The organism is Streptomyces sp. NPDC043861 (genome assembly GCF_056435905.1).
The window spans coordinates 460054-517724 of sequence record NZ_JBWKDP010000001.1; the positions used below are offsets into that span (position 1 = coordinate 460054).

49 protein-coding genes (2 of these 49 only partly in view) are annotated in these 57671 nt (G+C 71.6%); 25 read left to right on the plus strand and 24 right to left on the minus strand.

Annotated elements, in window-relative coordinates; all coding sequences use genetic code 11:
• The 4 genes from AC068D_RS01875 to AC068D_RS01890 form a co-directional block, all read right to left on the minus strand.
• Window positions 1-833 carry the 5' portion of a protein meaA gene (locus AC068D_RS01875; protein ID WP_478820938.1) on the minus strand. Its footprint begins 1180 nt before the window's first position, so only the first 833 of its 2013 coding nucleotides appear in the window; it begins with the start codon at window positions 831-833; the stop codon falls past the left edge of the window.
• 16 nt (window positions 834-849) lie between these two features.
• Window positions 850-2187: a crotonyl-CoA carboxylase/reductase gene (ccrA, locus tag AC068D_RS01880; protein WP_478820939.1), complete on the minus strand. Its 1338-nt coding sequence runs from the start codon at window positions 2185-2187 to the stop codon at window positions 850-852.
• Between the two features lie 507 nt (window positions 2188-2694).
• A complete protein-coding gene (locus tag AC068D_RS01885) occupies window positions 2695-3513 on the minus strand; it encodes a TetR family transcriptional regulator (protein ID WP_478820940.1) in 819 nt (272 codons plus the stop codon).
• A gap of 91 nt (window positions 3514-3604) precedes the next feature.
• The gene (locus tag AC068D_RS01890) at window positions 3605-5386 is read right to left on the minus strand and encodes a 3-hydroxyacyl-CoA dehydrogenase family protein (RefSeq protein WP_478820941.1); all 1782 of its coding nucleotides are present in this window, start codon (window positions 5384-5386) and stop codon (window positions 3605-3607) included.
• Window positions 5387-5702: 316 nt separating this feature from the next.
• Between AC068D_RS01890 and AC068D_RS01895 the strand changes: the two genes are divergently transcribed.
• Window positions 5703-6281, plus strand: coding sequence for a HEAT repeat domain-containing protein (locus AC068D_RS01895; RefSeq protein ID WP_478820942.1), 579 nt, complete (start codon window positions 5703-5705; stop codon window positions 6279-6281).
• 183 nt (window positions 6282-6464) lie between these two features.
• Here AC068D_RS01895 and AC068D_RS01900 read toward each other — a convergent pair whose 3' ends face one another.
• Window positions 6465-8063, minus strand: a complete 1599-nt coding sequence (locus AC068D_RS01900; protein ID WP_478820943.1) for an alpha/beta hydrolase — start codon at window positions 8061-8063, stop codon at window positions 6465-6467.
• A 166-nt stretch (window positions 8064-8229) separates the two neighbouring features.
• Window positions 8230-9315 (minus strand): Rv2578c family radical SAM protein, encoded by a 1086-nt coding sequence (locus AC068D_RS01905; protein ID WP_478820944.1) that lies wholly within the window; start codon window positions 9313-9315, stop codon window positions 8230-8232.
• A 138-nt stretch (window positions 9316-9453) separates the two neighbouring features.
• Here AC068D_RS01905 and AC068D_RS01910 point away from each other — a divergent pair, with 138 nt between their 5' ends.
• The 6 genes from AC068D_RS01910 (at window position 9454) to AC068D_RS01935 (ending at window position 18502) form a co-directional block, all read left to right on the plus strand.
• On the plus strand, window positions 9454-9897 hold the full coding sequence (locus AC068D_RS01910; protein ID WP_478820945.1) for an SRPBCC family protein: 444 nt from the start codon (window positions 9454-9456) through the stop codon (window positions 9895-9897).
• 245 nt (window positions 9898-10142) lie between these two features.
• Window positions 10143-12641 carry an MFS transporter gene (locus tag AC068D_RS01915; protein ID WP_478820946.1) on the plus strand — a complete coding sequence of 833 codons (2499 nt, stop codon included), beginning with the start codon at window positions 10143-10145 and terminating at the stop codon, window positions 12639-12641.
• 661 nt (window positions 12642-13302) lie between these two features.
• Window positions 13303-14136, plus strand: coding sequence for a M55 family metallopeptidase (locus tag AC068D_RS01920; protein WP_478820947.1), 834 nt, complete (start codon window positions 13303-13305; stop codon window positions 14134-14136).
• Entirely contained in the window at window positions 14129-15487 is a 1359-nt protein-coding gene (locus tag AC068D_RS01925; RefSeq protein ID WP_478820948.1) for a M20/M25/M40 family metallo-hydrolase, read from the plus strand. The genes AC068D_RS01920 and AC068D_RS01925 overlap by 8 nt, the downstream gene beginning before the upstream one ends.
• Before the next feature lie 11 nt (window positions 15488-15498).
• A complete protein-coding gene (locus AC068D_RS01930) occupies window positions 15499-17523 on the plus strand; it encodes an LpqB family beta-propeller domain-containing protein (RefSeq protein ID WP_478820949.1) in 2025 nt (674 codons plus the stop codon).
• Between the two features lie 25 nt (window positions 17524-17548).
• The gene (locus AC068D_RS01935) at window positions 17549-18502 is read left to right on the plus strand and encodes a S66 peptidase family protein (RefSeq protein ID WP_478820950.1); all 954 of its coding nucleotides are present in this window, start codon (window positions 17549-17551) and stop codon (window positions 18500-18502) included.
• A gap of 207 nt (window positions 18503-18709) precedes the next feature.
• On the opposite strand, the gene AC068D_RS01940 is transcribed toward AC068D_RS01935, so the two are convergent.
• Window positions 18710-19837, minus strand: a complete 1128-nt coding sequence (locus AC068D_RS01940; protein ID WP_478820951.1) for an adenosine deaminase — start codon at window positions 19835-19837, stop codon at window positions 18710-18712.
• A gap of 386 nt (window positions 19838-20223) precedes the next feature.
• Complete coding sequence (locus AC068D_RS01945; RefSeq protein ID WP_478820952.1) at window positions 20224-20985, minus strand: GntR family transcriptional regulator; 762 nt, start codon at window positions 20983-20985, stop codon at window positions 20224-20226.
• A gap of 254 nt (window positions 20986-21239) precedes the next feature.
• On the opposite strand from AC068D_RS01945, the gene AC068D_RS01950 reads away from it, so the two are divergent.
• Together AC068D_RS01950 and AC068D_RS01955 are read left to right on the plus strand one after the other, a co-directional pair.
• Complete coding sequence (locus AC068D_RS01950; RefSeq protein WP_478820953.1) at window positions 21240-21506, plus strand: lipopolysaccharide assembly protein LapA domain-containing protein; 267 nt, start codon at window positions 21240-21242, stop codon at window positions 21504-21506.
• Between the two features lie 20 nt (window positions 21507-21526).
• Window positions 21527-22126, plus strand: coding sequence for a GNAT family N-acetyltransferase (locus tag AC068D_RS01955; RefSeq protein WP_478820954.1), 600 nt, complete (start codon window positions 21527-21529; stop codon window positions 22124-22126).
• Window positions 22127-22143: 17 nt separating this feature from the next.
• Here the strand turns inward: AC068D_RS01955 and AC068D_RS01960 are convergent, their stop codons facing one another.
• A complete protein-coding gene (locus AC068D_RS01960; protein ID WP_478820955.1) occupies window positions 22144-22725 on the minus strand; it encodes a DUF4232 domain-containing protein in 582 nt (193 codons plus the stop codon).
• Between the two features lie 489 nt (window positions 22726-23214).
• Here AC068D_RS01960 and AC068D_RS01965 point away from each other — a divergent pair, with 489 nt between their 5' ends.
• Both AC068D_RS01965 and AC068D_RS01970 read left to right on the plus strand, forming a co-directional pair.
• The gene (locus tag AC068D_RS01965) at window positions 23215-25191 is read left to right on the plus strand and encodes a DUF5107 domain-containing protein (protein WP_478820956.1); all 1977 of its coding nucleotides are present in this window, start codon (window positions 23215-23217) and stop codon (window positions 25189-25191) included.
• Window positions 25192-25454: 263 nt separating this feature from the next.
• Complete coding sequence (locus tag AC068D_RS01970) at window positions 25455-26270, plus strand: DUF899 domain-containing protein (RefSeq protein ID WP_478820957.1); 816 nt, start codon at window positions 25455-25457, stop codon at window positions 26268-26270.
• A gap of 331 nt (window positions 26271-26601) precedes the next feature.
• Here the strand turns inward: AC068D_RS01970 and AC068D_RS01975 are convergent, their stop codons facing one another.
• The 3 genes from AC068D_RS01975 to AC068D_RS01985 all read right to left on the minus strand — a co-directional run bounded on the left by AC068D_RS01975 (window position 26602) and on the right by AC068D_RS01985 (window position 29418).
• Window positions 26602-26955, minus strand: a complete 354-nt coding sequence (locus AC068D_RS01975; RefSeq protein ID WP_478820958.1) for a VOC family protein — start codon at window positions 26953-26955, stop codon at window positions 26602-26604.
• 62 nt (window positions 26956-27017) lie between these two features.
• A complete protein-coding gene (locus tag AC068D_RS01980) occupies window positions 27018-27827 on the minus strand; it encodes a class I SAM-dependent methyltransferase (protein ID WP_478820959.1) in 810 nt (269 codons plus the stop codon).
• An 82-nt stretch (window positions 27828-27909) separates the two neighbouring features.
• Entirely contained in the window at window positions 27910-29418 is a 1509-nt protein-coding gene (locus AC068D_RS01985; RefSeq protein WP_478821383.1) for a phosphatase PAP2 family protein, read from the minus strand.
• Between the two features lie 304 nt (window positions 29419-29722).
• Here AC068D_RS01985 and AC068D_RS01990 point away from each other — a divergent pair, with 304 nt between their 5' ends.
• The 3 genes from AC068D_RS01990 (at window position 29723) to AC068D_RS02000 (ending at window position 32969) form a co-directional block, all read left to right on the plus strand.
• A complete protein-coding gene (locus AC068D_RS01990; protein WP_478820960.1) occupies window positions 29723-30295 on the plus strand; it encodes a TIGR03086 family metal-binding protein in 573 nt (190 codons plus the stop codon).
• A gap of 105 nt (window positions 30296-30400) precedes the next feature.
• Window positions 30401-31621 (plus strand): aminotransferase class I/II-fold pyridoxal phosphate-dependent enzyme, encoded by a 1221-nt coding sequence (locus AC068D_RS01995; protein WP_478820961.1) that lies wholly within the window; start codon window positions 30401-30403, stop codon window positions 31619-31621.
• Window positions 31622-31832: 211 nt separating this feature from the next.
• Entirely contained in the window at window positions 31833-32969 is a 1137-nt protein-coding gene (locus AC068D_RS02000) for an MBL fold metallo-hydrolase (RefSeq protein ID WP_478821384.1), read from the plus strand.
• 74 nt (window positions 32970-33043) lie between these two features.
• On the opposite strand, the gene AC068D_RS02005 is transcribed toward AC068D_RS02000, so the two are convergent.
• Both AC068D_RS02005 and AC068D_RS02010 read right to left on the minus strand, forming a co-directional pair.
• A complete protein-coding gene (locus AC068D_RS02005) occupies window positions 33044-33688 on the minus strand; it encodes a DedA family protein (RefSeq protein ID WP_478820962.1) in 645 nt (214 codons plus the stop codon).
• The gene (locus tag AC068D_RS02010) at window positions 33685-34458 is read right to left on the minus strand and encodes an MBL fold metallo-hydrolase (RefSeq protein WP_478820963.1); all 774 of its coding nucleotides are present in this window, start codon (window positions 34456-34458) and stop codon (window positions 33685-33687) included. The genes AC068D_RS02005 and AC068D_RS02010 overlap by 4 nt, the downstream gene beginning before the upstream one ends.
• Before the next feature lie 172 nt (window positions 34459-34630).
• Here AC068D_RS02010 and AC068D_RS02015 point away from each other — a divergent pair, with 172 nt between their 5' ends.
• The 5 genes from AC068D_RS02015 (at window position 34631) to AC068D_RS02035 (ending at window position 39669) form a co-directional block, all read left to right on the plus strand.
• Window positions 34631-35047 carry a hypothetical protein gene (locus AC068D_RS02015; RefSeq protein WP_478820964.1) on the plus strand — a complete coding sequence of 139 codons (417 nt, stop codon included), beginning with the start codon at window positions 34631-34633 and terminating at the stop codon, window positions 35045-35047.
• A gap of 274 nt (window positions 35048-35321) precedes the next feature.
• Window positions 35322-37466 (plus strand): phage holin family protein, encoded by a 2145-nt coding sequence (locus AC068D_RS02020; protein WP_478820965.1) that lies wholly within the window; start codon window positions 35322-35324, stop codon window positions 37464-37466.
• Between the two features lie 98 nt (window positions 37467-37564).
• Window positions 37565-38977 (plus strand): amino acid permease, encoded by a 1413-nt coding sequence (locus AC068D_RS02025; RefSeq protein WP_478821385.1) that lies wholly within the window; start codon window positions 37565-37567, stop codon window positions 38975-38977.
• Window positions 38978-39068: 91 nt separating this feature from the next.
• Window positions 39069-39416: a hypothetical protein gene (locus tag AC068D_RS02030; protein ID WP_478820966.1), complete on the plus strand. Its 348-nt coding sequence runs from the start codon at window positions 39069-39071 to the stop codon at window positions 39414-39416.
• Between the two features lie 61 nt (window positions 39417-39477).
• Window positions 39478-39669, plus strand: a complete 192-nt coding sequence (locus AC068D_RS02035; protein WP_478820967.1) for a hypothetical protein — start codon at window positions 39478-39480, stop codon at window positions 39667-39669.
• A 677-nt stretch (window positions 39670-40346) separates the two neighbouring features.
• Here AC068D_RS02035 and AC068D_RS02040 read toward each other — a convergent pair.
• Window positions 40347-41606, minus strand: a complete 1260-nt coding sequence (locus tag AC068D_RS02040; RefSeq protein ID WP_478820968.1) for an ATP-grasp domain-containing protein — start codon at window positions 41604-41606, stop codon at window positions 40347-40349.
• A 1118-nt stretch (window positions 41607-42724) separates the two neighbouring features.
• Here AC068D_RS02040 and AC068D_RS02045 point away from each other — a divergent pair.
• Together AC068D_RS02045 and AC068D_RS02050 are read left to right on the plus strand one after the other, a co-directional pair.
• A complete protein-coding gene (locus AC068D_RS02045) occupies window positions 42725-43030 on the plus strand; it encodes a 4a-hydroxytetrahydrobiopterin dehydratase (protein ID WP_478820969.1) in 306 nt (101 codons plus the stop codon).
• A gap of 66 nt (window positions 43031-43096) precedes the next feature.
• Complete coding sequence (locus tag AC068D_RS02050) at window positions 43097-43834, plus strand: class I SAM-dependent methyltransferase (protein WP_478821386.1); 738 nt, start codon at window positions 43097-43099, stop codon at window positions 43832-43834.
• A 45-nt stretch (window positions 43835-43879) separates the two neighbouring features.
• Here the strand turns inward: AC068D_RS02050 and AC068D_RS02055 are convergent, their stop codons facing one another.
• Window positions 43880-44728 carry an NmrA family NAD(P)-binding protein gene (locus tag AC068D_RS02055; RefSeq protein WP_478820970.1) on the minus strand — a complete coding sequence of 283 codons (849 nt, stop codon included), beginning with the start codon at window positions 44726-44728 and terminating at the stop codon, window positions 43880-43882.
• Between the two features lie 317 nt (window positions 44729-45045).
• Between AC068D_RS02055 and AC068D_RS02060 the strand changes: the two genes are divergently transcribed.
• Window positions 45046-46008 (plus strand): AraC family transcriptional regulator, encoded by a 963-nt coding sequence (locus tag AC068D_RS02060; protein WP_478820971.1) that lies wholly within the window; start codon window positions 45046-45048, stop codon window positions 46006-46008.
• 27 nt (window positions 46009-46035) lie between these two features.
• Window positions 46036-46917 (plus strand): class I SAM-dependent methyltransferase, encoded by an 882-nt coding sequence (locus AC068D_RS02065; RefSeq protein WP_478820972.1) that lies wholly within the window; start codon window positions 46036-46038, stop codon window positions 46915-46917.
• A 99-nt stretch (window positions 46918-47016) separates the two neighbouring features.
• Here AC068D_RS02065 and AC068D_RS02070 read toward each other — a convergent pair whose 3' ends face one another.
• The 7 genes from AC068D_RS02070 to AC068D_RS02100 all read right to left on the minus strand — a co-directional run bounded on the left by AC068D_RS02070 (window position 47017) and on the right by AC068D_RS02100 (window position 54654).
• Window positions 47017-48069, minus strand: coding sequence for a YeiH family protein (locus AC068D_RS02070; RefSeq protein WP_478820973.1), 1053 nt, complete (start codon window positions 48067-48069; stop codon window positions 47017-47019).
• Window positions 48069-48635 carry a cysteine dioxygenase family protein gene (locus tag AC068D_RS02075; RefSeq protein ID WP_478820974.1) on the minus strand — a complete coding sequence of 189 codons (567 nt, stop codon included), beginning with the start codon at window positions 48633-48635 and terminating at the stop codon, window positions 48069-48071. Before AC068D_RS02075 ends, AC068D_RS02070 begins: the two co-directional genes overlap by 1 nt.
• Before the next feature lie 113 nt (window positions 48636-48748).
• On the minus strand, window positions 48749-49654 hold the full coding sequence (locus AC068D_RS02080) for a LysR family transcriptional regulator (RefSeq protein ID WP_478820975.1): 906 nt from the start codon (window positions 49652-49654) through the stop codon (window positions 48749-48751).
• A 70-nt stretch (window positions 49655-49724) separates the two neighbouring features.
• A complete protein-coding gene (locus tag AC068D_RS02085; protein WP_478820976.1) occupies window positions 49725-50198 on the minus strand; it encodes an RICIN domain-containing protein in 474 nt (157 codons plus the stop codon).
• Window positions 50199-50622: 424 nt separating this feature from the next.
• Window positions 50623-51465, minus strand: coding sequence for an aldo/keto reductase (locus AC068D_RS02090; RefSeq protein ID WP_478820977.1), 843 nt, complete (start codon window positions 51463-51465; stop codon window positions 50623-50625).
• A gap of 240 nt (window positions 51466-51705) precedes the next feature.
• Complete coding sequence (locus tag AC068D_RS02095; RefSeq protein ID WP_478820978.1) at window positions 51706-53505, minus strand: AMP-dependent synthetase/ligase; 1800 nt, start codon at window positions 53503-53505, stop codon at window positions 51706-51708.
• Window positions 53506-53769: 264 nt separating this feature from the next.
• Complete coding sequence (locus AC068D_RS02100; protein WP_478820979.1) at window positions 53770-54654, minus strand: LysR substrate-binding domain-containing protein; 885 nt, start codon at window positions 54652-54654, stop codon at window positions 53770-53772.
• Between the two features lie 127 nt (window positions 54655-54781).
• Between AC068D_RS02100 and AC068D_RS02105 the strand changes: the two genes are divergently transcribed.
• On the plus strand, window positions 54782-55822 hold the full coding sequence (locus AC068D_RS02105; protein ID WP_478820980.1) for a bile acid:sodium symporter family protein: 1041 nt from the start codon (window positions 54782-54784) through the stop codon (window positions 55820-55822).
• 452 nt (window positions 55823-56274) lie between these two features.
• Here the strand turns inward: AC068D_RS02105 and fdhD are convergent, their stop codons facing one another.
• Window positions 56275-57114 (minus strand): formate dehydrogenase accessory sulfurtransferase FdhD, encoded by an 840-nt coding sequence (gene fdhD, locus AC068D_RS02110; protein WP_478820981.1) that lies wholly within the window; start codon window positions 57112-57114, stop codon window positions 56275-56277.
• Window positions 57115-57321: 207 nt separating this feature from the next.
• On the opposite strand from fdhD, the gene AC068D_RS02115 reads away from it, so the two are divergent.
• On the plus strand, window positions 57322-57671 hold the 5' portion of the coding sequence (locus AC068D_RS02115) for a VOC family protein (protein WP_478820982.1). 34 nt of this gene lie beyond the right edge of the window; the window shows 350 of its 384 coding nt (coding positions 1-350); it begins with the start codon at window positions 57322-57324; its stop codon lies beyond the right edge, outside the window.

Below are 57671 nucleotides of genomic sequence, written 5' to 3' on the forward strand. Positions count from 1 at the left end.
CGCTGGACGTTGTTCTCCGGCTGGGCCTCGGTCAGACCGAGGGAGTTGACCTGGACGCCGTAGCGGAATCGGCGCTGCTTGTCGTTCTCGATGCCGTAGCGCTCACGCGTGATCTTGTCCCAGATGCGGCCGAAGGCGCGCATCTTGCACATCTCCTCGACGAAGCGGACGCCCGCGTTCACGAAGAAGGAGATACGGGCGACGACATCCCCGAACTTCTCCTGGGGCACCTGCCCCGAGTCCCGTACCGCGTCCAGGACCGCTATCGCGGTGGACATCGCGTAGGCGATCTCCTGGACGGGCGTGGCCCCGGCCTCCTGCAGGTGGTAGCTGCAGATGTTGATCGGGTTCCACTTGGGGATGTTCGCCACCGTGTAGGTGATCATGTCGGTCGTCAGACGCAGCGACGGCACCGGCGGGAAGACGTGCGTCCCGCGCGACAGGTACTCCTTGACGATGTCGTTCTGCGTCGTCCCCTGGAGTTTGGTGATGTCCGCGCCCTGCTCCTCCGCGACCACCTGATAGAGCGCCAGCAGCCACATGGCGGTGGCGTTGATGGTCATCGAGGTGTTCATCTGCTCCAGGGGGATGTCCTGGAACAGCCTGCGCATGTCACCGAGGTGGGAGACCGGGACCCCGACCCGGCCGACCTCGCCGCGGGCGAGGATGTGGTCGGGGTCGTAGCCGGTCTGCGTCGGCAGGTCGAACGCGACCGACAGACCGGTCTGGCCCTTGGCCAGGTTGCGCCGGTACAGCTCGTTGGACGCCTCGGCCGTGGAGTGGCCGGCGTACGTCCGCATGAGCCACGGCCTGTCCTTCTGACGCTCTGTCATCTGGTGGACCTCTGACTCAGATGTTCCGGAAGCGGTTGATGGCGTCGAGGTGCTTGGCGCGCATCTCCTCGTCGCGCACACCGAGCCCCTCGCTGGGCGCCAGGGCGAGCACGCCGACCTTGCCCTGGTGGAGGTTGCGGTGCACGTCGTAGGCGGCCTGACCGGTGTCCTCCAGGGAGTAGACCTTGGAGAGCGTCGGGTGGATCTTGCCCTTGGCGATCAGGCGGTTGGCCTCCCACGCCTCGCGGTAGTTCGCGAAGTGCGAGCCGATGATCCGCTTCAGCGACATCCACAGGTAGCGGTTGTCGTACTCGTGCATGTAGCCCGAGGTGGAGGCGCAGGTGGTGATGGTGCCGCCCTTGCGGGTGACGTAGACGCTCGCACCGAAGGTCTCGCGGCCGGGGTGCTCGAAGACGATGTCGATGTCCTCGCCCCCGGTGAACTCGCGGATGCGCTTGCCGAAGCGCTTCCACTCCTTCGGGTCCTGGGTCCGCTCGTCCTTCCAGAACTTGTAGCCCTCGGCGCTGCGGTCGATGATCGCCTCGGCGCCCATCGAGCGGCAGATGTCCGCCTTCTGCTCGCTGGAGACGACGCAGATCGGATTGGCGCCGCCGGCCAGGGCGAACTGGGTGGCGTACGAGCCGAGTCCACCGCTCGCGCCCCAGATGAGCACGTTGTCGCCCTGCTTCATCCCGGCGCCGTTGCGGGAGACCAGCTGGCGGTAGGCGGTCGAGTTGACCAGGCCCGGTGCCGCGGCCTCCTCCCAGCTCAGGTGCTTGGGCTTGGGCATCAGCTGGTTCGACTTGACCAGGGCTATCTCGGCCAGGCCGCCGAAGTTGGTCTCGAAGCCCCAGATCCGCTGCTCCGGGTCGAGCATCGTGTCGTTGTGGCCGTCCGAGGACTCCAGCTCGACGGAGAGGCAGTGCGCGACGACTTCGTCACCGGGCTGCCAGGCGTTGACGCCGGGGCCGGTGCGCAGCACGACACCCGCGAGGTCGGAGCCGATGACGTGGTACGGCAGGTCGTGACGCTTGGTGAGCTCCGAGAGCTTTCCGTAGCGCTCGAGGAAGCCGAAGGTCGAAAGCGGCTCGAAGATCGAGGTCCACACCGAGTTGTAGTTCACCGAGCTGGCCATGACGGCCACCAGTGCCTCGCCCGGGCCGAGCTCCGGGACCGGGACCTCGTCGAGGTGGAGGGACTTGCGGGGATCCTTCTCCCGCGTGGTGAGGCCCGAGAACATCTCGGTCTCGTCCTTGTGCACGGTCACCGCACGGTACGCCTCGGGGAGGGGGAGTGCGGCGAAGTCGGCGGACGTGGAGTCCGGCGACTGGATCGCGTCCAGGATTTCCTTCACGGTGTTGCCTCCAGGGGGTCCCCCCGGACCGAGTCCGGAGGACAAGCGCTCGATTGGCGAACGCTGAGGGGAACGTCGGGGAAGTGCTGCTGAGGAGGTGTGCCGTCGGTTCGGCGAGGGTGGTGCTTGGCAGCGCTGGTGGGCGCGGAGGTTGCCTGTGACGCAGGCGTCCGGGCGCGCAGGCCGGGTGGCTTGCGGGGACAGCCGGCGTACGAGTGATCTCTGCACGCCGGCCGCCCGGACAACATCAACGTATGGCACCCCGTGCCAGTCCGCAAGACACTGGGTGCCAAGAATTTCACTCAGATGCAATCCGGCGGTCACAGATGAGCGATGATCGATCGCTGAAGCGCAAAAAGAACCGCCGGGTGGCTCCGGATCCGGAGCCACCCGGCGGTCGGGTCGTGTCGGGGTCGCTGCGAGCATGGCCTGCGGGCCGTGGCGGCCGGCGGTGCAAAGCCCCCGGCCGGCCGCTCCGGAGGACGGAGTGCCGGCGGCCGCACGAGGTCAGCTGTTGCGAAGTGCCTGTTCGATGGTGCGCATCACCTCGGGCAGCGGGGCATCCGTGCGCGCAACGGCCACAAGGACCTCGCCGCCGTTGTGCACCTGCGCCGCCGGGCCGCGGTCGGCGCCGGTGCGCCCCGCCCCGATGCCCGAGCCGAAGGTGTCGCGCACGATGTCGAAGGCGTGGTCCAGCTGGGCCTCCACGTCGCCCTGGCCGCCCGCCCGCAGCCAACGCCGCAGCACATGGTTGTGTGCGGTGACGACGGCGGACGCGGCCACCTCCGCCAGCAGCGGATCGTCGTTGCCGTCGTGATGGTCGCGCTCGTCGAAGTGGCCCAGCAGATAGCGGGTGAACAGCCGCTCGTAACGCGCCACCGAGGCGATCTCGCGCTCCCGCAGCGTGGGCACTTCACGGGTCAGGCGGTAGCGCTCGACGGAGACCGCGGGCGAGGACGCGTACATCTTCATGACTTCCTTGATGCCCCGGCACACGGTGTCGAGCGGGTGCTCATGCGCCGGAGCGGCGTTCAGCACCGCCTCGGCACGCACGAGCGTGTCGTCGTGGTCCGGGAAGATCGCCTCTTCCTTGGAGCGGAAGTGCCGGAAGAAGGTCCGGCGCGCGACCCCGGCCGCCGCGGCGATCTCATCGACGGTGGTCGCCTCGTAGCCCTTGGTCGCGAACAATTCCATGGCGGCCGCGGCCAGTTCTCGGCGCATCTTGAGCCGCTGGGCGGCGGCTCGACTGCCTGCGGCACTTTCCGGGGCGTCGGGCACGGCAGCGGTCCGGGAGGTCCGTCGGGGAGCGTCAGCGGGCTGGGACATGACCTGAACGTACTGCATTTGCGCAGGGGGGCGCGCCTGCGGGGGCGAGCCGCTCGCGCCGTCGAACAGCCCGCCCCAGGCAGCGCCGGAATCAGCGTCGGGCATATTCGCGGAAGCCGCGCCCCGTCTTGCGGCCGAGGCAGCCCGCCGCCACCAGGTGCTCGAGCAGCGGAGCCGGGGCCAGGCCCGGGTCGCGGAACTCGCGGTGGAGCACCTTCTCGATGGCGAGCGAGACATCGAGTCCGACCACGTCGAGCAGCTCGAACGGCCCCATCGGGTAGCCGCCGCCGAGCTTCATCGCGGCGTCGATGTCGTCGAGGGACGCGTAGTGCTCCTCGACCATCTTGATCGCGTTGTTCAGGTACGGGAACAGCAGCGCGTTGACGATGAAGCCGGCCCGGTCGCCGCAGTCCACCGGGTGCTTGCGGATCTTCGCGGTGACCTCGCGGACGGTGGCGTGGACGTCGTCCGCGGTCAGGACCGTACGCACCACCTCGACGAGCTTCATCGCCGGGGCCGGGTTGAAGAAGTGCATACCGATGACGTCCTGCGGCCGCGAGGTCGCGCGGGCGCAGGCGACGACGGGCAGCGAGGACGTGGTGGTGGCGAGCACCGCACCCGGCTTGCAGATCTTGTCCAGGGTGGCGAACAGCTGCTGCTTGATCTCCAGGTCCTCGGCGACGGCCTCCACGGCGAGGTCGACCTCGGCGAAGGCGTCGAGCGAGCCGGCCGGGGTGATCCGCGCCAGCGTCTCGTCCCGGGCCTCGGCGGTCATGCGGCCCTTGTCGACGGAGCGCGAAAGCGACTTGGCGATACGGGACTTGGCGGTCTCCGCCTTCTCCTGGCCGCGGGCGGCGAGAACGACGTCGTAGCCGGCCTTGGCGAAGACCTCCGCGATGCCGCTCGCCATCGTGCCCGACCCCGCCACGCCGACCGAGCCGACCGGGCGGCCGCCGGCGGCCTGCGCGGCCTCCAGCGGGGTGAGTGCGTCACGCACCACCGTGCCGCTGTCCGGCGCCTCGTAGGTGTAGAAGCCGCGGCCCGACTTGCGGCCGGTCAGGCCCGCCTCACTGAGCTGCTTGAGGATGGGGGCCGGCGCGTGCAGACGGTCACGGGACTCGGCGTACATCGCGTCGAGAACCGTGCGGGCGGTGTCGATGCCGATCAGGTCGAGCAGTGCGAGCGGGCCCATCGGCAGGCCGCAGCCCAGCTTCATGGCGGCGTCGATGTCCTCGCGCGACGCATACTTCGCCTCGTACATCGCGGCCGCCTGGTTGAGGTAGCCGAAGAGCAGCCCGTCCGCGACGAAGCCGGGCCGGTCGCCGACCGCGACGGGCTCCTTGCCGAGCTCACGGGCGAGTGCGGTGACGGTCTCCACAGCGCTCGGGGCGGTCAGCACGGAGGAGACCACCTCGACGAGCTTCATCGCCGGCGCCGGGTTGAAGAAGTGCAGGCCGAGGACGCGCTCGGGGTGCGCCGACTCCGCGGCGAGGCGGGTCACCGACAGGGCGTTGGTTCCCGTGGCGAGGATCGCGTCCGGTCGCACGATGCCGTCGAGCGCGCGGAAGACCTGCTGCTTGGCCTCGTACGACTCGGGGACGACCTCGATCACGAGGTCGGCATCGGCAGCCGCCTGCAGGTCCGAGAAGGTCCGGAAGCGGGCGAGCACGGTGCGCCGCTCCTCCTCGGTGATCCGCTCGCGCTCGACGGCACGAGCGGTGGACGCCTCGAGGGCGGCAACGGCATGCCGGGCGGCCGCGTCGCTGATGTCGATGCCGATGACCTCACGGCCGGCGCGGGCGAAGACCTCGGCGATACCGGTGCCCATCGTGCCGAGGCCGACGACGGCAATGGTGGAGAGAGGGGTGTCCATCACGGGACTCCAGGAATGAGTGACGACTGAGGGAGGGCGCGCCTGCGCGGAAAATGCGCGGCGCTGCGTGTCGCTGTGAACCGCGGCGGACCGCGGTGAGGGAGCGACGGACTCTGTCCCGGAGTCACGTCGTACAGAACTGCCGAACCGACAACACTCACGGCGGCTGCGTCACCAGGCCGCCGAGAGCCATACGGGTGGTACCCGCTCACTTGAGCTTAACTGGCGGGTAACGAGCGCGCCAGTCCCCGGCCGATGTGATCTGTGCCGCGCATCCCGCCGCACGGACCCGCCCGCCGGGCATACGCTTCCCGTCATGGACGCGGATCTCGAGGACCTGGCGCTGCGCACCCGGGCCGAGCTGACCGGTCCCACCGACCACGAGCTGCACGGGCGCCTGACCGCGACCAGGGACCTCGACGCCCTCGCCACCGTGCTCACGGAGCCCGAACGCCCGTTATGGGCGCGGGAGATCGCCGCCTTCCGCCTCGGTTCAGCAGGGGACCGCCGTGCCTTCGAGTCGCTCGTCCTGCTGCTCAACCACCGCGACCCCGAGCGCTGTGTCTCCGCGTCCTGCGCGCTGGTCCGCCTCGGTGACCCCCGCACCTCGCGGGCCGCGGCCGCCCTTGCCACCAACGAGCTGCGCGTCGCCTATGCCCTGGTCCCGGTGCGCCTCCTCACCGCCCTGCGCGCTCCCGAGTCCGTGCCCGCGCTGATCACCGCTCTGAGCCGCCGGCTGACCACCCCGGGCGATCCGCACTGGCGGGTGGCGCTGGCCTGCGTCGAGGGTCTCGGTGCGCTCGCGGACGAGCGCGCCCGCCCGGTCCTGGAATCGGCCCGGACGCACCCGCGTCTGTCCGCCGCCGCCTCCGCCGCGCTCGGCCGTCTTCCGTAGGCGGCGTCGGCGTTCATCCGCCGCCTCCGCCGCGCGCGTTTCGCCAGACCTCCTCCGCGGCGGCGGGAGCGGTGATGTCATCAGCGCTTGTCCCCATCCCCGGGCGCAACGCCGCAGGCACAGGAGGAGGCGTGAACCCCAGGTACCCGGCGCGCCGCCCCGCGGACCCTGTCGGTCCGCCTCTCAGCCCTTGCGGCCGAGCAATCCGTGGAGCGCCGCCCCGGCCCTGGAGCTGTCCGCCGTGGTGCCGGCCCGTGCGGGCGGCTTCAGCGGCTTCGGTTCCGGTGTCGCGGCGCAGACCGCGTCCGGCGCGCCGGACGCCTTGGCGGCGGGCAGTCTGCCAGTGGCGAGATAGTCCGTCAGATATCGGTCCAGGCAGGTGTTCCCGCTCAGCGTGATCGCATGGTTGCCGCCGCCCTGCTCGACGACCAGCCGGGAGCCGCGCAGCTTGCGGTGGGCGGCGACGCCGCCTTCGTACGGAGTCGCCGCGTCCTCCGTCGCCTGGAAGATGAGCACCGGCGGAAGAGCGGTGTTCGAGACGTCCGTCGGAGCGGACGGGGCGACCGGCCAGGTGGCGCAGGGGGCGTTGTACCAGGCGTTGTTCCAGGTGGAGAAGGGTGCCTTGGCATGGACCGACCGGTTGTCGGCGTGCCAGACGGCCCAGTTCCGGGGCCATGGGGCATCACTGCACTGCACCGCCGTGTAGACGGAATAGCCGTTCTCGCCCTCGGCGTCGAGCGCACCGAAGTTCTCGTACGCCTCGACCAGCGGCCGGGTGTCCCGGCCGCGCACGAACGCCGAGAACGCCCCGGCCAGGTGCGGCCAGAAGCCGTTGTAGTAGCCGCCGGGCAGGAATGTGTCCTCCAGCTCTGCGGGACCCACCTTCCCGCCCGCAGGGCTCCGGCGCAGCGCGTCGCGCATCGCGTACCAGGTCGCCTCGACCTTCGCAGGATCGCTTCCCAGCCGGTATGCCGCGTTGTGTTTTGCCACCCACGCGGCGAAGGCCTTGTGCCGGGCGTCGAAGCCGAGGTCCTGGTCGAGATTGTTGCGGTACCAGACCCCGTCGGGGTTCACCACCGAGTCGAGCACGGCGCGCCGTACCCGGTGCGGGAAGTACTTGGCGTACACGGCACCGAGGTAGGTGCCGTACGAGTACCCGAAGTAGTTGATCTTCTCGGCACCGAGGGCGGCCCTGATGGCGTCGAGATCCTTCGCCGAGTCCACCGTGCTCATGTGCGGCAGCAGATCCGCGTGCCGGGAAGCACAGCTCCGGGAGAAGGCCACGGCCCGCCTCAGATTCGCGGCCTCGTCCGCCGGGGAGCGGGGCACCGAGTCGGCGCGTACGGGCGTGAAGTGCCCCGGCCTGCAGTTGAGGGCCGGCCTCGAGGAGCCCACTCCGCGCGGGTCGAAGCCGATGACGTCGTACTGCGCCGCGACCTTCGGGGGGAGTGAACCCGCCACGAACCCGGCCAGCTTCAGCCCGCTCGAGCCCGGTCCGCCCGGATTGACCAGCAGGGGTCCCTGGAAGGTCTTCGAGGTGTGGCGTACCCGCGACAGCGCGAGGGTGATCCACGTGCCGTTCGGCCGCGCGTGGTCGAGCGGCACCTGCAACGCGGAGCACTCGAGCCGCGGAAACTCGTCCGTGGCGCACTTCTTCCAGATCAGCGCACCGGCGGGCCGTGGCGGTACCGGCCCCCCGGCGGTCGCCGCCGACGGCAGGCCGGCGACCAGTCCGGTCACCGCTGCCCCGACGGCGACCAGCGCTCCTGTGCGTCTGTACATGTGGTCTCCCGTGGTGGCGGGGGCGCGGCCCGGAGCGGACTCGGCCCCGGCGGCAGCTTTCCCGGATTCCCACCCGGAAGGACATGTTCGATCCAGAGTTGACCCGTTTGGTCCTTGCCCCCGCGCCTGCTCCGCCCCCCGGGACGGCCCGGCCCGGCGGTACGGGTCACAGCAGCGTCAGCTGTGTGGCGGTGGGCTCCGCGGGTGACGACTCCTCGGGCACCGGTATCCGCCTCGGGGCGCCACGCTGCGCCGGACCTATCCCGAACTCATTGGCGAGTTCATGCACATGGCGTGTGATCCGACGTTGGTACCACTTGGGTGCGTACGCCCCCTCCGCGTACAGCCGCTCGTACCGACGCACCAGATGCGGATGCTCCCGCCCGAGCCACGCCATGAACCATTCGCGCGCCCCGGGCCGCAGATGCAGTACCAGGGGCGTCACGGACGTCGCCCCGGCCGAGGCGATCGCCCGTACCGTCGCCCGCAGCTGGTCCGGGTGATCACCGAGGAACGGGATGACCGGTGCCATCAGCACCCCGCAGCCGATGCCGTGGTCCGTCAGTGTCCGTACGACGTCGAGGCGCCGCTCGGGGGAGGGCGTACCCGGCTCCACGGTGCGCCACAGCTCCCGGTCCGTGAAGCCGACCGAGACGGAGACCCCGACCTCCGTCACCGCCGCGGCCTGTCGCAGCAGCTCCAGATCGCGCAGGATCAGCGTGCCCTTGGTGAGGATCGAGAACGGGTTCGCGTAGTCGCGCAGCGCGCCGATGATCCCGGGCATCAGCCGGTAGCGTCCCTCCGCCCGCTGGTAGCAGTCGACATTGGTCCCCATCGCGATGTGCGCGCCGTGCCAGCGGTGCGAGGCCAGCTGCCGGCGGAGCAGCTCGGGCGCGTTGATCTTGACGACGATCTGGGTGTCGAAGCCGAGTCCGGTGTCGAGGTCCAGATAGCCGTGCGTCTTGCGGGCGAAGCAGTACACACATGCATGGGTGCACCCGCGGTACGGATTCACGGTCCATTCGAACGGCATCCGCGAGGCCCCGGGAACCTGGTTCAGGATCGAGCGGGCACGGACCTCGTGGAAGGTGATCCCGCGGAACTCCGGCGTGTCGAAGGTGCGCGTGGTCACCGCCTCCGTGCCGAAGAGCGCGATGTCCCCCGCTGCGCCCCTGCCGGCGGCGAGGGTGTTCCGGTCGCTGTTCCGGTTGTCGGGGGTCGGCGTGTTCTCGGCGAGATTGTCCCAGCGCATGGGCGCCTCCTCGGTAGCACTCGGCACAGAATAGAACATGTGTTCCCTTGATCGCTGCAACCCTGAATTTGGGCGGCTGTGCCGGAGGTGGTTGGCTGGGGCCCGCCCCCCGAGGAACCGAGTGCTGGAGGATGACGAATGGCGCAGGTCGAGGCCACGACGGAGCGGATCATCGCGGCGGACGCGGAGACCGTGTTCGACGCGCTGGCCGACTACAAGGACACCCGCGCGAAGCTCCTGCCCGAGCACTTCAGCGAGTACGAGGTGCGCCAGGGCGGCGACGGTGCGGGCACGCTCGTCCACTGGAAACTCCAGGCCACCAGCAAGCGAGTCCGTGACTGTCTGCTCGAGGTGACCGAGCCCACCGACGGGCAACTCGTCGAGAAGGACCGCAACTCCTCGATGGTCACCACCTGGACCGTCACCCCCGCCGGTGAGGGCCGTTCCAAGGCCGTGGTCACCACGGTCTGGGCGGGCGCCGGCGGTATCGGCGGATTCTTCGAGCGGACCTTCGCCCCCAAGGGACTCGGCCGGATCTACGACGAGGTCCTCACCAGGCTGGCCGCCGAGGTGGAGAAGTAGTACTCGGCACCACCGTCCGGTGAGCTGTCGTGACCGTCACCGTATCGAGTGGTTTTCCCCGCGGTGCCGTGGTGCGCCCGGCGCAACGGCCCCGCGGGAAAGCTCCTGTTGAGCGCCTGTAGTGCGCCCCCGCGGGTCCGCTGTTCCCGCCGTCCTCTCCCCGCCCCCCGTGGCGTCCCACTTGCTCCGTCTTGGCGTGCGATGCGAAGAATGGCGCCGCGCAGCCGCGACGAGGGGAGCAGTACGTGGGCGGGATCACGCTGGCGAAGCACGGGCAGGCCGACGGGGCGGCGGCCGCACCCGAGGACCACCGGCCCGTCGGCGCGGACCCCCTGTACGCCGGTGCGGCCCCCGTGCCCGACGGTGCGGACGGCGTCCCCGGCGCCGATCCGGCGCCGCCCGGTGGCGGCCCGGAGGCCGGGGCGGCCACCGCCCTCAGCCCCCGCCGAGTGCGCCTCGTGTTCTTCGGCCTCATGCTCGCGCTGCTGCTCGCCGCGCTGGAGCAGATGATCGTCGCCACCGCACTACCGAAGATCGTCGGCGAACTCCAGGGCCTGGACCGAATGCCCTGGGCGATCACCGCCTATCTCCTCACCGCCACCGTCGGGCTACCCATCTACGGAAAACTCGGCGATCTCTACGGACGCAAGGGCGTCTTCCAGTTCGCCATCGTCGTCTTCGTCATCGGTTCCGCCCTCGCGGGCTGGTCGCGCACCATGGACCAGCTCATCGCCTTCCGAGCCGTCCAGGGCATCGGTGCGGGCGGCCTCATGATCGGTGTGCAGGCGATCATCGCCGACATCGTCCCGGCCAGGGAACGCGGCCGGTTCATGGGCCTCATCGGCGCAGCCTTCGGACTCGCCTCGGTCGCGGGCCCGCTCCTCGGCGGCTTCTTCACCGACCATGTCTCCTGGCGCTGGTGCTTCTACTTCAACGTGCCGTTCGGCCTGGTCACGCTCGCGGTCGTCGCCGTCGTACTGAAACTGCCGAAGCCGGTGGCGCGGGCCCGCTTCGACGTCCTCGGCGCCCTCTTCCTCACCGCGGCCTCCACCTGCGTGGTGCTGCTGACCAGTTGGGGCGGAACCGAGTACGCATGGAACTCACGCGTCATCCTCGGGCTCGCCGCCGGCGCCGCAGGAACCACCCTTCTCTTCCTGGTCGTCGAACACTACGCGCTGGAACCGGTCATCCCCCTGCGGCTGTTCCGCGACTCCGTCTTCAATGTGACCGGCCTGGTCGGCGCGGTCATCGGCGTCGCGCTCTTCGGCGCCGCCAGCTATCTGCCCACCTTCCTGCAGATGGTCGACGGTGCCAGCGCCACCGAGTCGGGCCTGCTGATGCTGCCGATGATGGGTGGCATCGTCTTCGCCTCGATCATCTCGGGACAGCTCATCAGCCGCACGGGCCACTACAAGGTCTACCCGGTACTCGGCAGCGCCGTCTCGGCCGCCGGGATGTGGCTGCTGTCCCGGCTGGAGAGCGACACCCCCCGGCTCGAGTACTCGATCTGGCAGGCCGTGCTCGGCGTCGGCATCGGTCTGGTGATGCCGGTCCTCGTCCTGGCCGTGCAGAATTCCGTACCGCCCGCCGATCTCGGCACCGCGACCAGCGCCAACAACTACTTCCGGCAGATCGGCGGAAGTGTCGGCGCCGCGGTCTTCGGCACGCTCTTCGCCGACCGGCTCACCGATGCCCTCGCCGACCGGCTGCCGGCCGGAGCGGGACTCCCCGACCCCGAGTCGATCACCCCGCAGCTCGTCCACGCCATGCCGCCCGCCCTGCGCGACGGCTACATCCAGGCGTACGCCGACGCGATGCCGCGGATCTTCCTCCATCTTGTGCCGGTGCTCGTCCTCGGCCTCGTACTCGCCTTCTTCCTCAAGGAGAAACCGCTGGTGTCACACCATGCCCACGCCACCGCCGAGCCCGCCTCCGTACCGCACGCACGCACTTCGACCCCGGTCCAGGCGCCCGCGCCCCGCATCGCCGGAGTGCCCGTCTGCGGAACCGTCCAGCACCACGACGGCAGCACCGTCCCACGCGCCGCGCTCACTCTCATCGATGTGCAGGGGCGGCAGATCGGGCGCGGAGGGAGCGGTGAGGACGGGCGGTACGCGCTCAGCGTCCCCGCCCCGGGCGCGTACGTCCTGATCGCGGCGGCAGGCGGCCACCAGCCGCAGGCCGTCTCGGTCACGGTCGGCGAACGGCCCGTCGATCTCGATGTCGTGCTCGGCGGCGCGGGGAGGCTCGCCGGAACCGTCGTCACGGCGGACGGCAGCCCGGTGCGCGACGCCGCGGTGACCCTGACCGATGTGCGTGGCGAGGTGGTCGCCAGTACGCGCAGCGGGCGCGAGGGAGGCTATGTGATCGACGACCTGGTGGCAGGTGAGTACACCCTCGCGGCCAGTGCTCCCGCCTTCCGTCCCGCCGCGCTCCCGGTGAGCGTGCAGGCCTCCCGTGAAACCCGGCAGGACATCGAGCTCGCAGGCGGTGCGGTGCTGCGCGGCACCGTACGCGCCGGGGGCGGACGGCCTGTCGAGGACGCGCGCGTGACACTGCTCGACGCCGCAGGCAATGTCGTCGACACCCTCACGACCGGTCCCGACGGCACCTTCCGCTTCGTCGACCTCTCGTCGGGCGAGTACACGGTGATCGCTGCCGGATATCCGCCCGTGGCCACGGTGCTGCAGGTCGCAGGCGGCGGACGCACGGAGCGTGACCTGCAGCTGGGGCACGAGGACTGAGGAGCTGCCCCCGGCCGTCAGTGCCGCCCCGCGGTGACGGCCACCGCCCCGGCAGCAGGCCCGTCCGAGCAGGCGGGAGAACGAGGACGACCCCGGCGCGAGAAGGTCACCGCCCGCCCGGCGCGTACTGGTCGGTCGGGTTCAGCGTGCCGAAAGGCTCGGGTGAGTGCCCCCCGGAGGCATCGGGGCAGCCCGGTGGAACTCCCAACCTTCCCCCGAGTGCCGGGAGTTGGGAAGGCGGCTGAGTTACCGCGGAAGGCCTCCATCCTGACCGGAAGCCGGTCGCCGACCCGGGCGAGCACGGTGCGACGTGGCCGCACCGTGCCCCGCTGACCACCGGGCCGGAGACCCTTTTCGTGCCGGACCCCGGCCCACCGCACGGGTCCCTGTCGCGGGGGTGCGCCGCATCCGATGGCGCACCTGCCGGGCGGCCGCGCGATGCGTGGGAGAGCCGCGGGAGGCAGGTGCCGGGCCGCGGCGGCGAGCCGCCCCGGGGCGGAAGGACCGGCGCCGGTTGCGCCCTGCGTGCGAACCGCTCCCGGCTCGGGGCTGGGGCGTCCCCGCACCGGGTAGGGGATCTGCCGGGTACCGACGACGACCACGTCGGGTGCTGACGCGGGAGCCGGCCTCGGTGCCCGGCCCGGGCAGAACGGAGACGGTTGTGAAGATCCTCATCAGCGCCGACATGGAGGGCGCCACAGGTGTCACCTGGCCGGCCGATGTGCTGCCCGGCACCCCTCAGTGGGAGCGCTGCCGGCCCATGTTCACCTCCGACGTGAACGCCGCGGTGCTCGGCTTCCTCGACGGCGGCGCCGACCGGGTGCTCATCAACGAAGCGCACTGGAGCATGCGCAACCTCCTGCTCGAGCAACTGGACGACCGGGCCGAGATGCTGACGGGGCGTCACAAGACCCTGTCCATGGTGGAAGGCGTGCAGCACGGAGATGTGGACGGGGTCGCCTTCGTCGGCTACCACACCGGTGCGGGTACGGAGGGCGTGCTGGCACACACCTATCTCCCGAACTCCATCACGGGAGTCTGGCTGAACGGGGCGCGGGCGAGCGAGGGTCTGCTCAACGCCCATGTGGTCGCGGAGTACGGAGTGCCGGTGGTCCTCGTCACCGGCGACGATCTGACCTGCGAGGATGCCCTCGGCTATGCACCGGAGGCGCGCAAGGTCGCGGTCAAGGACCATGTCTCGCGGTACGCGGCGGTGTGCCGCACCCCGGCCCGCACCGCCGCGGACATCCGCGCCGCCGCGAAGGAGGCCACGGCGCTGGCGGTCCGCCATGAGCCGGTCCGGGGCGGGCCGTTCACGGTGGAGCTGGAGTTCGATGCCGAGCACCTCGCCGCGGCCGTGACCGTCGTGCCGGGAGCGACCCGCAGCGGTGAGCGCCGCACCGCCTGCACCAGCGAGACGATGTACGAGGCCATTCGCACATTCAAGGCCGTCACGACGATCGTCTCTGCCGCGGTGGAGGAGCAGTATGGCTGATGTGAATCACCCAGAGCCCAGGACACCGCCCCCCGCCATCGACGACACCGCCCTCGACGAGGTGGTGGCCTTCACCTCCGAGCTGATCCGCATCGACACCACCAACCGTGGTGGCGGCGACTGCCGTGAGAGACCCGCCGCCGAGTACGTGGCAGAGAGGCTCGCAGGAGCCGGACTCGAGCCGGTGCTCCTCGAGCGCACCGAGGGGCGCACCAACGTGGTGGCCAGGATCGAGGGCACGGACCCGTCCGCGGACGCCCTGCTCGTCCACGGCCATCTCGACGTGGTTCCCGCCGAGCCGGCCGACTGGTCCGTGCATCCCTTCTCCGGTGAAGTCCTCGACGACGTCGTCTGGGGGCGCGGCGCCGTGGACATGAAGAACATGGACGCGATGGTCCTCGCCGTCGTACGGGCCTGGCACCGCGCCGGAGTCAGACCGCGCCGGGACATCGTCATCGCGTACACGGCGGACGAGGAGGCCAGTGCCGTCGACGGCGCCGACTTCCTCGCCGGCCGGCACCCCGAGCTGTTCGAGGGCTGCACCGAGGGCATCAGCGAATCCGGGGCCTTCACCTTCCACGCCGGGCCCGGGATGGCGCTGTACCCGATCGGCGCGGGGGAGCGCGGGACCGCCTGGCTGAAGCTGACCGCCCACGGCCGGGCCGGCCACGGGTCCAAGGTGAACCGTTCCAACGCGGTCACCAGGCTGGCCGCCGCGATCGCCAGGATCGGTGCGCACGAGTGGCCCGTACGACTCGTCCCGACCGTGCGCGCCGCCCTGGCCGAACTGGCAGCTCTGCACGGTGTCGCCGTGGACCTGGACGGGCCGGACCTCGACGTGGACGCACTCATGGACAAGCTCGGCCGCGCCGCCCTGCTCGTCGAGCCGGTCGTGCGCAACAGCGCCAATCCGACCATGCTGGACGCCGGTTACAAGGTCAATGTCATTCCCGGGCACGCCACCGCGTTCGTCGACGGGCGGATGCTGCCCGGTGGCGAGGACGAGTTCCGCGACACCCTCGACCGGCTCACGGGGCCGGACGTCGACTGGGAGTTCCACCACCGGGAGAAGGCCCTGCAGGCGCCCGTCGACTCCCCGACGTTCGCCAAACTGCGCGCGGCCATCGAGCACTTCGACCCGGCCGGGCACGTGGTGCCGTACTGCATGTCCGGTGGCACGGACGCCAAGCAGTTCTCCCGCCTGGGCATCACCGGGTACGGCTTCTCACCGCTGAAGCTGCCCGAGGGCTTCGACTATGGTGCGATGTTCCACGGAGTCGACGAGCGCGTCCCTGTCGAGGCGTTGCACTTCGGTATCCGGGTCCTCGACCACTATCTGAAGTCCGCTTAGGGGGAGGGGCAATGGTACCCATGGGGTCCTACGGGACCTGGCCTTCGCCGATCGACGCCGCACTCGCCGCCTCGCACGACGGCCGGCCGGACTACATCGGTACGGTCGGCGACGAGGTCTGGTGGACCGCTCCACGCCCCGCCGAGGGCGGCCGGCGGGCCCTGGTCCGGCTGCGGGCCGACGGGGGCGAGGAGTCGGTGCTGCCCGCTCTCTGGAACGTCCGCAGCAGGGTCATCGAGTACGGCGGACGGCCCTGGGCGGGAGTGCCGCGAGCGGACGACGGACCGCTCGTCGTGTTCGTCCACCTTCTCGACCAGCGGTTGTACGCGTACGAGCCGGACGGGGACGGCGAGCCCCGACCGCTCACCCCCGTGTCCCGCACCGGTGGCGGACTGCGCTGGGTGGACCCGTCGATCGACCTGCAGCGCGGTGAAGTCTGGTGCGTCCTCGAGGAGTTCACCGGGGAGGGCCCCACGGATGTGCGGCGGGTGATCGCCGCGGTCCCACTCGACGGCTCGGCGGCGCAGGACCGTTCCGCGGTGAGGGAGTTGACGGACGGCCGGCACCGCTTCGTGACGGGCCCCCGGCTTTCGCCCGACGGGAGGCGCGCCGCGTGGCTCGCCTGGGACCACCCGAGGATGCCGTGGGACGGCACGGAGGTGATGCTCGGCGAGGTCGTGGACGACGGCCCCTTCGGCGCGGTGCGGCAGGTTGCGGGGGGCGCCGACGAGTCGGTCCCCCAGATTGACTGGGCCGCGGACGGCTCGCTGCTCTACAGCTCGGACCGGGGTGGCTGGTGGGAGCTGCAGCGCATCCGGCCCGAAGGCATCGAGGGAGGCGAGGCGGCCGTGGCCGCACTGTGCCCGGGCCGCGGGGAGGAGTTCGGCGGGCCGCTGTGGAGGATCGGCCTCACCTGGTTCCGGCCGCTGGAGAACGGTCTGATCGCCGCCATCCACGGCAGGGGTGCCACCGCACTGGGCATCCTCGACCCGGAGAGCGGCGAACTGGTCGACTCCGCGGGCCCCTGGACCGAGTGGGCACCGGCCCTGGCGGTGCAGGGCACCCGGGTCCTCGGGATCGCCGCGAGCCCGCGCAGCGGGTACGAGGTGGTGGAGCTCGACACCTGCACGGGCCGAACCCGTGTCATCGGCTCGGCCCACGACGACCCGGTGGACCCCGCCTACTACCCCGAGCCGCAGATACGCACCTTCACAGGCCCCGACAACCGCGAGATCCACGCCCACATCTATCCGCCCCACAACCCCGACCGCGTCGCACCCGACGACGAACTGCCGCCCTACGTGGTGTGGGCACACGGCGGGCCGACCGGGCATGCCCCGCTCGTCCTCGACCTGGAGATCGCCTACTTCACCTCGCGCGGCATCGGGGTCGCCGAGGTCAACTACGGCGGTTCGACCGGCTACGGCAGGGAGTACCGCAACAGGCTGCGCGAGCAGTGGGGCGTCGTCGATGTGGAGGACTGCGCGGCCGTCGCCGAGGCACTCGCGGCCGAGGGCACGGCGGATCCCGGCCGGCTTGCGATCCGTGGCGGCAGCGCGGGCGGCTGGACCGCCGCCGCCTCCCTCACGGGCACCGACGCGTATGCGTGCGGGACGATCATCTACCCCATCCTGGATCCGGTGGGGTGGGCCACCGGTGAGACCCATGACTTCGAGTCCCGGTATCCGGAGTCGCTGATCGGGCCGCTCGCCGATGTCCCGGGACGCTACCGGGAACGGTCGCCGGTCGAGCACGTGGACCGGATCACCGCACCGTTCCTGCTGCTCCAGGGCCTGGACGACCCGGTGTGTCCGCCGGCGCAGAGCGAGCGGTTCCTGGCCCGGATGGCCGGACGCGGCATTGCGCATGCCTACGTCGCCTTCGAGGGCGAGAGCCATGGATTCCGCCGTGCGGACACCCTGATCCGTGCTCTGGAAGCCGAACTGTCCCTGTACGTACAGGTCTTCGGCATCGTGCGCACCGACGTTCCCGTCCTCGAACTCAAGAAGACCCGAGAGACGGGCAGGAAGAAGTGAAGCGCGCGACATGAGGCGGGGCGAAATGAACCCGGGACTCCGGAGGACGGCCGTCGCGCCGCTCGTGCGGCCCGCGCGACTGCAACCGGGCGCGAGGATCGCCGTCGTGGCGCCCAGCGGACCCGTCCCGGACGAACGGCTCGAAGAGGGGCTGGCCGTACTGCGGGGCTGGGGGCTGGAGCCGGTGGTGATGCCCCATGTCCGTGACGCGCACCCGAGGCTCGGGTATCTCGCGGGACAGGACGCGGCCCGCGCACGGGATCTGCAGCAGGCCTGGTGCGACCCCTCGGTGTCCGCCGTGATCTGCGCCCGCGGCGGATACGGCGCCCAGCGCATGGTCGATCTCCTCGACTGGAGCGCGATCCACGCCGCCGGGCCGAAGGTCTTCATCGGCTACAGCGATGTCACGGCGCTCCACGAGGCCTTCGCGATGCGGACCGGACTGTCGACACTGCACGGACCGATGCCCGCGACGGCGGCCTTCCTCGCGGACCCGCGCACCCGGGAGTCGCTGCGCGCCACGCTCTTCGAGCCCGAGTCGGTGCGACGGCTCGGACTCGGGGCGGCGCGAGCGCTGGTGCCGGGCCGCGCGAGCGGCGTCACCCTGGGCGGGTGCGTGAGCCTCCTGGCCGCCGACATCGGCACTCCGCATGCCCGGGCCTCCGCCGCGGGCGGGCTGCTGCTGATCGAGGACGTGGGCGAGGAGCCGTACCGGCTGGACCGGATCCTGACCCAGTTGCTGCGGTCCGGATGGCTCGAGGGGGTCGCCGGGATCGCCCTCGGTTCCTGGGCGGAGTGCGGGCCCTACGAGGAGGTCCGGGCGCTGCTGGCGGACCGGCTCGGCGGTCTCGGGGTCCCGGTCGTCGAGGAGCTGGGCTTCGGTCACGGCGCGACGGCGCTCACGATGCCGCTCGGGGTCCCCGCGGTGCTGGACGCGGACGACGGGACGCTGACGCTGGACGCACCCGCGCTGGCCTGAGGGACGAGGGAGCAGCCCTCGGGGCCCCGGACGGGGACGGGGACGGCCGCTCGACGGCCCGGCGGGCACGGGGACGCACCGGAGGCCCGAACGGACCGGTCGCAACGGCGCACGGGCCGCTGCGACCGGCCCGGTCACAGCACTGTCGGGTTTCCGCGGGAGCTCGGACGACGTCCGTACGCCCCGCCGGCCTTCCGGCGGAAGACGCTACTTCGCGGATACGTCCTGGAGCGCCTCGTATCCCGGCCGGATCACCTCGTCGATGATGCGACGGCGTTCCGGCAGCGGCAGGAACGCCGACTCGACGGCCGCGACGGTGAATGCCTCGAAGACCTCCGGGCCGTAACCGAAGGCGTCCGCCATGTGCTGGAACTCGCGGCCCATGGTGGTGCCGGAGACCAGACGGTTGTCCGTGTTGAGGGTGACCCGGAAGCCGAGGCGGCGCAGCAGGTCGATCGGGTGCGTGGCGTAGTCCTTCGCCGCGCCCGTCTGGAGGTTGGAGGTCGGGCAGACCTCGAGCGCGATCCGGTTGTCGCGGACGTACGCGGCGAGGTGGCCGAGCGTGGCGGTGCCGTCGTCGTGGACCTGGATGTCGTCGGTGATGCGGACACCGTGCCCGATCCGCTCGGCGCCGCAGACCTGGACCGCCTCGTGGATGGACTCGGCGCCGACGGCCTCGCCGGCGTGGATCGTGAAGTGGCAGTTGTGCCGCTTCAGGTGCTGGAAGGCGGGGAGGTGGTTCGCCGGCGGGTTGCCGATCTCGCCGCCCGCGATGTCGAAGCCCGCCACACCACGGTCGCGGTGGGCGACCGTGAGCTCGGCTATCTCGAGGGAGCGCTGTGTGTGCCGCATTCCCGTCAGCAGCGCACGGACGGTGATCCGGCCACCCGCCCGGCGCTCGCCCTCGCGGAAGCCCTCGTTGACGGCGTCGACGACCTCGTCGAGGCTCAGGCCGCGTTCCTGGTGCTGCTCCGGTGCGTAGCGCACCTCGGCGTAGACGACACCGTCGGCCGCGAGGTCCTCGGCGCACTCGGCGGCGATGCGGAAGAGGGCCTCGCGGGTCTGCATCACCGCGCAGGTGTGGGCGAAGGTCTCCAGATAGCGCTCCAGCGATCCGGAGTCCGCGGCGTCGCGGAACCAGACGGCGAGTGCCTCGGGGTCCTGTGTGGGCAGATCGCCGTAGCCGCATTCACCGGCCAGCTCGATGATCGTGGCGGGGCGCAGACCGCCGTCCAGGTGGTCATGGAGGACGGCCTTGGGGGCGCGACGGATCCAGTCGGCGACGGCGTCAGGGGCGGCGGCCGGGGCATCCACGGAGTTGTCAGACAAGTGCATGCAGCGGGAGTGTACGGCACGGCGGCGGCGTGCACCGTGACGGGGCGCACGGCCGACCGGGCGCGGCACTGGTGCGGCCGGCCGGGCCCGCCGGACATGCGCCCCGTGCCACGCACCGCCCGGCAACCGGGCCGGCGCATTGCGCCCGGCCGCCGGTGCGGTGATCGGAGGGGGTCACCGGCTCGCGGTCCACCGCGCCGGTCGCCACCGACCCCGGACACGACGGCGCCCGAACGACCGCGCCGGACACGACGGCGCCAGACACGACGGCGCCAGACACGACGGCACCGGAACGACCGCACCGGACACGACCGCACCGGACACGACGGCACCGGACACGACGGCATCCGGCGCCGCGGGCTTCCGGCGAACCGTGCGGACTGCCCTCAGTTCGACTGCAGGACGGGCAGCGGGGGAGCGCCTGTCGGCAGCATGTGCTTGGCCGCCAGCACCGGTACGTCCCCGGTGCGCACGACCTGCGTGATCAGCACGGCGGGAGTGTCGGCAGGCCGGTCCAGCTGGGCCCCGCGCCGTTGCCCGAGCAAGGTCGCGGTCACCCCCGAGTACGCGGTCAGCGGCACCCCGCGCGACGCCCCGGCCAGCACCGCCAGCATCGAGATCCGCTCGGCGCGACCGGTTGCGCCGAGCGCCCGGGCGAACGCCGGATGTGCCCGCTCCAGCACGACGTCGGGTGCCGCCCACTCCTGGCTGAGAGCGGCCGCCGCGCCGTCGCCGGACAGCAGGGTCTCCCAGAACCGCAGCTCCGACCGGGCCGGTGCGAGCAGATGCTGTGTGGTGAAGTCGGTCGGCTCCTCGACGGTCCGCAGCAGCGCCCGCACCCGGAGTGGCGCGCCGGCCGAGAGCTGCTCCTCCAGGGGGCGGATGTGCTCGAAGCCGCGGCGCGGCGGCTGGTCGTTCACGGTCCTGCCGACTCCCCGGCGGACGGTCAGCAGCCCGTCCTCCTGGAGCAGCAGCAGGGCCTCCCGCAGTGCGGGTCTGCTGACGCCGAGCTCGGCTGCGAGACGGGGCTCGGACGGCAGGGTGGAACCCGGTGGATAGGTCCCCTCGTGGATGGCATCCGCGATCCGCTCGTAGAGGACGACGACCGGCCTGCGCTGCGGTGCGCTCGCCGGCCCGTTGACTGCCACTGCGTCTCCCCGGCTCACTTGTCTGCTCACTCGTACGGATGTGGATCCATCATCGCGCCCACCGTAATTCACCGCCACGAGCTCTTGAGGGTCTACGCCTGTAGATGTCAGTCTGTTCTCGACGTCACTTGTCTGACAAGATCGATTGGCGGTCAAGGGTCGCGTCGCTCCGCCCGGGGTTTCTGTGCGGGCGTCTCACCCGTACGGCCCGCTCCACCAGCCTCATGGGGCCAGGATCCGTCCATCCTGGTCCCATGAGTCCCAAGGACGCGTCGACGAGCGGCGCCAGGAGCGGCCATGCGCGGGGAGCCGGCAGCCGTGGCTGGTTCACCCCGGCCAGAGCGACCTTCCTGGTGGTGGTGGCCGTCACGCTGATCTTCATCTTCGAGAACACGAGCAAGGTGACGGTCAGGCTGCTGATCCCCGAGGTCGTCATGCCGCTCTACCTCGCTCTGCTGGCGGCGGCGGTCCTGGGTGCCCTCTGCGGTGCGCTCTACTTCTCGCGTCGCCGCAACCGATGACCGGCGGCTAGCCTGGCGCCATGCCCGCCGATGCCGCCCGTCCCGGTGAATCCGCCTTCGGTGCGTCCGGTCCCGGCGAGTCCCGCCCCGGCTTTCTCTCCGAGGGCGCACGCGTGGGCATCCGGCCCTTCCGACTCGACGACGCCGAGGAGTTCACCGGGCGTGCCCGCGAAAGCAGGGAACTCCACCGGCCCTGGCTCTTCCCACCCGAAACGGTCTCCGCGTACACCGTCTATGCCCGCGGGCTGATGGACGATCCGGCCAGGACCGGCTTCCTCGTCTGCGAGCGCGAGGACGACAGGATCGCCGGGTTCATCAACATCAACAACATCGTCTGGGGCAGCTTCCTCTGCGGGGCCGTCGGCTACGGAGCTTTCGCGCACGCCGCGGGCCGCGGCCTGATGAGCGAGGGGCTCCGCCTTGTCGTCCGGTACGCCTTCGGCCCGCTGGGCCTGCACCGCATCGAGGCCAACATCCAGCCGGGAAACGCCGCGTCCATCGCGCTCGTACGGCGCCTCGGGTTCCGGCAGGAGGGGTTCTCACCCGACTTCCTCTTCATCGACGGTGCCTGGCGCGACCACGAACGCTGGGCGATGACCGCCGAGATGACACTCCTTTGACCACCTCGGCGGGAGACTCAACCGTGCACCGGACCCACTTGGTTGACGGGAGGCGTGCCCGGCTCCCGCAGGGCGACCGGGCCCCAGCGCCAACTGAGGTCCTTGGAACCCGTGTTGTTGGGCGGGGTGATGTTCGCGACGACCGGCTCGACGGAGCCGTCGTCTCCCGCCCGCGCCGACATGAAGGTAAGGGTGAACCGAGCCGCCGCCCCGGACGCGAGAGTCACGGCCGAGTGCGCGGTCGATGCCTCGCGGGTGACGGTCTCCGCCGTGTTCCCCCGTGCGAGCGTCACCTTGGGAAAACCGTCCAGCATGCACGTGGAGCGTGCGAGGTTCCTCAGCGTGACAACGGCGCTCTGCTGGGTTCCCGGGTCGCCGCCACCGGAGACGGCGGTACCGCCGGATGCCCATGACAACGCCAGGTCCGAGGTCAGACAGGGGGGTGGTGGCGCTGCCGCCGCAGGCGCGGCCACGACCACCGGAGCGGCCACGGCCACCGCGGCCATGACGCATACGGCATGGCTGCGCAGGGCGTGGCTTCGGCCTTCGGGAGAGTGGCCGTTCAGATTGCCCGTACGGACGTGCTTCGGCCGTGACATGGCGGTACTCCGTGATCGACGACTGCTGACCGACTGCTGATTGCGGACCCACGACGCGCCTGTCGTCCAGGTCGTGGCGCGGCTTCCGGCGGGAAGGCCCTGAAGCCCGGGGCGCGGCCCCGTAGGTCACGAGTGCAGTCCACTTCACCGTAGACCAGCCGTCGGGCCGATGCATTTCCGCGCCGGCGCTGAGGGCGGCCACCGGCTGGTCCGCTGCCCTGGGCGGGGTCCCGCTGCCCGCGGCCTTCGGGGGCGGTGTGGCCCTGCGGCTGCGCTGCGACGTGGCCCGCCGGCTGCGCGACGACCGGGGCGACCGGCAGGAACGGCACGCGGTCTGCGGCCGGCCGCGGCCGGCCTTTTTGCCGAAGCCTGACGCACGGCGCCCCTGGTCAGGGCCGGGGCAACCGTGTTCCATGGTCAACGGGGCTGCCGACCGCACGAGTTGCGACGGCGAGCCCGTGTGAGCAAAGCGAATGAAGCGAGGTTGCCTTGGCCACGACCGTGCGACGTGCCGTACTGACCCTGCCCGGGGCTCCGTTGGGGCCCGAGAACCCGCTCCCCGCCCTGCGCCCGCTCGACGAGCCGCTCACCCTGGACGAGCGGGCCAGGGACGGGCTGCCCCGCGACATGGCACGCCAGATCGGGTACGAGCCGCTGCGCACCCCCCTGCCCACCCGACTGCGCGACGGGTACGGGAGGGAGCGGGCCGAGACGGAGATCGACACGATCGTCATCGAGAACGACCGGCTCAGGGTCACCGTGCTGCCGGGGCTCGGTGGCCGTGTCCACTCCCTGCACCACAAGCCCACGGGCCGAGAACTCGTCCACCGCAACCCCGTCCTCCAGCCCGCCGCCTTCGCCCTCAACGGGGCCTGGTTCTCCGGTGGCATCGAATGGAACATCGGCGCCACGGGACACACGGCTCTTTCCTGCGCACCATTGCACGCGGCCGTCGTCCCGGCCCCCGACGGCGGTGCCATGGTCAGACTCTGGGAGTGGGAGCGGCTGCGCGATCTGCCCTTCCAGGTCGATCTCTGGCTGCCCGAGGACGCCGATTTCCTCTACGCAGGCATCCGTATACGCAATCCCCATGAGCGGCCCGCGCCGGTCTACTGGTGGTCCAACATCGCCGTGGAGGAGAGCTTCCGGCAACGGATCATCGTCCCGGCCGACGAGGCCTGGCACTTCGGCTACGGGCGCACCCTGCGGAAGGTCCCCGTGCCGGAAGACTGCGGCACCGACCGCACCTACCCGGAGCGAAGCACGTACCCCGCCGACTACTTCTACGACGTACCGCAGGGCGCCCGGAGGTGGATCGCCGCGCTCGACGTGTACGGCCGCGGGCTCGTGCAGACCTCGACGGACCTGCTGAGGGGCCGCAAGCTGTTCCTCTGGGGTTCGGGACGCGGCGGACGGCGCTGGCAGGAGTGGCTCACGGAACCCGGCTCCGCCGGGTACGCCGAAATCCAGGCCGGGCTCGCCCGTACACAGTTGGAGCACGTACGGCTCGGAGCGGGCGAGGAGTTCAGCTGGCTGGAGGCGTACGGTCCGCTGGACGCCGACCCGGCGCTGGTGCACGGGGACGACTGGAGCGCCGCGCGCGCGGAGACGGCAGCCCGGCTGGAGGCCGCCCTGCCGCGCGCGGAGGTCGATGCCGCCTACGAGGCATGGCGGCGGAGCGCCGACACCGAACCCGGCGAAGTGCTGGCAGCCGGCTCCGGCTGGGGCGCACTCGAAGTGCTGTGCGCCGGCCATAAGTTGCCGGGCACACCGTTCGACGCGAGTACGCTCGGTGCGGAGCAGGCGCCCTGGCTCGAACTGCTGCGGACCGGCTCACTGCCCGCAGCACAACGTGTCGCCCCACCCGGACCCACGCTCGTCGCCACGCACTGGCGCGACATGCTGGAGACCGCACCGGCGGAGCCGCACACCGAGTACCACCTCGGCGTCGCCCAATGGCACGCGGGAGACTTCGCCCAGGCCGTGCGGAGCTGGGAGCGGGGACTGGGACTCGCGCCCTCACGCTGGCCGTTGCTCCGCTGCCTCGCGCTTGCCGACCGCCTGGGCGGCCACCCGGAACGTGCCGCCGAACTCTACGCGGAGGCCTTCGACGACCTGTGCGCGGAACGCCGCGACGACGGGGACGCCTGGATCGCGGCCACGGCGGCGCTGGCTCGCGAAACGATCGAGGCGCTGCTCGTGTCGGGCCGCACTGCGGCCGCCCGTGCCGTCCACGACCGCCTTGCCCCGTCACTGCGCAGCCGTGGACGCTTCCGGCTGCTGGAGATCCGGCTCCTCATCGCCGAGGGCGACCGTGCCGCCGCGCGGGCCGTCTTCGACGAGGGCTTCGACGTGGCCGACCTGCGCGAGGGCTCCGGGGTCCTCGGTGAACTGTGGTCGCAGGTGACCGATGAACCACTGCCGGACCGGTACGACTTCCGGATGCGGCCGCTGTCCGCCGACTGACACGGTGCACCCTCCGTGCCGGGACCGGGCGCCACTGCCGCGCGGCGGTGGCGGCCGCGGATGTACGTCCCCCGGCGAGCCCTGGGTACGGTCCGGGACGCCCGGCACCGGCGCGACGCGGCCGCGGTGACCGGGAGGGGCCGCCTGGCTCGGCCGAGGGCGCCGCCTGCCGCGATGAATTCCGGCCGGGTCGCGAGTCTGTACTGGTGAGCGTCGTAGGACGTGGTACGACGCTGCCCGGCACGAGTCAGACGGAGGACACCATGGCGACCACGCCCGGCAACGCGAGCAGCAACCTCCCCGGCAAGCCGCCGGTCGTCGACCTGGCCACCTGGCAGGCGGCGCGCGAGGAGCTGCTGGTGCGCGAGAAGGCGCACACCCATGAGGGCGACGCGATCGCCGCGGCCCGGCGGCGGCTGCCGATGGTCGAGCTCGACGGCGCGGTCGAGGTCACCGGTGCTGACGGGCCGGTCCCGTTCCTCGACCTGTTCCAGGGTCGTGACGAGCTCGTGGTCTACCAGCACATGTGGTACGACGGCGCGCCGTACCAGGGGCAGTGCGAGGGCTGCACCACCACGGTCTGGCACGTGAAGGACGCCGTCTACCTCAACGCCCGGGGCGTCTCGTTCGCCGTCCTGACCTCGGGCCCCTGGGACGAGGTGGCTCCCTACGTCGAGTTCATGGGTTACACCCAGCCCTGGTACTCGGTGAGGGGCGTGGAGGCGCCGGTCGGCGGAGAAATGGGGCACATCGTCTGTTTCCTGCGCGACGGCGACCGCGTGTTCCTCACCTACTCCACGACAGGCCGTGGCAACGAGCCGGTCAACGGGTCCTTCGGGCTGCTCGACATGACGCCCTACGGCCGTGGCGAGGCGTGGGAGGACAACCCCGAGGGCAGGCCCGTGATCGGCGATGTCCGGGAGGGGTATCCGTCCCAGGCCCGCCAGGCCTGCTGGTACTGGCGCTCGGACGCCGACGGCGCCGCCACCTGGGGCCCGACCAGCCGGCCCGTGCCGCAGTGGACCCGCCCCGGCGCGACCCCCGTGGAGACCCTCGGCCGGCACGGACACCACCACTGACGCGCCTTCGTCGACGTCGACGGCAAAAGGCGTTGGGTGCCGGGGGACCACCGGACGATGCGAACGGCCCCGCGCGCATCGGTGGGCGGTCGCCCCGAAGGTGAGCACGACTAGTCCGAGTTCCGGTACTCGTACTCGTCGTGCCCGACGCCGTTCGCGTACGAGGAACCCCCGCACCGTTTCAGGAACCAGTCGTTCCCGTGGAGGAAGTCCAGCCGCCTCTGTTGTCGGCGATTCGGCCGCGCTGACCACGCGTGTGACCGGAGAACACGGGGGAGACCCCGTGCATCCGACGCCGCGCGCCGATCCACCGGGATGTGCGGGACAGCCTTCAGGCGGCGGCCTTGCGGTCGACGTACTCGAAGACCGACCCGTCGGGATGCACGGCGATGAGATTGCGCCCCACCGGAGTCGGCACCGGGCCGGCGAGGACCTCGGCGCCGACCTCCCTCAGTGCGGCATGGGCATCGTCCACATCCTGGACAGCGATGGTCGCCGTGACCTTCCGGAGCACCTCCAGCTCCGGCTCCGGACCGCTCATCAGCAGGAAGCAGCTCACGGCGGCGACCGACACGCCGCCGCGCTCGAAGCGCAGCGCGGCGGCGCCGGTGAGGCGTTCGTAGAAGCGGGTCGCGCTCTCCAGGTCGTCGACGCAGATGCGCAGCGTGGTTCCGAGGATCTCCATACGGGGGAGGGTAGTTGGTGGCATCGCGTCGGGAGTTCGATTCGCGCCGCGCGGCCCGTCCGCTACACCCGGCAGAGCAGTTCGCCGTGCGGGACCGTGAACCAGCCGTCCTCCTGGCTGCCCCACTCGCGCCAGGCATCGGCGAGCGCGGCCAGGTCGGCGCTGCTCGCGTGCCCGCCGTCGACGGCCAGCTGTGCGTACGAGGACGCCGTCGTACGGTCCGCCCACAGTCCGCTCCACCAGTCGCGCTCGGCCGGTGTGGTGAAGCACCAGGCGGACGCGGTCGCGGTGATGTCGGTGAAACCGGCGCTGCGCGCCCAGGAGTACAGCATGCGGCCGGCGTCGGGTTCGCCGCCGGCCGCCCGGGCCACGCGGTGGTACAGCTCGCGCCACTCCTCCAGGGCAGGTACCTCGGGGTACCAGGTGAATGCGCCGTAGTCGCTGTCGCGGACGGCGACGAACCCGCCGGGGCGGCAGACCCGGCGCATCTCGCGCAGTGCCTGCACCGGGTCGCCGACGTGCTGCAGCACCTGGTGGGCATGGACGACATCGAAGGAGCCGTCGGGGAAGTCCAGTCGGTGGACGTCGGCCACCGCGAACCGGACGTTGTCCCGTCCCCGTTCCGCCACCACCTCACGAGCCTGGCCGAGGACGTCCGAGGAGGCGTCCACAGCCGTGACCGCGCCCGGCGCCACCAGCGCGGCCAGGTCCGCCGTGATCGTCCCCGGCCCGCAGCCGACGTCCAGAACGTCCATGCCCGGCCGCAGTTCGGGGACCAGGTAGGCAGCGGAGTTGGCTGCGGTCCGCCAGCGGTGAGAGCGCAGCACCGACTCGTGGTGCCCATGGGTGTAGACGGTGGTATCCCTCGGCATGGTCGTAACTCCCTTTCTCTTCCCAGGAGAAGCGATATGGCCACGGTACGCCGCCACGCCGAATGGTGAGACCTGTGTCTTGCTATGTGGACTGTTGGGGCATTCCCACCACGACCGGCGGAAGAGCGCCGGCCCCTGTCGCGCCCGTCGTCGACGGCCGGTACACGATCAGCGGCTCGGGCGCCTTGTCCAGGACCAACTCGCCCTGGGTTTCGGAGACTTCACCGTCGAACGCGATCGGTGTACCGGGAGCCAGGCCGGAGATCCGCAGCTGCCTGAGCCGTACCGCCGCATGGAACGGGGAGCGGCTGAGCGGACCGGCGAGTGCCGCGGCCAGCAATCGCAGGCCAGGACCACGACCCCCGTGCACCACCCGCACATCGAGCAGACCGTCCGCAAGGTCGCGCCGGTGTCCCGGCGCCGGGCCGAGCCGCTGGTACATGCCGTTCCCCGCGAACAGCAGCCACAGTGGCCGTCTGCGGCCCTCGAACTCGGCCTCCAGCGGATGGTCCCCCCGTAGCGTCCGCAGTGCCGCCAGCACCCCGGCGGGCCAGCCGCCGATGCGCGGTGACCAGTGCTCCCGCACCCGCACCAGCTCCGGATAGACGCCCAGGCTGAAGTTGTTGATGAAATGCCCCTCCGGCCTCCCGCCCGGACCCGGGGCGAACCGGCCGAGGTCGACCCTGACGGCGTCCCCCGCCACCAGGGCCCGGCAGGTGTCGTACACGGTCTCGATGCCCAGGTCGTACGCGAAGTGGTTCAGCGTGCCGCCCGGGAACACCGCGAGCGGCAGTCCGTGGCGGGCCGCCACCGCCGCGGCACGGTTGATGGTCCCGTCTCCGCCGAGCACACCGAGCGCCCGGCAGTCGGCGGCCGCCTCCTCCAGCGCCGCGTCCAGCTCGTCGGGCGCGCACTCCACCACCCGGGCGAGCGGCAGTGCGTCCCGCACGAGCTTCGCGTCGGGCGCGGAACCGGCCGAGCGATTGACGACGACCACCAGGTCCCGGCCGTCCGCCAGCGCGGGCGCCTCGATGTGCGGCCGGCCGGGCGCGGGCAGCTGTCCGCGCGTCGGAACCAGCCCGCGCACCGCGAACGCCGCGCCCACCCCGAGCGCCGCGCCCACCAGCACATCGCTCGGATAGTGGGCGCCCGTGTACACGCGGGACAGCGCGACCGCGGCCGCGACAGGCGCGACCACCGCGCCCCAGGCCTTCGACTCCATCGCCACACCGGTGGCGAACGCCGCAGCCGATGCCGAATGGCCGGACGGGAAGGACGTGGTGATCGGCTGGCGTTTCAGCTGCCGGATCAGCGGTACCACGTCGAGCACCGGCCGGTCCCTGCGCACGGACCGCTTGGCGATGGTGTTGATCGTCGCGGACGCGAGTGCCAGCGACACCGCGCCGCGCACGGCTGCCCGGCGCGCGCCCGAACCCGAACCTGCGAGTGCCATCGCGGCCGCGGTGCCGAACCAGAGCTTTCCGTGATCGGCGCTCCGGCTGAGCCGCGGCAGGAAGGGCTCGGCACCCGGCCAGTGACGCGTGGCGACCTCGTGGAAGAGACTCCGGTCCCAGCGCGACAGCAGTTCCATGAGACGCCGGGCCGCCGGCAGGGAACGCGCGTGCTTCCCGTGTGGCGGGAGATGCGCGGAGGCACGCTCGACAGCGTGCTCCACGGTCCGTTCTACGGTGTGCCGCACGCTGTGCGGGGCGGTGTGCGGGGCTGGATTCCGGGGGAAGGCCGACATGCAGACGCGGGTACCCCGCAGGCGCCGGGGCCAAGCAGGCTCCGGGTGAAGTTCGCCGGTGCGCCCGTCACACCGCTGCGGTCCGCACCCCTGCACGGCCCCGACGGAGCATTCGCGCGGGAACCGGCGCGGGAGCAGAGTGGACCGTATGGAGAACCGCCTGCTGGACCGGCACGCCGACGCGCTCGCGCTCTTCACGGACCGGGTGCACGCCGTGCGGCCCGACCAGTGGGACGCCCCGACCCCCTGCACCGAGTGGTCCGTCCGGGACCTGGTCGGCCATCTGACCGTGGAACAACTCTGGGTGCACCCTCTCGTCGGCGAGGGCCGGACCATCGCCGACATCGGCGACGCGTTCGAGGGCGACGTCCTCGGCGAGCATCCTGCGGTCGCATGGGACCGGGCCGCCTCGGCCGCGAAGGCCGCCTTCAGCGCGCCGGGCGCGCTCGACCGAACGGTCCGCCTGTCGTTCGGCGAGAGCACCGTCGCCGCCTACTGCACGCAGATGGTCGCCGACGCGACCGTGCACGCCTGGGACCTGTCCCGGGGCATCGGTGCGGACGAGGCCCTTCCCGACGAGCTCGTGGACTTCACCAGCCGTGAGGTTGCGCCGTACGCCGCGGGCCTGGCGAAGAGCGGACTGTTCGCCCCCGCCGTGGAGCCGCCCCCGGGAGCGGACGCGCAGACACGGCTGCTCTGCCTGCTCGGACGCGCACCCTGATCACGGGAATGGGCTGACCGGAGCGGCGGGGCGGGCCGAACCTCCGTATAAAGGGCACGTGGGCCGGGGCAAGGTCCCCCGGGCGCGAGCACGGGAGGTGGGCACATGCAGCGGACGGAACCGGAAGGCCATGGTCCAGTCCGTTACGGTCCGCCCGCACCGGAACCGGGTCTGCCCGTGCTTCCCGAACTCGCCGAAGTGCTCGCTTCCGCGGCCGGCCGCACCTCGACCCCGGAGCCGTCCGGCGGGGGACCGGTTCTACGGGAGGCGGCGGTCGGCTACTGGTGGCGGCGCGGGCTGCGCAGCCGCCCCGAGGACCTCGTCGCGGCCCCCGGCGCACAGCCGCTGCTGCTCGCCCTGCTCGCCGCGCACGGCGGCGATGTGCTGATGCCGCGGCCGTGCCCCGCCTGGTGGACGCCGCAGGCCCGGTTGCTCGGACGCCCCGCGTACCACGTGCCGACACCTGCGGAGTGCGGCGGTGTACCCGATCCGTACGCACTCCTCGAGACCGTGCGCAGGGTACGGGCCGAGGGCGGTGCACCGCATCTCCTGCTCCTGTCCGTCGCCGACGACCCGACCGCCACGGTCGCCCCGCCGGAGCTGGTGCGCGAGGCCTGTGAGGCCGCGGTCGACGAGGGGCTGCACATCATCAGCGACGAGACCTGGCGGGACACCCTGCACCGGCCGCACGAGCGGGTCCTGCTGAGCCCGGCCGAGATGTGTCCCGACGACGTGACCGTGGTCAGCGATCTGTCGGGTGCGCTCACCCCGGCGGCATGGCCGGTGGCGACCGCCCGATTTCCCGCCACCGAGCGGGCGGCGGGCCGCCGGGCCCGGGTTCTCGACATCCTCACCGCCCTGGGGGCATTCGTGGCCGGCCCGGTCGCAGTCGCGGCCGCCCACGCCCTCGGCGAACCCGGGCCCGTCACGGCGCGGGCCGCACGTGCGGCCGCGCTCCACGCCCAGGTCGCCGCCGCGGCCCACCGCGCAGTCCTCGCGGCCGGTGCCCTCGCCCGCCCGCCGCAGGCCGGCCGGCATCTGTACGCCGACCTCGGCCCGCTCCGTGCACGCCTCGCCGCCCGCGGAGTCACCGACTCCATGGAACTCGAGGACTATCTCACCGCCCGCCTCGATGCCCTGTCCCCCGGAGGTCACCGTTTCGGCGACGAACTCGGCGCTCTCCGCGTCCGCCTGGGCACCGGCCCGCTGCTCGGCGCCACGCCGGAGGAGCGGCTGGAGGCGCTCGCCGCCGACCGGCCACTGGAATTGCCCCATGTGGCCCGGTCGTTGACCTCTTTCGGAGCTGTGCTCGAGGAACTCCGCTGACCCCGCCCCCGAACCGCGAGCCCCACCCGCGCCGAACGGAGCCGAGATGACGGACCACACGGAGCCCCCGCCGCATGCCACCCGCGGTCCGAGGACCGGGCACCCGGCCGCGCGGACCGCCCCCGCACCGCCCGGTGGTCCGGCCGGACGGCCCGACGCCCGCGGACCGGCCCGGACCGTCCCGCCCACCGGGAACACGCCGCGCCCGGCCCTGCCGGACTCAGCGCGGCCGGGGAGCGCGGGGCACCCGCCCGGGACGGCGCCCCGGGAACATCCGCCGGGAGCGGGAGCGGGAGCGGGAGCGGGAGCGGAGGCCGGGGCCGGGAGCACCGGCAGGCTCCGCCCGCTCGGACTCACCCGCCGCTGGCCTCGTTCCTTCGCCCACCGGCTCACCGCGCCGCTGCCCGGGGTGCGGGCGATGGCCCGGCTGGCGCGGGAGGGAGCCCTGCGGCCCGCCGCCGCGGGACTGGCCGACATTCCGCAACTGCCGTTCGCGCCCGGGCCGCTGCCCGCGGCCGGCACCGGCAACGTCGCGGTGACCTGGGCAGGGCACGCCAGCTGGGTGGTCGCGATCGGGGGACTGACCGTGCTCACCGACCCCGTGTGGTCGCGCAGGATCCTCGGCACCCCGGCCCGCCTCACACCCGTCGGCGTCCGCTGGGAGGATCTGCCACCCGTCGATGCCGTGGTGATCAGCCACAACCACTACGACCACCTCGACGCCCCCACCATCGCCCGTCTCCCCAGGCGCACCCCGGTGTTCGTACCCGCCGGGCTGGGCCGCTGGTTCCGGCGGCGCAGATTCACCCGTGTCACCGAGCTCGACTGGTGGGAGGCGGCCGAGCTCCCGGCGCCCGGTGGGGATTCGGTGCGGTTCGACTTCGTACCGGCGCACCACTGGTCCAAGCGCACCCTCACCGACACCTGTCGCTCGCTCTGGGGCGGATGGGTCCTCACGGACCGGTGCGGACGGCAGGTCTACTTCGCGGGCGACACGGGATACGGCCACTGGTTCAAGGAGATCGGCCGGCGCCATCCGGACATCGATCTGGCGCTGTTGCCCATCGGGGCGTACGCGCCGCGGTGGTGGCTCAGTACGGTGCACACGGATCCCGAAGAGGCCGTGCAGGCATTCGTCGACCTCGGCGCCCGCAACATGGCGCCGATGCACTGGGCGACGTTCGTGCTCTCGGCCGAGCCCGTGCTGGAGCCGTTCACCCGTCTGCTGGTCGCCTGGGAACACACCGGTCTCCCGCGCGATCGGCTGTGGGATCTGCCGGTCGGCGGCTCACGCCTGCTGTCCTCGGACCGGACCGGCGCCGAGCTGGGCCCGTCGGCCATGGGCTGAACCGGCGGCCCCGTCCTCGGACCGGACCGGCGGCCGCCCGGTCCCTGTCCACGGACCGGAAGCCGGGCGGTGACTCACGCCCGCGGACCACCGGACGTGCCCGGTCGCGGCCGCCGCAGCCTGTGCCACAACGCGGGCCCCGCACTGATCACCACGGTGAGCGCCACCGCGGCGAGCACGCCCTGCCACGGCTCCTGGAACAGCGAGCCTCCGAGGATCCCGATGAGACCGTACGTCGCCGCCCACGCCAGACAGGCGGGCACATCGCCCCGGGCGAACCGCCGCAGCGGCATTCCGGCGAGCAGACATGCCAGCATCACGGGGACACGCCCCGCCGGCACCAGCCGCGACAGCACCAGAACGGTCGCGCCACGCTCGTCGAGCTTGTGCTGTGCCCGGGCGAGCCGTTCCGGCGCGGCCCGCTCCCGCAGCGCCTCCAGCCACCTCGAACCGTTCGTCGACCCGACGCCACGTCGCCCGAGCCAGTACAGTGCAATGTCACCGGTGAACGCCGCAAAAGCCGACACGACGAACACGAGCAGCAGCGTGAGCGGCAGAGTCTGATGGAACGCCACCACCGCCGCGGAGCTCACGATCGCCCCCGTCGGAATCACCGGCACCAGGGCACCCAGCGCCACGAGCAGGAACAGGGACGGGTAGCCGACGGCCTGCTGCGTCGACTCCGGAGGCAGTTGCCCCACCACGTTCCCGACCGTCACCAGGCGACCTCCGGCCGGACGCTCTCGCCGTGCCCCAGCCGGTGCACCGCCACCCTCGGCGCCAGGCGCGCCGCCTTCCGTACGAACTCGTCCCCCGGGGAGTGGAACTCATGCGGCCGGATCGCGTCCATGCCGATCGGCCAGTACGTGCCGTAGTGCACGGGCACGGCCGAGCGCGGCACCAGCGCCGCGAGCGCCCGCGCCGCACGGTCCGGGTTCAGATGCCCGTGCCCGAGGAACGGTCCCCAGCCGCCGACCGGCAGCAGGGCCACATCGACGGGTCCGACCGCCTCGGCCATTCCGTCGAACAGCCCGGTGTCGCCGGCGAAGTACGTCCGTGCCTCGCCCCGGATCACATAGCCGAGCGCCGGTGAGCGATGGGGGCCGACCGGAAGCCGCCGCCCGTCGTGCGCCGCCGGTACGGCCCTTACGCGCAGCTCCTCCACCACCACTTCGTCGCCCGGTGCCACCTCGATGATCCGCAGCCCGTCCAGTCTTCTCAGCCCCGGCACCGCTCGCGCGGCCCCGCGCGGCACCACCAGGCGCGTGCCGGGTGCGAGACGCGCCAGCGAGGGCAGATGCAGATGGTCGGAGTGCAGATGGGAGACGAGGACGGCTTCGGCGACCGCGGCCGCGGGCGGCGGCAGTTCACCGCGACGGCGCCGCAGATGGGCGAGCCTGCCCACGAACAACGGGTCGGTCAGCACCCTGACCCCGGAGTCCTCGACCGTGCAGGTGGCATGACCCCACCATGTGACCTCCACCGGCACGCACCGCCTCCTCGCTTCCGGCGACCGTCCTCCCGTACGAGCGTAGGCGCTCGCGACACCAGGACCATGCCCCGTCAGCCCCCCGAATGCGCCTCCCTCACCCCGCCGTACTCGGAGTAGGGTCGTCGCCGACGACAGGCGATGCAGCGGGCAGGGCGCAGGGGGACGGTCCATGGACGACGTACGTGACGGCGTGCGAGTGGCGTCGATCGCCAGTCTGACCCCGCTCGAGGAACTCGACAGCGATCCCTTCCTCGTCGACACCCGCAGCCAGCACGCCATGTGTGCCGGCTGGGCCGCCGGCAAAGGCTATGTGGTCACCCGGGAGCTGCTGTTCTACGGACTGCGCCCCGATCACGGTGTGCTGTGGGCGGACGTCGAAGCGGGCCTCGTCGACCTGTTCGTCGCCCCCAACGAACGGGTGCTCGCGCGGGCCCTGACCTCCGTGCCTGCGTTCTCTGCCGAGTGCGAACGCCGTGGGGTGCGGCTGGAGACCGCAGGTCTCGACGAGCCGGTCTACGACGCGGCGAAGAAGGCGAGCGTGCACCGGCGGCTGTCGATGCCGACTGCGGGGTACGACGGCTGCTGAGGGCGCCGGAGCCCGGTCCCGCGCCAGGCAGCCGTGCCCGTGCCGCGATGTCCGCCGGCAGCTGTGGCCGCGCCTTCGTCTCCGTGCCGGGCCGGACGGCCGCGTTCCCGTACGCCGGACACCGGCCGCTGTGCCCGGGCTCCCCGAAGCCGTCGGGCGGCCGGACGCATGGACGCTCCGTGTGTCCCGGGTTCTTCTTCCGAGGGATACGGGGGAGCCTGCCCGGCTTTGTGCCACGCTGGATCCCAGGCACGGCGAGAGGCAGTGACGGCGCGTGGGCGAGCGACGATGGCATACCGCCGGCGGCGCCCTGCTGCGGGTGATCGTGGTGTGGATCGTGTCCACCCTGACGATGCTCGCGCTCGCCGGGATCCTCCCGGACTTCGAGCTCCAGTCCCCCGACGGTGACAGCGTCACAAGAACGGCGATCACCGCGGCCTGGGGCGCGGGGGCGTTCGGTCTGCTCGGCGCGCTGGTCTGGCCCGTGGTCGTACGCGCGCTGCTGCTCGTCCCGGCCCTCGTGCTCGGGCTGCTGGTGTTCTTCCTCAACGGCTCGCTGCTGCTGATAGCGCTCTGGCTGATCCCCGACGGGCGCGGCGCTGCCGACCCGGAGACCGCGGTCGTGGTCGCCGCGGTCATGTCGGCGGTCGCCTCCGCCACGTCGACCGCGCTCGCCGTAGGGGACGACAACGCCTACCGACGCCGGCTCTCCCGTCTCGCGGACCGGCGGCGGCGCCGCCGCGGCGGCCGGGTTGCCGGCAACGCCCCGCCGGGAACGGTGTTCCTGCAGCTCGACGGGGTCGGCCACGCCGTGCTGCTCCGCGCCGTCGGGGACGGTCTGATGCCGACGGTGGCGCGCTGGCTGGACAGGTCCCACCGGCTGACCCGCTGGCGCACCGACTGGTCCAGCCAGACGGGTGCCAGCCAGCTGGGCATCCTGCACGGATCGAACCATGACGTCCCCGGATTCCGCTGGTACGAGAAGGACACCGGCCGGATCATGGTCAGCAACCGGCCGGCGAGCGCCGCCGAGCTGCAGCGACGGGCCATGGTCCGCACGCGCGACGCCGGACTGCTCAGTCTGGACGGGGCCAGCCGCGGCAATCTGTTCAGCGGAGGCGCCGACCAGCTCGCGCTGGTGCTCTCCGTCGCCGCCCGCCGCGGCAGGGCCAATCGCTCCCGGGCCGGCTACTTCGCCTACTTCTCCGATCCCGCCAACGCCGTGCGCACCGCCGTCTCCTTCGTGGCCGAGGTGGCCCGTGAGATCGGCCAGTCGCTCCGCTCCCGGCTGCGCGGCGACGAGCCCCGCGTCGGCCGCGGTGGGCTCTATCCGTTCATCCGGGCCTTCGCGACGGTCGTGGAGCGGGACGTCGTGGTCGCCGCGGTGATCGGGGACATGCTGGCCGGGCGTGCGGCGGTGTACGCAGACCTCGTCGCCTACGACGAGGTCGCCCACCACTCGGGGCCGCACAGCCGTGACGCGGCGAAGGTGCTCGAACGGATCGACCGTGCCGTCGCGCTGATCGCCAAGGTCGCCGACCACGCGCCCCGCACCTATCGGATCGTGCTCCTCTCCGACCACGGCCAGAGCCCCGGCGAGACTTTCCGGGCCGCATACGGGCTGACGCTCAAGGACCTTGTCCGGGCCGGCTGCGGACTGCCCGTGTCGCGCCGCGCCGGGCGCACCAGGAGCGGAGCGGAGGCCCGCGACGCAGCCAGGGACGCCTTGCGCAGTGCGCTGCACCGGCCGCCCGTGGGCGGCGAGGACACCGACGAGCTGCCGTCGGGCGACTGTGACCCGGTGGTCCTCGCCTCCGGGAACCTGGGCCTCATCTCCTTCCCCGGAGTGCCGGGACGGCTCAGCCGGGAGCAGATCGATCGTCGCCACCCCGCCCTGCTGCGCACACTCGCCAACCACCCCGGTATCGCCTTCCTGCTGGTGCGCAGCGAACGGCACGGCTCGGTGGTGCTCGCCAGGGACGGCGCGGAACTGCCGGTGGACACACTCGACGGTTCCGGACCGCTGGCAGTCTTCGGCCGGGGAGCCGCGGAGAGCGTCCGGCGCACCGACTCGTTCCCGCATGTCGCGGACATCATGGTCAACTCGATGTACGACCCCGCGAGCGGCCGGGTGCACGCCTTCGAGGAACAGATCGGTTCGCACGGCGGCCTCGGCGGGGAGCAGTCGTACCCCTTCCTGCTGTACCCCTGCGAGCTCTCCGCACCCGTCCGGGACGGCGGGGGACTCGTCGGCGCGGAGCGGGTGCACCAGGTGCTGCGGCGCTGGCTCGGTGAGTCGCCGGGCGACGCACATGCTCCTCAGGTACCCCTCGGCAAGGCGGAGGATCAGCGGTCACCGGGCCGGAAGGGCGAAGCATTTCCGGCGGCCGAGGGGACCGCGCAGGACAAAATGGATTGATTTGGTGCAGCGTTCACCGTCCCCGAACATGGTCGGGTTTGCACGGAGAAAGGCGCACCACCCCCATGACCACGACGGTTCCCCAGCACGACTCGACCATGGCGGCCGCCGGGGAGCGAAGCGAGGGGCAGAGCAAACATGCCAGGCGATTCGGGCTCCCGGTCGCCACCACTCTGGTCATGGGCAACATCATCGGAGGCGGGATCTTCCTGCTGCCCGCCTCCGTGGCTCCTTTCGGCACCGTGAGCCTTCTCGCCTTCGCCGTCCTGACCGTCGGCGCCATTGCACTCGCGCTCGTCTTCGGGCGGCTCTCCGAGCGCCATCCGCGGACCGGCGGGCCCTACGTCTACACCCGTGAGGCCTTCGGTGACTTCGCCGGCTTCCTCGCCGCCTGGTCGTACTGGATCACGGCATGGGTGTCCAACGCCGCCCTCGCCGTCGCCGCAGTCGGCTACCTCGACATCCTGGTGCCGCTCGACGGGTCCAGGCCGGCGACCATCGCGGCCGCGTTGCTCCTGCAGTGGCTGCCCGCTCTCGCGAACCTGGCCGGCACGCGGTACGTCGGTGCCGTCCAGCTCATCGCGACCGTGATGAAGTTCGTCCCCCTGCTGCTGGTGGCAGTCGGCGGACTCCTCTTCTTCGACGCGGACAACCTCGGACCCTTCGAGGCGAGCGGCTCGGGCACGATGGGCGCGCTCTCGGCCTCCGCGGCGATCCTGCTCTTCAGCTATCTGGGCGTCGAGTCCGCGGCGGTGAGCGCGGGCGAGGTCCGGGACCCGCAACGCAATGTCGGGCGCGCCACGATCCTCGGCACGGTGGGGGCCGCGGTGCTCTATCTGCTCGGCACGCTCGCGGTGTTCGGCACCGTCGCACACGACCGGCTCGTCGAATCCACCGCACCGTTCTCCGACGCCGTCGACGCGATGTTCGGCGGAACCTGGGGCGGTACTGCGGTGGCCTGCATGGCGCTCGTCTCGATGGTCGGAGCCCTGAACGGCTGGACGCTGCTGAGCGCCCAGACGCCCTACGCGGCGGCTCGGGACGGCCTGTTCCCGGCGGCCTTCGCACGCAAGCGCCGCGGAGTTCCGACCGTGGGCGTGCTCGTGACCGTCGTCCTGGCCTCGCTGCTCACGGTGTACAACTACACCCTCGGCTCGGACGGGGTCTTCGAGATGCTGGTCCTCGTCACCACGTTCACGGCCACCGTGCCGTATCTGCTGTCCACCGCGGCGCAGATCCACTACCTGGCCTCGGGGCGGTCGCACCTGGTCAGCCGGGCCCGGCTGCTGCGCGACGGGACGCTCGCGGCGGTCGCCGCCGCCTTCTCGCTGTGGCTCGTGGCCGGATCGGGCCATGCGGCCGTCTACCAGGGCGTGCTGTTCCTCTTCGCAGGTGTGCTCGTCCATGCCTGGATGTCGGCGCGCAGCCGGCATGCCGCGGCCACGGCCGAGGGCGAGGTCCTCGCCAGGGCCGGCGAGGCGGACGCGGCACGCGAGGTGCGTTCGGCGTAACGGGCGTAGGCCACAGGAGCGGTTCCCGGCCCGGGGCGTTCGGCCCGGAGCGGTCGGCGGGCACAAGTGGCAGGTGCAGGAGGTTGTGCCCGTGAACCGTTCCGCGCACCGTGCAGGCGTTCGTGCCGCACTCGTCGTGCTGATGTCGCTCGTCGCCGTACTCGGCACGCAGACGGGCGCCGCGGCCCTCGTACCGCGGGGTGCCGAACCCCTGCCTGCCTCCGCACCCGCGGACCCGGCCGGTGAGGGCCAGCAGGACACATCCGAAACGGAACAGTCCCCGTCCGGCCGGGCGGAGCGGCGTGCGCGGGTCTGCGGGCCACCCGCGTCGGACGACGAGGACACCGGCGCCTGCGGGTGGTGCCTGCCCGGCGCGGCGGTGCCTTCTGCGCCGCTGCGCCCGCACCGTTCCACCAGGTCGATGGTTCTGCGCTGCTGAGAGGTCCCACGGGGCCGGCACCTGCGTGCCGTGTCCCGTTCCGGACTCCATCCCCCTCCTCATGCGCAAGGAGACAGCCATGCACATCGACCCCTATGCAGCCGTGAACGCCATGATCCGTGCCGAGGTCGTCCGTACGGACCCGTCGTCGACCGCGCACGACTCGCCGTCCGGGGCCGACGACAGGGAAACCGAACCGTCCGCGCCCGCTGCGGAGAACAGCGACGGACGGAACGCGGGTCCGGCCCACTGACCCCGTCCTCTCCCCGGAGCGTCCGTCCTCGGGAACCCCCCGCACCCGCACCGGCTCGCCCCGGTGGTGCGGACGAGCGCCGGGCCTCCGGGCTGCATTCAGCCCTTCGCAAGGGGGAGCCACCCCATGTCAGTGCGGTGGCTCCCCGTGAAGGCCTTCGGCAGGGCGCTCGAGGCGCAAGTCGGCCACCGGGTCGCGGGGTTGCCGACCGCCGCTCATCCGTGATCGCGACGGACGACTCCTCGCACGTGCGGACGTGATCGCTGCCCGGGCGAAGCGGACGATCGGATCCCGTGTCGTTTCCACGCTTCTGTGCCATTCGGCCGCGAGGCGCGCAGGGATCCGTTTCACCGAGCCCATGGCGCTGATGGAGCCGCCGATCAGGTGGAGGCGGGACAGGCGCCGCCCGGGTACACCGTCCCACCGACGGCGCTGTGCCTGGAATGCCCCGTGTCCCCACACCGCATGCTGAAGTGTGAACGTGGCGGGCGAGGGAGGCGACAGCTGGTGGGCCGTCTGCGAGGAACACCGCCACCGCGCTGCGTCCGCGGTCCTGAGTGCCGAGCGACCTGCAGGCCGGCACCCGGCGGATGCCCGTGCGTCCGGTTCTGCTGCGACGGGCATCGCCGTGCGGCCGCCCGTGGACGGGTCTGTGCACGGACGGTGATTGTGTCCGGTCAGCTCAGGGTGACGGCATCGCCGAGGGACTGCCAGCGGGCGAGCGCGTCCCCGGGCGAGTCGGCCGTGAACAACGCGTGGCCCAGCCGTGAGCGGCAGTCCTCGACATCGAGGATGGCCTCGCCGGGCCCGAAGTACAGCGACGTCTCCGTGACCCCCGGCAGCGCCGTCACCTCCTGCCACCCCACCAGTTCGTCGTAGGACGTGCGACCCTCGGCGGAGAAGAAGCGGACCCCGGCACTCGCGGCCTGCGCGGGGGCGAACGCTCCCACCTCCTCCAGGGCCAGTCCGAGAGAGGTGGCGATCGCGACCTTGGGGAGGCTCACGCCGGTGACCAGACGCAGCAGCTCGACGATCCGGCCTCCGGGCAGTCGTGCGCCGATCTCGATGAGGACCGGTCCCTCGGCAGTCACCCGCAGCTCGCAGTGGAAGGGGCCGGAGCTCAGGTTGACGGCATCCACGACATCGGCCACATAGGTCTCGACCGCCTTCAGTGTTCCGGTGTCGACCTGTGCCGGGGTGAGATGACCCATCTCGACGAAGCCGGGCTCGGGGCCGAGCAGGGTGCGGGTGAGCGCGACGAGGTTCACCCGGCCGTTCAGAACGTAGCCGTCGGCACTGAACTCGGGCCCGTCGACGTACTCTTCGACCAGTACGCGGTGCTCGTGGAGCTCTCCCATGTCGGGGACGGGGTCCGTGACCAGCCGGCGGAAAGCCGCAGAGAGCTCCGCCATGTCGTTCGCCCGGCTGACATGGATGCTGCCGGAGCAGGCCACCGGCTTCATCACACAGGGAAAACCGACGTGTTCGGCCGCTGCGGTGAGTTCACCCACCGAGGTGGCCTCGGCGAACCGGGGTGTGCGCAGTCCCGCCCTGGACACCGCGGCCCGCATGACACCCTTGTCCCTCACCCGGTCCACGGTGTCGACCGCAAGTCCGGGGAGCCCCAGGGCGTGCGCGACCCGGGCGGTCGCCGACACATAGATGTCGGAACCCGCAAGGACCGCCTCGAAGGGCTCCTGCCTGTGCAGTTCACGCACAGCTGCTTCCAACGCCGCCTGGTCGTTGGTTTCCACGCGCAGCACCGTTTCGGCGGCGGCACGTACCGCATCCGGGAGCGTGCGGTCGCCCGCATCGGCCGTTGCCACGACAACGCGCAGCCCCATCCCGGCCGCGACACCGATCAGGGTGGATCCCCCGGAGGAGGCGGGCTCGACCACGACGATGCGCGCGGAGTTCAGGGACGGTGCTGGTGACAAGGCGAAGTCTTTCCGGAACAGGGGGAGTCGGGTCGAACCCATGGACTGCGGCGCCTGGGGCGAGACGCCCGTGCGCGGGACGACGGGCGGCTTGGGTGTGCAATGCATCGTTTCTATCCGGAGGGCCTGGCGACGGTCAACGGGTGACAGGAAGAATGATCGTGATCAAAAACATGCGCCGTGCCCCTACCGAAGAGGCGATTCCTCGTGGGAGCCGCGCTTCTGGAGCAAGTCTTCCTGTGGGGGAGAGCTTTGTGGCAACGGGCCCTGCCAGGTGGTGATGTGGCCGTGAAGCGGGGATCCGGCACTTGCGCATGTCGTGGCGGAACACCAGGCGTCACACCGCATCCGGCCGATGCCGGTGTGCCCCTGTGACCGGAACTCGGCAGCCCCCTCGGGGCAGTGGTGCCAGGGCGCGCCCCTCCGCGCCGTTTCGATGCCCTTCATATGAGGAGGAGATCCCGGCCTTCGGCTGTGCCTGCCGACCGGCGGCGCGGTGACGCCGGCGACCGGGACACGGGGACCAGTGGGCGCCATCGCTGCCGCCGTGCAGGCACAGTGGACCGGAGCCCGCCAAGCCGGACGACTGTGCACGGGACCCGTCCCCCCGGTTGCGGGCCGGCACGGCCCGGTCCGGCCACACGGGACCGTCCACTGCCGGTCTGTCCGCTGCCGGTGAGGACGCCGGCGGGCCGGGGCGCCGACAGGACTTCTCGACCGGCAGCGGCGTCGATGCGTCGTCCGCCGTGTCTGTCCCGCGAGCACGGCCACCGGACGGCCTTCGCCGCCGCCGTGGCGGCGCTGCCCCCGACGCCCGCACGGGCGTCGGGAAGATCTGCACCTGGCCCGGCGGACCCGCCACCCACCGGCGGGGGTGTGGCTCCGGCCCCGGTGCGGGTCCGGCGGGGAAGGCCCATCCGGCGATCACGCCCTTTCCCGGTGCGATGGGGGAGCCGTTCGACGAGTGCCCGAGGAGTCGGCGCACAGAGCCGGTTCCCGCCGAATCGGACTTCGCCCTTCATGCCGACCGCGCAGCAGTGGCGCCGCTCCCGTGTCGGGCGCGACAGTTGTCCTGACGAACCGTAACGTCGCCCGGAGACGATCCCGGAGGGAGCCCCATGCCCACAGAGCCACTGTCGCAGAAGGAGATCGAGGACAGGCTGCGGGAACTGCCAGGCTGGTCCCAGGAAGGCGACCGGATCGCCCGCACATACCGGCTCGGCAACCATTTCGCGGCCACCGCACTCGTCGTGCATGTCGCGCAGATCCAGGACGAGCTGAACCATCACTCGGATCTCACGCTGGGCTACAACACCGTCAATCTGACCGTGAACACGCACGACGCCGGCGGAGCCATCACCGACCGCGACTTCGAACTCGCCCGGCGCGTGGAGACCGTCGCCCCGGACCATGGAGCGAGCTGAACAGTGCTGAAGGACGAAGAGAGCGCCCACGAGGCATCGGGGGCCGCCGGCGCCGGGCAGGACCGACTGCTCGACTACGACGTGGAGGCAGCGCTCTACGACGCCACGCGCGGCGGGGTTCCCCGAGCCGCCGCGGCGGCCATGGCGGTGCTCTCCCTCGTGCCGGCGGCCGCCCGCACGCTCCTCGACGTCGGCTGCGGCACCGGACTCGTCACCGAGCGGCTCGGCCGCCCGGGGCTGAGGGTGTTCGGTGCCGACTCCTCGCACGGCATGGCCAGGATCGCCGCGCGCCGGGCGAGGGACGTCGTCCTCGCCGACGTGCGGCGGTTGCCGCTGCCCGCCGCCTCCGTGGACGCGGTGAGCGCGGTGTGGCTGTTGCACCTTGTGCGGGACGCACGTGCGGTCGTCGCCGAGGCGGCGCGGGTGCTGCGTCCCGGCGGGGTCCTCGTCACCACCGTCGACAAGGACGCAGGGCACGACGTGGGCAGCGACGTCGATGCGGTGCTCGCGCCCTACCGGACGACCGACGTCTACGACGACGCGGAGCGCATCGAGGCGTTCGGTGCGGCAGTGGGACTGGCCCCGGCCGGTGACACGTACTTCACCGGCCACGGGCAGGGGCGTTCGCCGCGCAGCACCGCCCAGGCGCTGCTGCGCGGTGAGTACGCCTCCCGGCTGACGGCCCGTGGCACCCTCGCCGAAGGGCTCGCCGCGCGGCTGTCCGCCCTGCCCGATCCGGACGAGCCCCGCCCCGATCCCCGATTCCGCCTCGTCGCACTGCGCCGGGTCGTCCGGGGCGATTGACCCGCGCTCAGCGCGAACGCACCTGCCCCGGCCGGGGCAGGTGCGTCAGGCCGGCCATGCCCCCGACGCGGCCGCACCCTTCGCGAAGTCCGTGAAGTCCTTCGGAGCGCGGCCGATGGCCTGCTGGACACCGTCCGTGGCACGGGAGTTGCGGCCATCCATCAGCAGGGTGAACAGATCGGTCAGCCACTGCGCGTCGGCGGCCGGGACACCGAACTGCTCGAGGACGACCCGGTATTCCTCGCCGGACACCGCGACATAGCGGACCGGGCGGCCCGTCACGACGGAGAGTTCCGCCGCGACCTCGTCGAACGTCAGCGGGCGGGGCCCCGTCAGCTCGTGCGTCACCCCCTCGTGGCCGTCCTCCGTGAGGGCAGTGACCACCACGTCCGCCAGGTCGTCGAGGTCGAGGAAGGGCTCGGCCGTGGTGCCCGCCGGGAACGGGATCTCCCCGGCCAGGACTCCCGGTGCCATCGCCCCCTCGCTGAAGTTCTGCGCGAAGAACGCGGCACGCACCACCGTCAGCGGCACCCCGGCCGACCGCAGTGCCTCCTCGGCGCGCGCCGCCTCCGGCTCGCCCCGGCCCGAGAGCAGCACCAGCCGCCGCACCCCGTTCTGCGCCGCCAGCCGCCCGAAGCTGCGCATGGCGTGGACCGCACCCGGCGCGGCCAGATCCGGGTAGTACGTCACATAGGCGGCGTCCACGCCCTGCAGCGCGGGACCCCATGACAGCTCCTCCTCCCAGTCGAAGGGAACCCCGCCCCGGCGCGAGCCGGCCCGCAGGGTCACTCCACGCTCCACCAGACGCTCCGCCACTCGGCGGCCGGTCTTGCCGCTCGCCGCCGTCACCAGCACCGTCATCTGCTGCTCCGCCTGCTTCGTGTTCTCGGTCATGGCTCCAGATTCCCGGCCGCAGCCTGGACTCTCCATGCGGAAGAGGCTCGATTCCCTACGCAAGCGTCCACGAGGACGGCCTAAGTGCTGTCCGGTCATCTCTGGTGGATCGGCGCGCGGCGTCGGATGCATGGGGTCTCCCCGGGCCCGCCAGGGTCGGGGGGAAGCATCGTCAGGCGGAGGGGTGTCCTCGTACTGGGGGTGTTCGGACGCTCCGACAACACAGCGTGGGGGGCCTCCCAGCGGCAGCTGGGGGAGTGCCGTAGCTGTCGTGGTGCGCCCGCCGGGGATTACGGGACGGCCCTTAGGCTCGGCCCATGGACGCACTCGCCGGACTGCTCGACGGGCCCCGCGCCAGGGGAGCCTTTCTGCTCCGCATGGTGATGGAACCACCCTGGTCCGTACGCATCGAGGACCGTGCACCGCTCTGTCTGATGTGCGTCACCCGCGGCGAGGCCTGGGTCGTGCCCGACACCGGTGACCCGGTACTGCTGCGCCCCGGGGATGTCGCGATCGCCCGCGGGCCCGATCCGTATCTCGCCGCCGACCGCCCGGACACCCCGCCGTATGCGGTGATCGGCCAGGGCGGCAGCTGTACCACCCTCCAGAACGAGCCGCTCGCCGAGTCCATGCACCTGGGCGTGCGGACCTGGGGAAACGCGCCCGACGGCAGCACCACCGTGCTCATCGGCACCTACCGGATGGACAGCGAGGTCAGCAGGCGGCTGCTGGACGCCCTGCCGGGTCTGCTGCACCTGCCCGCAGAGATGTGGAACTGCCCGCTGATGCCCGTGCTCGACGAGGAGATCAGCCGTGACGAGCCGGGCCAGAGCGTGGTCCTGGACCGGGTGCTGGACCTGCTGCTGATCGCGGTGGTACGGACCTGGTTCTCCCGGCCCGGTGCCGAGCCGCCCGCCTGGTACCGGGCGATGGGCGACCCGGTCGTCGGCCGGGCACTGCGGCTGATGCAGAACGATCCTGCGCACCCATGGACCGTCGCCTCGCTCGCTTCGAAGTGCGGGGTCTCCCGGGCCGGGCTCGCGCGCCGCTTCACCGATCTGGTGGGGCGGCCGCCGATGGCGTACCTCACGGACTGGCGGCTCGCCCTTGCCGCCGACCTGCTCCGGGACACGGACGCGACCGTGGAGGCGGTGGCGCGTCAGGTCGGGTACGGCGGAGCGTTCGCGCTGAGCGCCGCGTTCAAGCGGGTGCGCGGACTGAGCCCGCAGGAGCACCGCACCGCGGCGGCTTTGCCGGAACGGCAACACGACTCGCCATGACCGCCCACGAGCGCGCACCCTGACGGCATGAGCTCTCACCACCACGAACATCACGGCACCGGATCCACCGCGATCGACTGGGACGAACTCGCCCCGCTCATGGAACGCGGCGCCGAACTGCAACGACCGATGTACACGCAGACGGCGGCCTGGATCGCCGAGCAGCTGCCCGCCGCTGCCGTGCGCCGCATCCTCGACATCGGCAGCGGCCCGGGAGTGGTCAGCTGCCACCTGGCCGAGGCGTTCCCGGACGCGGAGGTGGTCGCGGTGGATTCCACTCCGGCACTCCTCGACCGGGCCCGAGCCCGGGCCGAGCGCATGGGGCTCGGTGGCCGGGTGCAGGTCCACCCGGCCGAAATGCCCGACGACATCGGTGACTTGGGCGAAGCGGATCTCGTCTGGGCGGGCAACTCACTGCACCACCTGGGCGACCAGCGTGCTGCTCTGACAGCACTGGCACGGCTGCTGCGCCCCGGTGGGCTGCTGGCTCTCGTCGAAGGCGGACTGCCGACGCGTCGGCTGCCCCGCGACATCGGCATCGGCCGGCCGGGCCTCGAAAGCCGCCTGGATGCGGCCGGCGCCGAATGGTTCGAGGAGATGCGGGAAGGCCTGCCGGACGCCAGGTCGGAGACCGAGGACTGGCGGGCCCTGCTCGCCGCGGCGAGCCTGACCCCCTCCGTCAGCCGGTCCTTCCTGCTCGACATCCCCGCCCCGGTCACCGTCGCCGTGCGCGAGCATCTCGTCGCCTCGTTCGCCTGGCAGCGCAAGGCCCTGGACGGGCGGCTGAGCGTCGACGACACGGCCGTGCTCGACCGCCTGCTGGACCCGGACGACAAGGGGGGACTGATGCACCGCCCGGACTGCTTCATGCTGGAGGTCCGCACGGTGCACACGGCGCGACGCAGCTGAGCGGGCGGGGACAGCGGCTTCCGGATCCCGCCCGGGACCATCCGGAAGCCGGCCTCGGCGGCATGACCACAGGACGGTCGCCGCGGTCCGGGAGGGCCCTCAGCCCGTGATCACCACGCCCGCGTACGAAGCCCCGGCGATGAGAACCCAGGCAGTCAGACCCAGCACGGCCACCCGGGGGCCGGTCCGGGTGAGCGACGGCAGATGCACGGCGCTGCCCAGGCCGAAGAGGGCTGTGGCGAGCAGGAGTTCCTGAGCCGTGCCGGCTGCGCCCAGGGCGGTTTCGGGCAGCACGCCCGTGGTGCGGACGGCCACCATGGCGAGGAAGCCCATGACGAACAGCGGCACGAGCGGTGGGCGCCCTGCGCGTGCGGCCGTGCGGCCGGGGCGGCGCGCCGCGACCACGACCGCTGCGACCAGCGGGGCCAGCAGCGCCACCCGCATGAGTTTGACCAGGACGGCCTCGCCCAGTGCCCCGCTGCCCGCCGTCTGGGCGGTGGCGACCACTTGCCCCACATCATGGACCCCCGCGCCGACCCAGCGGCCGAACTCGGCGTCCGCCAGGCCCAACGGCCCCTGCAGCAAGGGCAGTACGCCGATGGCGAGGGTGCCGCACAGCGTCACGACGGCCACCGAGGTGACGACGTCGTCCTCGTCGCTGTCGTGCACCGCGCTCACCGCGCCGATCGCGGAAGCTCCGCAGATGGAGTAGCCGGTGGCGATCAGCAGGGGCTGGTCGCCGGGCAGTCCGAGCCGGTGCCCCAGCCACCAGGTGCCCAGGAACGTCGCGGCGACCACCGCGAGCACCATGGCGACCGTGGTCCACCCCAGGCCCAGGACGTCCGCCATGCTCAGTTTGAGACCGAGCAGGACGACCCCGGCACGCATCAGCCTCTTCGTGGCCAGGGTGAGCCCGGGACGGCAGTTGCCACGGATACGGGCGCGCAGCCACGGGGTGTGCGCCGCGGCGACGCCCAGCACGACGGCGGCGGTCAGCATCGGCACGCCCGGCAGGGCGAAGTGCACCAGCCATGCCGTGCCCACCCCCGCGGCGGCCAGGACGAGACCCGGGCCGGGACCGGAAGGAGCGGTTGGCCGGGCGCCCCCGCGGCGTGTACCGATGCCGTGTGTGCGCGATCCTGCGAGGGCCATCAGAGGTCGGCCGGCAGGCGGTAGACACGCCGGATGCTGCTGCCCAGGCGGGAGATGTCGGCGCCGTAGACATGGAGGGACAGCGCCGTGCCCGTACCGCCGTTGCGTACGAGGTGGATGTCACCGGGCGGGGCGAACGCGGCGACCGCGCCGACCGGGTTCACCACGTCGTGCGTGGCGACGAGCCGGGCCGTGGTGCCGTCCGGGACCAGCCGGTAGCGCCGTTCGTGCTCCTCGCCCTGATGGACACCGGTCACACACCAGGAGACGTGGTCGTGGATCGGTGTGACCTGGCCGGGCAGCCAGACCAGGGCCACGACGGAGAAACTGCCGTCGTGTTCGGCGTGCAGCACATGTTGGCGGTACTGCTCGGGGTCACCCTCGCAGTGCTCGGGGGTGAGCAGGTCGGGTGTGCCGAGGTACGGGCCGAGCCGATCCGCGACAAGCCGTGCCGTGGGCTCCGGTGGCAGCCCCTGGTTCACGGCCTCGCGTATCTCCGCCACCAGGGCGCGAAGACGGGCCGTGGTCCGGGAAGGGCTGGTCGTGGCCGCGTTCGGAGGAGTCATGGACGCAGCGTCGGCCCGTCGGAGGCCATGCGTCCAAGGACGATTGCTTGCCGGGCCCCCAACAACCGCTTATGGATCGGGCGATACCCGACGACCGCTCTGAACAGCCGTTCTCAACAGCCGGACTTCGCCTCGGCAACCGCCGCGAGCCGGTCGAGCACCAGAGCCGTGGCGGGAATGCGCAGATGGTCGCGGAGTGCGTAGGCATAGACCTGACGGCGGGTGTGGGGCTCCACGATCCGTCCGGTCACCTTGCTGTGACAGAGGAACGAGAGCACCAGCGCCGGGACCATGGCGATGCCGACCCCAGCCGCGACAAGGCTCTGCATCACCAGATTGTCGTCCGTGGTGCAGGCGATGTCCGGAGTGAATCCTTCCTCGGCACAGGCATGCAGGAAGTTCGCCCGGCAGCGCAGACACCCGGCGATCCATCTCTCGTGCGCCAGGTCCGCCAGCCGCACGGCACGGCGCCGGGCCAGCGGGTGCCCGGTGGGAAGCAGTACCGTCAGCGGATCCTCCAGCAGCCGGATCTCCTCCAGCCCGTCGGGGATCTCGGTGCGCTGTCCCGGATAGCTGAAGGCCAGGGTGATGTCGCAACTGCCCCGGGCTACCAGCCGCAGCGACTCGGGTGGCTCGCTCTCCACCAACTCCACCCTGATTCCAGGGTGTTCGGCAGCAAGGCGGGCCATCGCCTCGGGGATCACGGTGGCTCCGGCGCTGGGGAAGGCGCACACCCGTACTCGTCCGGACCGCAGCCTCGCTATGGCGTCTATCTGTTCCTGGGCCGTCGTCAGGCTGTCGAGGATGGTCCCGGCGTGCCGTCTCAGCGACTCCCCGGCCTCGGTGAGGCGGATACCCCGTCCGACCCGGGTGAACAGCGGTGTGCCGACATCCCGTTCCAGCGCTTTCATCTGCTGGCTGACGGCCGGCTGGGTGTAGCCGAGCGACCGGGCGGCGGCCGAGTAGGAACCGGTCCTGACCACCTCGTGGAAGGTCTTGATGTAGCGGGAGTCGAACACAAGGAAAAAGCATAAGCAGAAATTGGGAGGGTGCGATGGTGCCGGGGCAGTGCTTTTGAGTCGGTGACGACTACGGAACGACGGGCTCCAGTCGCCACCACTGGAAAGGCGAGTCGGTGTCCTCCCACTGCCTCACATTGGCCCCGTCGGCGGTCGATCCGTCCGCGACCTCCAGCAACAGCCCGCTGATGTGGCTGATCAGCGTCACCGTCCCGGGCGCGTCCAGATGCTGCTCGATCAGCCACTCCTGGGCGCCGAAATTGTTCGCCTTCCACTGCTGCACATTGGCACCGTTCTCGGTCGACGCATTGGCGACGTCGAGTCGTTTGCCGCTGTTCGCGTTGATCAGGTGGTAGAAGCCGCCGCCGGCGAGTGTCACGTCCCACTGCTGCGCGGGCGCCCCCGTCTCCCTGCCCTGCTGCACATTGGCACCGCTGCCCTTGGCGCCGTTGTACACCTCGAGGAGCAGTCCGCTGCCGACGTTGCGCACCAGATGGCGGCCTTCCCGGAACGGTGCCGTCGCGGGGGAGTGGGGCTCGCTCATGTGCCTCACCTTACGTGAGGTGTGTCCCTGCCGAGGGCCTCGGGCGACGCCGGCGGCCGGCGGTCCCCCGCGCCGGCCGCCCGGCCGGCGTCGTCGCGGAGCCGCTGGCTCGCGTGCGGCGTCCAGCCCTGCGGAGGGGAGCCGATGGCGGGAGGTGCGGGCCGAGCGCGGGACGAGAAGTGGTTTTCCACGTACGTGAGTTGTGCCGAGGCGTGGGAGCCCGGGCCCGGATGCGGCTGCATCCACCGGCAACCGGCCCCGGGCAGGAGCCGGGGCGGCGCGTGGCACCACCGGTGGCCGGGTTCCGCACCCGGTGACCGGCCACCGGGGCCGTGCGCCGCTTCCGAGGGTGCCGCTGTGAGCACCGGCGGTACGACGCCGCCGTCAGGACCGCGAGGCCGGTGGCGGCGCCGGGCTCCCCGGCTCAGTTCCAGTCGAAGTCGTCCGGGTCCGGCCCGAGGCGCCTGCCCTCGTCGAGGGCGGCCAGGGCCGTCATGTCCTCGTCGTCCAGCTCGAAACCGAACACGTCGATGTTCTCGGCGATCCGGGACGGGGTCACGGACTTCGGGATCACCACGTTGCCGAGCTGGAGATGCCAGCGGAGCACGATCTGGGCCGGCGTCTTGTCGTACTTCTGGGCGATCGCGACGATCGTCGGTACCTCGAGCAGACCCCTGCCCTGCCCGAGCGGCGACCAGGCCTCGGTGACTATGCCGTGTTCCGCGTGGAAGGCGCGCGACTCCGCCTGGGAGAACTGGGGGTGGAGCTCGATCTGGTTGACGGCGGGAACGAGACCGACCTCGTCGATCACGCGGCGCAACTGGGCCGGCTTGAAGTTGGAGACGCCGACGGCCTTCGCGCGACCGCTCGCCGCCAGCTCGCCGAATGCCTTCCAGATCGCCACGTAGTCGTCGCGCACGGCGCGCGGCCAGTGGATCAGGTACAGGTCCACATGGTCGAGGCCGAGCTTGGAGAGCGATGCGTCGAACTCGCGCAGGACGTTGTCACGCGTCCAGGTCTCAGCGGCACTGTTCCAGAGCTTGGTGGTGACGAAGAGCTGATCGCGGGGGATCCCGGACGCGGCGAGAGCCTTGCCGGTCCCCTTCTCGTTCTCGTAGATGGCTGCGGTGTCGATGCTGCGGTAACCGGCCTCCAGGGCCGTACCGACGGCCCTTGCCGCCTCTTCGTCCGGCACCTGCCAGACGCCGAAGCCGAGCTGCGGCATCGAGACACCGTTGTTGAGGGTGATGGAGGGGACCTTGCTCACGAGCGGTCGATCCTTACGTCGTCGGTTGCTGCTTTCCAGGTCAACGATCACTTCGGCCGTCACATTCCCGCGGGCGAAGCCGGCCGGAACCGCCACGGCCATGGAATCATTGACCGTGTTCCGTCATGACTCGCACTCCTCGCCGGTCCGGGAGAGACCTGCCGGTCCGCGCGGGGACGACGGGGGACGGACGGGGGTGCGGTGCCCGGGATGAGGCGTCCTGGAGAAGCGCCTGTCGGCTCAGCCGTACAACGCGTCCACCTCGGCCGCGTAGGCCTTCTCGATCGCCTTCCGCTTCAGCTTCAGCGACGGAGTCAGCAGCCCGTGCTCCTCGCTGAACGGATGCGCGAGTATCCGGAAGGTCCGGATGGATTCGGCCTGTGACACCAGCGTGTTGGCGGCGACCACCGCCCTGCGGATCTCCTTCTCCAACTCCGGGTCCCGCACCAGCTCGGCCGGCGGCATCGGTGCCCTGTTGTGCATGGCCAGCCAGTGCTCGACCGCTTCCTGGTCCACGGTGACCAGCGCCGCGATGAAGGGCCGGTCGTTGCCCACGACGATGCACTGGGCCACCAGCGGATGCGACCGGACCCGCTCCTCGAGGCCGACGGGCGAGACGCTCTTGCCGCCCGAGGTCACCAGGATCTCCTTCTTCCGCCCGGTGATCGTCAGATAGCCGTCCTCGTCCAGCGCGCCCAGGTCACCCGTCGCCAGCCAGCCGTCGTTCAGCACGGCGTCGGTCGACTTCGGATCGTTCAGATAGCCGGAGAAGACCTGGCCGCCGTTCACCCACACCTCGCCGTCCTCGGCGATATGGATCGTCGTCCCGGGGATGGGCTGCCCGACCGTCCCGTACTTGGTGCGCTCCGGAGGGTTCGCCGTCGCCGCAGCGGTCGACTCCGTGAGCCCGTACCCCTCGAACACGGTGACACCGGCGCCCTCGAAGAAGAGACCGAGCCGGCGGTCCATGCCCGAACCTCCGGACATCGCATGGCGGACCCGGCCGCCCATCGCCTCCCGGACCTTCTGGTAGACCACCTTCTCGAAGAACTGGTGCTGCAACCGCAGTCCCGCCGAGGGCCCGGGACCGAGACCGAAGGCCCGGTGCTCCATGGCCTCCGCGTATCGCACCGCCACATCGGCCGCCTTGTCGAAGGGCCCCGCCTTGCCTCCCGCCTCCGCCTTGCGCCTGGCCGCGTTGAAGACCTTCTCGAAGATGTACGGGACGGCAAGGATGAACGTCGGCCGGAAGGACGCGAGATCGGGCAGCAGTGCGCTTGCCTGCAGCACGGGCTGGTGGCCCATCTTGACCCGGCCGCGTACCGCTGCCACCTCGACCATCCGCCCGAAGACATGCGCGAGTGGCAGGAAGAGCAGGGTCGCGGCCTCGTCACCCGGCTTGGAGTGGAACACCGGCTCCCAGCGCTCGATGAGCGTGTCGGTCTCGTACATGAAGTTGGCGTGTGTGATCACACAGCCCTTGGGGCGGCCCGTCGTCCCCGATGTGTAGATCACGGTCGCGACCGACTCGGGCGTCACGGCCCGCCGGTGCCGGTGCACGACCTCGTCGTCGATGTGCGTGCCCGCCGCGACCAGTTCGGAGACGGCCGCCTTGTCGAGCTGCCAGAGACGGTTCAGCTGCGGGAGCCGGTCGATGACCGAGCCGATCGTCATCGCATGGTCCTCCTGTTCGACCATGCAGGCAGACACCTCGGCATCGTGCAGCATCCAGTAGACCTGCTCGGCGGACGAGGTGGGGTAGACGGGTACGGACTGCGCGCCCACCGTCCACAGTGCGAAGTCGAAAAGGGTCCACTCGTATCTCGTACGGCACATGATCGCGACCCGGTCGCCGAACCGCACGCCCTCCGCGAGCAGGCCCTTGGCGATGGCCAGCACCTCGTCACGGAACTCGGCGGAGGTCACGTCGCGCCATTCGCCCTGCTCGTCCTTGCGGCCGAGGGCAACCCGGTGCGGATCACTGAGGGCATGGTCGAACACGACATCCGCCAGTCCGCCGACAGGGGGTGCCATCGCCAAGGGTGGAACCGTGAACTCACGCAATGACCTGCTCCTTGTGGCGCTCCGCACAGCGCCGGTGACGGTACCCCACCGCGCCTGCGCGGGGGAGCCCCTCGAGCAACTCGGCACATATCGCATAGCTGCTGGTCAGCCGTCCAAATCCGGCCATGAGGGCAAGCGTTGGGCGGAGTTCTGACCGAAGAGTCAGTAGCGTCCGGAGGAATCTGCACCGAATCTGTACGCGGCAGACACGCCCGCTCTACGCCGGCCTGAGGTCGGCCTTCACACCGGTGCGGCCGGGCGGTGCAGCCGGTCTCCGCCCGCGAGGATCGAGGTGGCCAGCGCGTCCGCGGCCTGCCGGGTGCCCTGCGGTACGCCCGCCCGGTGGCCGTGGAGCAGGACGAAGTCCACGTCGCCGAGCTCGGGCAGGCCGGCCCGGGCCGGGACCGGGGAGAGGCCCGGTGGGATCAGCCCGCGGGTGTGGGCCATGACGCCGAGGCCGGCCCGGGCCGCTGCGATCAGACCGCTGAGGCTCGTGCTCGTGCAGACGATCCGCCATGCGCGCCCGTGCGCCTCCAGGACCTCCAGTGCGCGGGCACGGGTGATTCCGGGCGGCGGGTAGACGATCAGCGGTACGGGGCGCTCCGGGTCCAGCCGCAGCTGGGGTGCGCCGATCCAGGTCAGGGAGTCCTGCCAGACCAGCTCGCCGTGGCCGCCGCCGGCAGGGCGTTTGGCGAGGACGAGGTCGAGGCCGCCCGCCGCCAGTTGCTCGTGCAGCGTGCCGGACAGCTCGACCGTCAGTTCCAGGTCGACCTCGGGATGGTGGCGGCGGAACGACTCCAGGATCTCCGGGAGCCGGGTGAGGACGAAGTCCTCGGAGGCGCCGAAGCGAAGGCGCCCGCGCAGCCGCGTGCCCGTGAAGAAGGCGGCCGCGCGCTCGTGCGCATCCAGGATGGTCCGGGCGAAGCCGAGCATGGCCTCGCCGTCCTCCGTGAGCTCGACGCTGTGGGTGTCGCGTGTGAAGAGCCGCCGGGCCGTGGCCTCCTCCAGTCGCCGCACATGCTGGCTGACCGTCGACTGCCGCACGCCGAGCCGCCGGGCGGCCCGGGTGAAGCTCAGTGTCTGGGCGACCACGAGGAACGTACGCAGCTGGGCGGGGTCGTACACAACTCCAGACTAGCCGTGGTCATCGGAGAACGTGATGACAGTAAGAGTGGTGTACGGGATTCCCGATCGAGCGGGCCACGGGGACGATGGAATGCGCCTGACCTGGTACCGAGAGCAAGTGGAGCATATGAGCCGCCGCACCGCCCCGCGCCTGCCGTCCTGGCTGCCGCTCGACCCGTACGTCCTGGCGCTGCTCGCCACGGTGCTCCTCGCGGCACTGCTGCCTGCTTCGGGTACGGCGGCCACGGTCACCGACGGGGCCGCCACCGCGGCTGTCGGACTGCTCTTCTTCCTCTACGGTGCGCGGCTGTCGACCCGGGAGACGGTGGCAGGGCTACGCCACTGGCGCCTGCATCTGACCATACTGACCTGCACGTTCGTGGTCTTCCCGCTTCTCGGGCTCGCCGTGAACGCCGCGGTTCCTCATGCCCTGACACCGCAGCTCCACAGCGGACTCCTCTTCCTGTGCCTGGTGCCTTCGACGATCCAGTCGTCGATCGCCTTCACCTCGGTGGCCCGCGGCAACGTGCCCGCCGCGATGTGCGCCGGGTCCTTCTCCAGCCTGGCGGGAATGGTTCTCACCCCGTTGCTGGCCGCGCTGCTCCTGGGGGCGGGCGCGGGCGGCTTCTCCGCCGGTTCTCTGCTGAAGATCGTTCTGCAGCTGCTGGTGCCGTTCCTGGCGGGGCAGATGCTGCGCCGATGGATCGGGGGTTTCCTGGCCCGCCACAGGAAACTCCTCGGCCAGGTGGACCGCGGCTCGATACTGCTCGTGGTCTACACGGCGTTCAGCGAAGGCATCGTCGCCGGCGTCTGGCACCAGGTCACGCCTGGACGACTTGGCGTGCTGCTGCTGATCGAGGCGGTCATCCTGGCCGTGATGCTCACTCTGACCCGGTACGGCGCCGAGCGGCTCGGCTTCGACCGCGCGGACCGCATCGCGATCCAGTTCGCCGGGTCCAAGAAGAGCCTCGCGGCCGGGCTTCCCATGGCGAGTGTGCTCTTCGGCGCTCAGGCGAGTCTCGCCGTGCTGCCCCTGATGCTCTTCCACCAGATGCAGCTGCTGGTCTGCGCGGTGATCGCGAAGCGGTGCGCCAAGGATCCACGGCTCCCGGCGCCGGCGGCTCCGCACGCGCCGGCCCGTGAGCCGTCCGCCCATGTGCCCGGCTGAGCGCCCCCGGGGCAAACCCCGCCCCTCCGGAGGGCGGAGATCTCCGGCCGGACAGCGTGCCGTGATGTCCGTACCGATGCCCGCGGCAACGCGCCCGTTCCCGTCGGTCCGACGGATGAGGCGGAGCCGCAGGCGCCGCCGGCCGCGCCGAAGCCGTACGGACCCGGCGTGGGGCCCCGTCCCGCGGCCGGCCTCGGCCCCTACTCGTCGGCGCCGCGGGCACCATGGTGGCCCCCGTCCCCGTGAACAGCGCGCCGTTCGGATCGGCTGGGCGGGCGCGGGACGACGAGGCCATTTGGACGACATCCTCGCCTGCCGGAGGCCGGAGGACCGGGGCTCGCCGAGCCTCCGCCACCCTGTCCGCTCCGGCTGATCGTGCCGCCCCCGGCACGCCCCCGCGCAACGCGCTGACCGGGCCCGCACGACGGGAGACCCGGACGGCGCCGAGCCCCTCACACCTCCGAACGCAGGGCGATGCGCTCCTCGCCCGCGTACACGTTCATGTCGGGCCCGCGGAGAAAGCCGACCAGCGTCAGCCCCGTCCCGGCGGCCAGATCCACGGCCAGCGACGAAGGCGCCGAGACCGCCGCGAGCACCGGGATGCCGGCCATCACCGCCTTCTGCGCCAGCTCGAACGACGCCCGGCCCGACACCAGCAGGATCGCCCGCGACAGCGGCAGCCGATCCTCGCGCAGCGCCCGGCCGATCAGCTTGTCGACGGCATTGTGCCGTCCCACGTCCTCGCGGATGTCGAGCAGCTCGCCGTCTTCCGAGAACAGCGCGGCGGCGTGCAGCCCGCCGGTTCGGTCGAACACCCGTTGCGCGGCCCTCAGACGGTCCGGGAGCAGGGACAGCAGCGCGGGCTCGACCCGCAGACGGGGGCTGTCGGCGATCGGGAAGCGGGTGGTGGTGCGCACGGCGTCGAGGCTCGCCTTACCGCACAGACCGCACGACGACGTCGTGTACACATTGCGTTCCAGGGTGATCTCCGGGACCGGCACGCCGGGAGCGAGCTGCACATCGACGACGTTGTAGGTGTTCGAGCCGTCTTCCTGCGCACCCGCGCAGTAGACGATGGACCGTACGTCCGCGGCCGAGCCGATCACGCCCTCACTCACCAGGAAGCCGGCCGCGAGCGCGAAGTCGTCGCCCGGTGTGCGCATGGTGATCGCGAGCGGGCGGCCGTTCAGCCGGATCTCCAGCGGCTCCTCGGCGACCAGCGTGTCAGGGCGGGCGGTTACGGCCCCGTTCCTGACCCTGATGGTGCGGCGGTGCTCGGTGACCCGTCCCATGATTGATCAGACCCGATTCTGTGTGCGTGGGAGCCGAAGCGTCGTACGGCGGGATGACCTTGAGCGTCGCACGGCGAGATGACCTTGTCGTTCTCATTGTCCTGGACGGGCGGGGCGTCCGGCACCCCGCCGCCGACGGGGTGCGGCCGGCAGGGCATGTGGGAGCGTGGAGGAAAGACAGCCCCGCAGAACGGACAGGAGTGAGCGATGGCCGGCGAGATCTCCTTCTTCGAACTCGGCGTGGACGACGCGCAGCAGGCCCGCACCTTCTACGGAGGCCTCTTCGGCTGGACCTTCGAGGCGGTCCCCTCGGGGACCGGCTTCTCGATCGGCACACCCAACGTCCCCGGGGGCGTCCACGGGGCCGACGCCGAGGCGAGCCCCTATCTGTTCTTCAGGGTCGACGACCTCGACCTCGCGCTCGCCAGGGTCGTCGAGTTGGGCGGTACGGTCGAGCCCGGCCCCGGCGGCACGGACGACGAGGACCCCGCCACCGTGGCGCGCTTCGGACGCTTCCGCTTCTGCCACGACGACCAGGGCTCGCCGTTCGGCCTTCA

What these genes read in the sequence shown, in the direction of transcription:
- AC068D_RS02025 (WP_478821385.1), top strand. Translation starts at nt 37,565, where the DNA reads ATGGCGGCCGCCGGGGAGCGAAGCGAGGGGCAGAGCAAACATGCCAGG.
- AC068D_RS01995 (WP_478820961.1), top strand. Translation starts at nt 30,401, where the DNA reads ATGCAGCGGACGGAACCGGAAGGCCATGGTCCAGTCCGTTACGGTCCG.
- AC068D_RS01985 (WP_478821383.1), bottom strand. Translation starts at nt 29,418, where the DNA reads ATGGAACTGCTGTCGCGCTGGGACCGGAGTCTCTTCCACGAGGTCGCC.
- AC068D_RS01950 (WP_478820953.1), top strand. Translation starts at nt 21,240, where the DNA reads ATGAGTCCCAAGGACGCGTCGACGAGCGGCGCCAGGAGCGGCCATGCG.
- AC068D_RS01895 (WP_478820942.1), top strand. Translation starts at nt 5,703, where the DNA reads ATGGACGCGGATCTCGAGGACCTGGCGCTGCGCACCCGGGCCGAGCTG.
- AC068D_RS02105 (WP_478820980.1), top strand. Translation starts at nt 54,782, where the DNA reads ATGAGCCGCCGCACCGCCCCGCGCCTGCCGTCCTGGCTGCCGCTCGAC.
- AC068D_RS02075 (WP_478820974.1), bottom strand. Translation starts at nt 48,635, where the DNA reads ATGACTCCTCCGAACGCGGCCACGACCAGCCCTTCCCGGACCACGGCC.
- AC068D_RS01940 (WP_478820951.1), bottom strand. Translation starts at nt 19,837, where the DNA reads ATGCACTTGTCTGACAACTCCGTGGATGCCCCGGCCGCCGCCCCTGAC.
- AC068D_RS02060 (WP_478820971.1), top strand. Translation starts at nt 45,046, where the DNA reads ATGGACGCACTCGCCGGACTGCTCGACGGGCCCCGCGCCAGGGGAGCC.
- AC068D_RS02015 (WP_478820964.1), top strand. Translation starts at nt 34,631, where the DNA reads ATGGACGACGTACGTGACGGCGTGCGAGTGGCGTCGATCGCCAGTCTG.
- AC068D_RS02035 (WP_478820967.1), top strand. Translation starts at nt 39,478, where the DNA reads ATGCGCAAGGAGACAGCCATGCACATCGACCCCTATGCAGCCGTGAAC.
- AC068D_RS01885 (WP_478820940.1), bottom strand. Translation starts at nt 3,513, where the DNA reads ATGTCCCAGCCCGCTGACGCTCCCCGACGGACCTCCCGGACCGCTGCC.
- AC068D_RS01910 (WP_478820945.1), top strand. Translation starts at nt 9,454, where the DNA reads ATGGCGCAGGTCGAGGCCACGACGGAGCGGATCATCGCGGCGGACGCG.
- AC068D_RS01905 (WP_478820944.1), bottom strand. Translation starts at nt 9,315, where the DNA reads ATGCGCTGGGACAATCTCGCCGAGAACACGCCGACCCCCGACAACCGG.
- fdhD (WP_478820981.1), bottom strand. Translation starts at nt 57,114, where the DNA reads ATGGGACGGGTCACCGAGCACCGCCGCACCATCAGGGTCAGGAACGGG.
- AC068D_RS02085 (WP_478820976.1), bottom strand. Translation starts at nt 50,198, where the DNA reads ATGAGCGAGCCCCACTCCCCCGCGACGGCACCGTTCCGGGAAGGCCGC.
- AC068D_RS01930 (WP_478820949.1), top strand. Translation starts at nt 15,499, where the DNA reads ATGGTACCCATGGGGTCCTACGGGACCTGGCCTTCGCCGATCGACGCC.
- AC068D_RS01900 (WP_478820943.1), bottom strand. Translation starts at nt 8,063, where the DNA reads ATGTACAGACGCACAGGAGCGCTGGTCGCCGTCGGGGCAGCGGTGACC.
- AC068D_RS02070 (WP_478820973.1), bottom strand. Translation starts at nt 48,069, where the DNA reads ATGGCCCTCGCAGGATCGCGCACACACGGCATCGGTACACGCCGCGGG.
- AC068D_RS01970 (WP_478820957.1), top strand. Translation starts at nt 25,455, where the DNA reads ATGGCGACCACGCCCGGCAACGCGAGCAGCAACCTCCCCGGCAAGCCG.
- AC068D_RS01990 (WP_478820960.1), top strand. Translation starts at nt 29,723, where the DNA reads ATGGAGAACCGCCTGCTGGACCGGCACGCCGACGCGCTCGCGCTCTTC.
- AC068D_RS01925 (WP_478820948.1), top strand. Translation starts at nt 14,129, where the DNA reads ATGGCTGATGTGAATCACCCAGAGCCCAGGACACCGCCCCCCGCCATC.
- AC068D_RS01960 (WP_478820955.1), bottom strand. Translation starts at nt 22,725, where the DNA reads ATGTCACGGCCGAAGCACGTCCGTACGGGCAATCTGAACGGCCACTCT.
- AC068D_RS01980 (WP_478820959.1), bottom strand. Translation starts at nt 27,827, where the DNA reads ATGCCGAGGGATACCACCGTCTACACCCATGGGCACCACGAGTCGGTG.
- AC068D_RS01890 (WP_478820941.1), bottom strand. Translation starts at nt 5,386, where the DNA reads ATGGACACCCCTCTCTCCACCATTGCCGTCGTCGGCCTCGGCACGATG.
- AC068D_RS01955 (WP_478820954.1), top strand. Translation starts at nt 21,527, where the DNA reads ATGCCCGCCGATGCCGCCCGTCCCGGTGAATCCGCCTTCGGTGCGTCC.
- AC068D_RS02045 (WP_478820969.1), top strand. Translation starts at nt 42,725, where the DNA reads ATGCCCACAGAGCCACTGTCGCAGAAGGAGATCGAGGACAGGCTGCGG.
- AC068D_RS02055 (WP_478820970.1), bottom strand. Translation starts at nt 44,728, where the DNA reads ATGACCGAGAACACGAAGCAGGCGGAGCAGCAGATGACGGTGCTGGTG.
- AC068D_RS01935 (WP_478820950.1), top strand. Translation starts at nt 17,549, where the DNA reads ATGAACCCGGGACTCCGGAGGACGGCCGTCGCGCCGCTCGTGCGGCCC.
- AC068D_RS02065 (WP_478820972.1), top strand. Translation starts at nt 46,036, where the DNA reads ATGAGCTCTCACCACCACGAACATCACGGCACCGGATCCACCGCGATC.
- AC068D_RS01975 (WP_478820958.1), bottom strand. Translation starts at nt 26,955, where the DNA reads ATGGAGATCCTCGGAACCACGCTGCGCATCTGCGTCGACGACCTGGAG.